Raw genomic sequence first — 42757 nt, forward strand, 5'->3', positions numbered from 1 at the left:
CGCTCTGCCTCCGGCAGCCGAATACTCGCTGCGCTCGTTTCGCGCGTCCCCGCGCGAAAAGCATTCCGCCTCCGGCGGCGGTTTATGAATTCGCCCTCCGGGCGGAATTTATAAACCTGCGTGCCTCCGGCACGAATTGACGGTGAATCAGGAATTCTCCGAATTCCCTGGAAGGGAAGGAGAGTTGAGAGCGGATTCCGTGGAGGACTGAAGTCCACAGAATCCGGGAAGGGTTGAGCCCTCCGGGCCCAACCCGACCGGACCGGCACGGGAGTGAGGGACCGTCAGAGCGTGCGTGAGGAGCTGTGGGCACCCTCCGGGCACCCACACCCCCGACGGCCCCTCACGGGCCGTCAGCACGGCGCCAGCCGCCACGCCCCCCACTCCCCCGCCGCACCGCGCCCGACACCGACCGCCCCCCTTCCCTTCACCGGCCGGAGGAGCAGCAGCAGGGGGGATGTCAGACCCCCAACCAGGCCCACGTGTTGCCGACACCCAGCGGCATCCCTGCCGCACCAGCGCTCACCATGCAGCCCACATCTGGGAAGCCGAGGAAGGCACCCCGCGACTGGTGGCGAGCCTGGAGAAGGACTCTCCCGTATTTGGGCCCGTCGCCTACAAGCTCAGGCTCGGATGCGAAGCAGCGGGGGCTGGTGGCGCCCTATCAGGTGCTGTGTCTCGACATATCCGCGACCCCGACCTCTACGCCGCCCTAACCCGTGAGGACACCGGTCCGCAGCCTTGCGCGGGACCCGACTGGCCACGGTCCAGGCCGGGTTGATGCGCGCAGTAGTCGAGGAGCAGTTCCGGCGTGTGCTGGCGTTTCACAGCCAGGTGGGTGAGGCGGAGGCGATGACGGCCGGAGTGCCGGCCCCCGCGGCCCGCCTCGCCGAGGACAACCCCGCACCTTCCCTCCTGCAGAACGGGGGTAGGCGGACTGCCTGTATGGCCGAGCACGCTCCCCTCCACCGCCGCCAAGTGCTGGAGGAATTCGCATCCGATTTTCCCGGAGGACCAGAATTCGAGAGACGAGATGTTCAGGCTACGTTGAATGCGTTGAGTTCTGTTCACGTTAGTGGGGAAGTGGTCGACACGGCCGAGTGTGATTCTGTGCTTTTCGCGAATACGCACGGGCCCATGATCGATATTGTGCAGAAAGTCGGACAGGCGCTGCGCATGCAGCCCGGGACGGGGAAGCTGGCGACACTGATCGTCCCGGTATTCCTCGGACCGGACGAGAATCCGAACGAAATACTGACCTCGAACTCGCTCAGCCCTCACGAAGGTCCTCGGAGCGCTGCGGGCACACGATACGGAGACGATCGAGGCACTCACCGATCCCCGCATCCGCAACAGCCGTCTCGGACTCGAACAAAATGATGGAGAGGGCGAGTTCGAGAGTGAAGGTGAGAACGGCAAACAGGAGCGGGGCCCTTGCACGGGTCAGTTCAACTGCGGCCCGTGCGCTCCGCTTCAGTCAGGAGCGAGATCCGTTTACGCTGACACCGTTCATCCAGCTGCGGATCATCGACCCCGAGGCCGCGCACTGGCGTCGCAGCGTCGAGACCGCAACGCGATGGCTGCGCGAGACCGGCAGCGTCGAGCCGCGGGTACCGTATGTGTTCGTGGCCCCGGAGGAGTGGGGGGTCGGCGGGTATCCGCTGGGTCGGTGGTTGGCGGATGTCCGGCGCTCCTACGCGGCCGGCACGCTGGAGGCCAAGCGCGTTGTGGAGCTCGAGGCGCTTGCGATGGTGTGGTCGGCGTGGGATACCGCCTGGGCTGACGGTCTCGCCGTCGCGCAGGACTACGCCGCGGTCCACGGGCACCTGGTCCCGCCTGTCACCGCGGTCTGGGGCGGGGATGGGGTGGCTCTTGGGGTACGGCTGAAGAACCAGCGCGCAGCAACCCGCAAGACCGTGAGAACGCCGAACGGCGCGCGTACGGAGAGACCGCAGTATCTGCGGCCGGAGAGCTACCAGAGAGCCGTCTGGAAGCGTTGGACGCGATCGACCCGGCCTGGTGCACCGCCTGGGACATCGACTGACAACGCGGCTTCCATCTGACGCTCACGCACCTGCGTGCCGGCGGGGCACTGCCCGCACGGGCAGGCGAAGTCCTCGTCCAGGGCGAAGACCTCGGCGCCTGGACCACGGCGCCTGGACCACGGCGCAGCGGACCGGTTGGGACAAAGCTGGCGCCGGCGCAGCAGTGGCTCCTCGACAGCGTCCTCGGCCTCGAGCCAATCACACCGCAGGAAGCGGCGGCACAGCCAGCACGACGGACGCAGGCCCACCGGTGGGCCACCCATCTCGCCGCCACCCGCCAGTTCCATGCCCGTGAAGGTCATCTCCGCGTGGGAGAAGGCACGTGGAAGAGATGGCGGGCGACGACGGAGAGTTTCGTCGGCCTCCGGCTTGGCGGGTGGCTCGACAACACACGCAGGAGGGCCGACAAACTCACCCCAGAACGCCGGACCGAACTCGATGCGCTCGGCATGCGCTGGTAGTCCCGCCGCCATCCTGACGTGGAGACGCCAGCGGGCTCGGAGTGGCGTGTCTGTAGGCAGCCGGTCGTTTCACTGGAGATCGCGCAGTCGGGCCTCGAACCGGAAGTGCGAGTGCTGAGGACCTGGTTTCCGCTGCCCCTGGGGTTGGGTTCTCAGCCGTAGCCCGGTTCCTGCAATGCTCTGGCAGGGATCGGGCTACCTGGTGGTGCGTCTTTTGCTGACGGTCGCGGACCGTGCTTCGGCACAAGAACGCGCATCGGCCGGACTCGTGAGTCCGGCCGATGCGTTCCTGTGTATTCGCGGAGTTCCTACCGGACGGGCGGAAACGCGATAACTGCCGCCCATGCGCTGGCGGCAGCACCGAACATCTCGGTGCTGCCCGGCAGTCCATGGATGAAGAGATAGGTCGCAACGGCGAATGAGAAACTTTCGCGAGCCCACCCTCCAGGAACAGTTCGACCAGGCCGGGAAGCAGCTGCTGCTCGTCGTAGGGATGGAGCTGCTCCACGGCCGTACCCGTCCGGCCGGGCGGTAGGAGCGGCGTACTTCGCCGGCCAGACAAGGCGCAGCCGTCAACGGGCGGTTCGCGATGCCCTTCGAAGGGCATCGGAACGAGGCCGCGAGATCCTGCTGCGTTCAACCCCCGGGTCCTGGGGGTGCCCGTCCATATCACCGTGCCGCGGGTGAAGGGGGTGGGTGCCGTCCCGGGCGTCGGCTTACGCCGAGGCTTGCGGCACTCGATCATCGACCAGGTCACCCACTGAAGCGAGGTAACCACCAGGTTCGCGTAGCGATGGCCTGCCTCGGACGCCCCCCAGCCCGGCCGATCCTCTGGAGATACCATCAGCTCTCTTTGCGATCATCTAGGGGAAACCGTGCGTCGACGTCGAGTATCCATATGTGCCGCTCTGGGAACTCTTGCCCTGGTCACAGCCTGCTCGGACTCACAAGCCTCCCCCACCTCCACCGCACAGCCATTGACTTCGGCCACCACGCAGTCATCAACTCCGGCCACCACGCAGTCATTGACTACGGCCACCGCGCTCGACCAAGCCGATGAGCGCCTCCACGAACTGTTGCTCAAGGTGACCACGGCCGCACGGAAGTCAGGACCGCCCCCGATCAGCGCCGTGCATCCCGCAGTGGAGACCGCTCCTGACTGCCAGGATCCGGGCACCGCGAGACACACGGTAACCATGTCGCTCCTTCAGGGGGCCGGGTCTGCGGACGTTGGCCCGGATGTCCGAGCCGATCTCCAGAAGCAGGGCTGGACCATGGGCGGATGGCGCATCCATGACAAAAGAAGGCGCTACACATCTCCGGGCAAGTTCGGGGGATTCACCATCTTCGTCTCCTACGTGAAGGGCTCCGGCGAGACGAACGTGCTCGCGAACACTCCGTGCCTGAAGGGCTCGCCACTCACGAAGTCCTCAATGTTCCCCGAACCTGGCAGCACCGAACCCCAGTAAGCTCCCAGCGGTGCGCAGGACGACAAGGAAGGCGGACTGCGGCTAAGGGCTGGCTAGCTCGTGCCCGCACGCACCTCGTGCAGCAGCCGGCGATGCGGTGCCGGATCCTGCGGCCCCGGAGCCATCTCCTCAGGTGGTCGTAGTCGTAGCCCTTGTCGGCGTGGAGCTTGGCAGGACCTCTGCGGCGGGCCCTCGGCGGGAGCAGATGGGCGGGATCCCGCGCACAAGGGGCTTCAGGTAGGAGTCGGCTCGGGCTTGTCGGCACGGACGGACATAATTCGGCTGTGGATCTGAGACCGGAGTTGTTGCCCCCGCCCGTGAGTCGGCAGCGGCTGGACGAGGTGTGCGCCGAGGTGGAGCGGTAGGCGCGGCGGCCTCCGCGACGCCTTGGCGCCCCTGCCGGCGCCGACCGCTCGCCCGCCGACACCGCCCCGATTCGCCGTTCCCCTGACACCCGGCACGACAGCTACCCCCTGGGCATGTGGCTGTTCAGCCAGCGCAACCAGGCCAAACAACGCGCCCGCGCGCCGGACTGCCGCCCTCACCCCACATGACCGAGCTCACGCCCGCACCCACCCCCACCAACAACACCTCCTCACCACAGCCGAACTCGTCGCGGGCTGAACACCGCCAACACCCGTACCCTGCTCCCGTCCTGTCCCGACAATGGGCAGATGGCCGACGCGTACTTCTTCAACGACGAGCCCTTCCTCGACCACGAGGAAGGGCTTGACCTGCTCGGGCACGGGCAGTACGCCCAGCATGTGATCAGCCTGCTGGACCGGGTACGGGCCCAGACCGAAACCGGCGTACTCGCACTGATCGGCCCCTGGGGCTCGGGAAAATCCAGCGTCCTCGGCAAGGTGACACGTCGGCTACGGGAGGCGGACAACGACGAAGACTGGCTGGTCGCGGAACTCAACCCGTGGCTGTACTCCGATCTGGAGTCCCTGACCCTGGCTCTGTTCAGCGAGATCCGCGAGGCCCTCCCCAAGGATGAACGGTGGTCCGACGCAAGGCAGAAGATCGGCGGCTTCGGGCAGGCCATCAGCCCCCTTGGAAAAGTCACCGCTCTCTTCGGCCTGGACTCGGAGGGGCTGATCCACGAAGTCAGCAACCGCATCAGCGGCGACACGAGCGCATCCGCGGCCAAGCACAAAGCCGAGGAAGCCCTGCGCAGAGCGGGCCGCCCGGTCCTGGTCGTCATGGACGACCTGGACCGCCTCACCCCTGAAGAACTCCTCGTCGTCTTCAAGTTGGTGCGCCTGGTAGGCCATCTACCCAACGTGTACTACCTGATCAGCTTCGATGAACGAACCCTTCTGGACGTCCTGCAACGCAGTGAGCTGGTCGGCAACAGCGAGCCCCGTGCACGCGACTTCCTGGAAAAGATCATCCAGGTCCGGCTGGACCTTCCCGCGTTCCGCGAGCGCGACGCCGACACCCTGGTCGACCGCTCCCTCTCCGCAGTCCTCGCCTCGCACAGCCTGGACCTCACACCGGGCGAGCAGCAGCGGCTCTCCGAGGCCTATTACCGACACCTGCAAGCCCGGCTGCGCACGCCGCGCGCCATCAAGCGGTTCTTCGGCCAGGTGGACGCCACCCTCGGCCAGCTCGCCGGCAACGTCGACTTCCTGCTCGTCACCTTCCTGCGCACCAGCGAGCCCCGCGCCTACCAGTTGCTGTGGCAGCACCGAGCCGAACTCACCGGCACCAGCTTCGACCTGCCCTCCCTCCGCGACGAACGGCCAGAACAGCGCATTGACCGCTGGCGCACCAGGCTCCAGGAAGCGGGCGTCGCCAAGCAGCACCTGGACGACGTGATCGGCCTGATGGGCATGCTGTTCGCCCCGCTTCGCCAAGCACTCGGCCATGGCGCCAACTCCCAGGCCATCGCGCTGCGGCGCGGCATCGGCAGTATCGACTACTTCGACCGGTACATGGTCTTCGGCATCCCCGACGACGACCTTCCCGAGAACACTTTCGACGCCGCCCTGCAACAACTGGCCGACGGTGCCCCGGGCGCCGAAGCAGGCGAACTGCTCCTGCGGCTGCGCGACGACACCCAGCGCATCACCCGCCGTATCCAGTACAAACGCGTCGCTGGCACTCCTCTACCGGCCGCCGCGCTTCTGGAAGCAGCAGCCCAGCAGTACGGCCACCTCACCGCCATTGCGCAAGGAGTCTTCGGCCTGTTCACGGCAGACCGCGCCATGGACTTCCTCGCAAAAGACCTCCTGACCGACCTTGCCGAGCCCGACCGGCCAGCCATCCTCAAGACCATGTCCGAGACCCCCGACGGAGCCGTCCTGGCTGCTCGCACCCTCCAACGCGTCACCACCACCCGCGACGACTCCGACAGCCCAGACCACACACAGGCAGCAGCCATCCCCGACTGGATCAGTGAAGCCCGTTCACTGATCAGCCACGAGATCGCACAGCACCTCGCCCTATCCGCAAGCCGGCCCGTCCACGAACTCACCGAGCAGGAGATCACCCTCATCTGGGCATGGCGCCATACCGGACCCGAGGCCGCCCGGACCTGGATCAACCAGCGCCTCGACCAGGAGTGGACCCCGCTCGGCCTCCTGGCCGTTCTCCTCCCGCCCGATCGGGCGCCCTTCCCCCTCATCGACAACGACACCCTGCAAAGCCTCGACGCCCTCATCGGCCTCGAAGCGCTGCACAGCCGCCTCGGCCCACTCCTCGACACCCCCGCAGCAGATCCCACCAACCCCGAAGAAGAACACCGGGAACGCATCCTCCAAATACTCCGCCAACACCGCGGCGGCGACACCCCCAGCAGCAGCTGACCACCGCGCGAACCCACGCCGCCAGACAAGACGGAGCATCAGGCCGTGACACACAATCCGTTCACCCTCGCACCCGAGCAGTGGCAGCGCCTCGCCTCCGCCCGCCAGGCCTACACCGACACCGTCAGCCCGCACTACGACGAGACGCTGCAACACGTCACCGAACGCGCATGCGACAGCGGAGACATCGGCAAAGCCGACATCGGAGCACTGCTGATGTGGAAACGGCTCAGAGCCGACACGCCCTGGGCCGCCAAACTCATGGCCCTCCCGGACACCGACGTACGCCGCGCAACCGCCACAGCCACGGCCGCCGCCCGGGACACCTCCCTCAGCCGCGGCGCAGCCGCACAAGCCGGCCGCGCAGCACTCGCCCCGCTGCCCGGCTTCCGCACCGGAGACGCCCTCGCATCCGCCGTCCTCACAGCAGCCGCACCGGACCGCATGGCCATCTACGACCGCCGAGCCCACAACGGACTGCGCGCCCTCGGCATCACTCTCAGCCACGCACCCGGCCGCTACAGCCGCTACATCGAAACGATCGACCAGCTCCTGGCCGCTGCCCCAGCCCCGATCCGGGGCTGGACCCCACGCCACATGGACACCGCGCTGTACTGGCTCAACCACCCCACCAACACCGCAACCATCACATAGCAACACTCAACGAACCCGACCAGCACCCACGGAAACTGACCACACCTGACCAGCCAGCCCCACCCCTGACAAAATCCCAGCTCAGCACCCCGCCCCAGTCGACGCGTAAGGGACTTCCGGTGGCCCGCCGGGCGCAGCCAAGAACCAAGGGCACAACGGCGGGGCTCGTGCCGCACGATGCCAAATGCGCCGGGGAGGCCGGCCACCCCGGCGCATTTGTGAGCGCATCCGGGTGATGAACGATGCCGCCGCTGCCGTCGTCCTGGCCGGTCTCAGCCGCTGCTCTCGCCGCTCCCCCGCCTCGCGGGCCATCCAGAACACCTGTCCCCCCCGACGTCCGCCGAACGGCTCGCATCTGCCCACCACACCGGAAACGAGGCCGGCACCCGACAGGCGCGGCCGCGCCCCGCATCGCGGCTCAGCACCCGAGCTCCGTAAAGACTTACGGACCTCCAATGGCGGCCGCCTCCAGGCAGGCGCACGCGCAGGATCACGGCGCCGAAGGCATCACCGGGTGCAGCAAGGGCCGGCCCGGCAGCCGCTGCTCTTTATCGCCGCCGCTCACGGGCGGTCCGCTTCCGGTGCCGGCAGCACGGCGGTGGCCGGGGCCGCGGGGTATGCCTGCGGTGCGGGAGCCGGAATGTTGGGCTGCCTGGTCCGCAGGTCGGGGTGTTCAAGGGTGGTGGTGTAGCGCTGTGCGGCGCGGGTGCTGAGGCCGAACAGCTCCATGAGGTGCTTGGCGTCGCCGCCGCCTGCGTGGGCTTCGTTCAGGAGGCGGTCGTCGCGCAGCTTGCGGGGAGTGAGGTCGCGTCCGAGGCGCTGGTTGACCCAGCGGTTGCCGACGTGTGCGGTGGTGTGGGCGTTGCGGAAGTGGATGAAGAGGTAGGGGTTTTGGGTGGTGGGCCAGTGACGTCGGCGGTGCTCGAGGTAGGCGGCAACGCGGTCCAGGACCGGTTCGGCCAGCAGTACGCGGCGGCCGTCGAGGGTGAGGTGGCTGTCGTGGAAGTCGGTGATTTTCAGGTGCTGGACTTGGTGGGCGGTCAGGCCGTGGAAGGCGAGCAGGGCGGTGAGCAGGGCGGTTGCTTCATCGGGCGAGGTGAGGGCGTCCTGGATGTGCTGGAGGGACAGCGGCATCGGGATCTTCGAGGGGGCCGTGCCGGTCGGGATCTGGCCGATGGGGTTGGTGAACACCAGGCGGCTGGTTTTTAGAACGTGGAACAGGGAGCGCAGTCCCTTTCCTGCACAAGCGCGGGGGGTGCCGGAGGGCGGCAGTGCGGCCAGGACGTCTTGGGGGGTGATCTCGCGCAGTGAGGTCTTGCCCTCGGCGGCCCACTGGGTGAGGGCGGGCAGCGCCCAGTACAGGTGGAGTCTGATCGTGGTGTCGGTGCGGGGCCGGCGGCGGGGGCGGGTGGTTCTTCCTTCGCGCATGATGCGCAGCCAGGCGCGGATCTCGATGGTCATGGCGGGCGGGAGGTGGGTGATGCGCTGTTCGGTCCAGGCGATGGCGGCGGGGATCCGGTCGTCCTGGAGCAGGCCGGCGTCCTCGAGGACGCCGGTGACGAGCGCGACGGGCAGTCTGGCCTCAGCCAGGACGCTGACGTCGGTGGCGGCGATCCCTGCGCCGGGCACGGTCTGGAAGCCGAGCAGGATGTTCACGCCGGTCCGCACCCGCCAGACGGTGTCGCGGCTCCACCCGTGCCGGGCGGCACGCTGACAGGTGAACTGATCAGTCCACGCGGCCAGTTCGGGATCGGCACGCCCAGCGAGTCCTTTGTATCCGCGGGACCGGACAGTGCGGGTGACCTCCAGCAGGGCAGGCTGGACGAAGGGCACCGGACGTGGAGGCTGCGGCACGATCGGGCGGCGCCGGGCGGGGGCGAGGATGGACGGGCCGCGGCCGCGGCTGGAGAACAGGTCGGCCAGGAAGAGCTGCTGACCGGTGCGGCAGACCTGTTCCCAGTCGGTGCGCCGGTTGGTGGCGGGTACCTGGGAGGTCTGTTTGCGGCACAGCCGGCAGATCTCATCGGGATCCAGGACCGAGTGATGCCGACAGGCCCGGCAGGCGGCCGCCGCGCTGTGTTTGCGGCACCAGGAGGCGCAGCCCTTGCACAGCCAGCCACGGTTACGGGTGGCGCCCCAGGCCAGACAGTTGCGGCAGGAGTCCGGGGGCGGGACCGCCGCGGGATGGCAGCGCTCGCACAGGCCGGAGGTGTAGTAGAGGCTGCGCGATCCGCAGCGCAGACACGGCGGCGAGGTGACCGGGCCGCCGGGCCAGCAGGGAAAACAGAACTCCACCTGCGCCATCGCCCGCAACCGGACCCCACACGCCGTGCACAAGGCCCTGCGCCCACGCGCCCCGCTCACGCTGGCGGCACCGAACGACAGACCACAGCGCCGACAGACCGGCCGGACGCAGGAACAAACGCCCGACCAGGCGCCGTACCGGCAGCCGAATCCCGGGCCGCAGCGGACAGGAAAGCCTGCCCAGGCGGCTGCGCGACAGCCGAGACCGAGGACGGTTCCCGGACCAGCAGATCCGACGGCTCGCAGGCCAGCACCGTACACAGCACGCCGAGGTCATCAAGACGGATCGTGACCGGCGTGCCCGTCCACAGCCCCGACACCTTGCCCGCACTCACCATCAGGCCCGCCCCGGCCAGACGCCGGCGCAGCTCCGCCGCACTCACAATCCCGCGCCGGACCGCGGTGGCCCGCAGGTTCCAGCGCATCACCGGACCGCTCCGGAAAGGCGCGCCGTCAAGCGGGCATTGGCCTGCACCCACGCCCGCTCGATGCGCTCGTCACGGACATGGATGTAGCGGGTCGTGGTGGCCAGCCACTCATGGCCCAGCAGTTCCTGGATCGCTTTCAGATCCAGACCCCGCTCGTAGAGCGAGGACGCGCAGAAGTGCCGCAGCACGTGCGGGGTCAGCCGGCCCGTCCAGCCGGGCAGCCACCGCTCCACCGCGGCAGCCAGAGCGGTCCGCAGGGTGTGGGCCCCCACCCGGGCGTGAGCGCCGCCGATGGTGCGGCGCTCGCTGGGAAACAGCGGAGCCTTCGGGCCGACGGTGTCCAGGCCGAACTGCGGGCGGACCTCGGCCAGCCACCACCGCATCAGCACATCCACGTCATCGATCCCCGGCACCAGGCGTGCCCTGGGCCCGCGGCCCTGGCTGCCCTTGCCGTAACGGACATGGAGCTTGCCGAACGCACCCAGATCAGGGCGCCAGTCCCCCACATCCAGCATCACCGACTCGTTGATCCGCAGCCCCGCCCGCCGCCACAGCGACGCCACCACATAGTTCCGGGCCGCCGGCAGAAACTTCCGCGCCCCGGCAAGGTCATGACGCCACCCCTCGAACAAAGCCTCCACCTCACCGCGGGCCGGCGGGACACGCACCGACCCATAGCCGGTGTGGCGGGGCCGGTTGAACTCATCGACCGGCTGCACCACCACCCACCCGGTCCGGTCATAGACCCTCTTCTGGTACCGCTCGAGCAGGAAATCGTAGAACCGGGCGATCGTGTTCGCCCGGTCATACACCGTCGACCGCGCACACCCCCGCCCCCGCAAATACACCAGGAACCGGTCCACCTCCCCACACTGCACCGCCCACAACCGGCAGCCCGCGAACCCCGCGAAAGCCAGCAGCACCGACCGGTCCTCCGCCAACGACCGGTCCGAAATCCCCGCCGCCGCCCCGGCCAGCAAGAACCGGTCCACCAACTCCCCCTCGAACCACTCCTCCCCCACCCCCACCAAACCGCCGTTACGGTCGGACAACGACCGCACCACCCGCAACACCACACCCACCACCCCCGAGTCCCGCCGACGCACCTCCACTCCTGAATACAGGCGAACCGTCAAAAATCCCGACCATCCCCCAAGCAAACCGCCCAGCCGGGCGAACCCCGAAACACCAGCTCACACCCCACAACCCGCCACCCGCACCCACCCCGCAAACCCGACACCTTTCGCACACGGGGGGTCTGATGATCTTCCGGTGTGCGGTAGGTCCCAGCGCGCGCGAGGACCGCGGGGGTGTCACGGTGTTCGTCGCCGTGTGCGTCCTCGCGCTGATCGCCATCATCGGCGTCGCCGTCGATGGCGGGGCGAAGATGGCCGCCACCGAACGCGCCGACTACGTGGCGGGTGAGGCCGCCCGGGCGAGCGGGCAGGCCATCGATCCCGCCCAGGCGGTCACGGGCAAGGCGATCGTCGCCGACCCGCAGGACGCGATGGCCGCCGCGCAGGCTTATCTGCGCTCCGTCGGGGCCACGGGCACCGTCAGCGTGTCCGGTGACGGCAAGAGCGTCACTGTCACCGTGAACGGCTCCAGCGACACGGCCTTCCTGTCGGCCGTCGGGATCGGCTCGCTGCCGGTGACCGGCCACGCCACCGCCACCCTCCTGCACGGCGTCACAGCACCCGACGAAGGAAACTGATGCGCACCCGCACCCTTGGCCGGCTGTTCAAGGCTGGCGTGAGTCTGCTCGTCCTGGCGGCCGCGGTCGGCGGGCTGCCGCTGCTGCTGGCCTGGGCCACCCCGGTCATCTGGGCGTCCAGCCACGACGACCTGGCGCACCTGCTGGACCGGCAGGACACCGGGGCTGTGTTCCTGCTCGTGCTGGTCGCGGTCGGCTGGATCGGGTGGGCGCAGTTCACGTTCTGCGCGCTGCGGGAGCTGGTCGCGCAGCTGCGCGGCCGTCGTTGGCATGCCCCGCGCGGGCTGGGCGCCTCGCAGCGCGCCGCTGCTCTTTTGGTCGGCAGCATCCTGGTCCTGCTGCCGACCAGTTCTGCCCTCGCCTCCGACGCTCAGGCATCTCCGGCCACCACCGCAGCTCGCATCCCCGGTCAGGCATCCCCGAGCTCGCAGGCCTCGCGTGCAGGCCAGGACGCGCATGTCTCTGCCACAGACGCGAGTCCGTCGTACACGGTGCGCGAGACACGGCCGGCGGAAAGCCTGTGGAGCATCGCTGAGCGGGAGTTGGGCGACGGGGAACGGTGGCGGGAGATCGCCGACCTCAACGAGGGACATGCCATGGCCGACGGGCACGTCTTCCGGTCCAACAGCTTCCTGCAGCCGGGCTGGAAGTTGACCATGCCCGAAAGGTCGAGGCTCCAGGGATTGCGGGCGCAGACCGAGGGGCGTGCGTCGGTGGCCGCCGAGAAGGGCGAGCACGTCGTCACGGTCCATTCCGGTGACTCCCTGTCGAAGATTGCCGAGAACGAGGTCGGCGACGGCGGCGCGTGGCCCGCCCTGTTCGAGGCCAACAAGGGCCAGCGGCAACCGGACGGGCTGCCGGCCATCACCGACCCCGACGTGATCTACGCGGGCCAGCACGTCACCGTGCCGGGCGCCCGCCCCGACCCGAACAGCCCGTCCGCGGACCGTCAGGTCAGCGACGGCGCCAGCAGCGAGCCGCCGTCCGCGTCACACACTCCGCCCGACCAGAAGCCCTCCGAGGGCGCCGGCGAGCAGGACGACATGCCAGCGGCGACGCCGAGCCAGAGCCCTGCGCCCAAGTCGTCAGCTCCGAGCACACCGTCGGCCAGCGCAGCCCCGCACGAGTCGGCGGAGCCCGCCGCCCCCGCATCGCAGCCCGCCACCCCTTCTCCTGAGGGCGCCGAGCCCGCCCCGGCCAGCGGCCTGCTGAATCTGCGCACCGTTGTGGGTGCCGGCGCGCTGTTGGCGGCCGCCGTTACTGCGGCCCTCGCGCTGCGCAGGACGCTGCAGCGCCGGCGCCGTGAGCCGGGCGAGACGATCGCCATCACAGCGCAGACCGCGCCCGCCGAGGCGCAGCTCGCGGCGGCCGCCGAACCCTCCGGCGTGGCTCGCCTGGACGTGGTGCTGCGCACGATGGTCCACGCCGCTGAGCGGGACGGTCGGGACGTGCCTGTCCTGCGGGCTGCGCGCCTGGATGCCCGCACCGCCCATGTGCTGCCCGATGACCTCGCGTCCGCACCGCAGGTGCCGTTCGTGGCGGGTGCAGCCGGCTGGTGGCGGCTCGACACCGGCGCCGAGCTCTTGGACGAGGAGAAGGCCCGCACGATTGCGGCGCCGTGCCCGGCCTTGGTCACGGTGGGCAGCACGGAGTCCGGTGATCTCGTCCTGGCCGATCTCGCCCGGCTGCCCGTCGTGTTGCTGGACGGCAATCCTGTGCATATCAGCGAGGTGTGCACGTCGCTGGCGCTGGAGTTGGGCATGAGCCCGTGGGCGCGGGATGTCGAGGTCGTCGCCGTCGGGTTCGGTGAGGACCTCCCACACCTGCTGCCGAATTCCCGGATCGCGCACATGCGCCAGCCCGCGCACGCGCTGCGCGATCTGACCGAGCGGCTGCTGGAGGTCCACCAGATGCCCGAGACCGCCGACCACCCCTACGTGGTGCTGTGTTCGACAGCGCTGGACGACGACACGGCCTGGCAGTTCGCCGACGTCCTCGGAAAGGCCCCGCAGATTCCGGTCACGCTGATCGCCCCGACCGGCACCACCGCCGGCCACTTCCCCGAGGCGGACATCCTCGCCGTCTCCGCGCAGACACCGCAGCGCTTCGACCCGCTGGGCATCGACATCACCGTGCAGCGCCTGGAACACGCCGCCTACCAGCAGATCATCACCGCCCTCGCTGTCTCCGGGCAGCCGCCCCACGAAGCGGAGGGAGTCTGGCAGCACGTTCCCGGCGAGCCCAGCGCCACGGGGCCGGCCAAGCCGAGCCCGCCGGAGGAACTGCCTGGCGACAACAGCACGATTTCCCCACCGGCCGGGGACCGCTCAGGAGCAGCCGGCTCGGACACCGACGATGCTGTGTTCCCTGCCCTGTTGAAGGCCTCAGCCGATCCCGCCGCGCTGTCCCTGCCGCAGGCATCGCCTGCCACCACCGTCGGCATCGAGCCATTGCAGATGGCCGAAGAGGCGAGCACAGGCGAGGCAGACATCAGCGCCGCACAACGAACGCAGGCCCAGGCACCCGCTGATGAGGGCGCTGGTGACGCGAGCGTCTCGCGGGACAGCGGCGGACCGGAGATCCGGGTGTTGGGGCCGGTGGACGTGGATGGTCTTGGCCGCACCGGTCACGGGCCGCGCACCGCTCAGCTCGCTGCACTGCTCTACTTCCGCCCCAACCGCACTGCCGACGTCCTGTGCGCCGACATGGACCCGATCAGTCCGTGGTCGACGTCCACCCTCAACGCCCGTCTCCAGGGTCTGCGCCGAGCTTTGGGCAACGATCCGGACGGCGAGGCGTACGTGCCGCGCCGCCGCAACGGCGACGACCCCTACACGCTCGCCGGCGGCGTGCGCTGCGACTGGACCCGCTTCGTCCAACTCGCCGAACGGGCACTCCCCCAGGGTCCGGCAGGGCTGGCGGACCTAGAGGAAGCACTGTCCCTCGTGCGGGGTCGTCCCTTCGGTACTCGGGCGCCGGCGTGGGCCGAGCCGCATCAGCAGGAGATGACCACCCGGATCATCGACATCGCCCACACGGTCGCCACCCACCGCGCCCAAAAAGGCCTTCACCACGATCTCGGCGCCGCACGCAAAGCCATCGTGACCGGCCTTGACGTCGACGAGACAGCGGAACTGCTCTACCGGGACTGGCTGATCGTCGAATGGACGGCCGGGAACCGGCCCGGCCTGCACACCGCGATCACCCGCATCCAACACGTCACGCAGGCCCTCGACTGCGACCTGGAGCTGGAAACCGAACAGCTCATCCAGGAGCTCCTCACCACCAGCCGCAAGGCCCCCACCCCATGATGACTTCTCAGTGGATCGGCCGCTTTCGACGGCTGGGACAACGAACAGGTGGCAGCCGTCTACGGTGTGAGCAAGCAGTTCGCGCAGATGCAGATGAAGGGGCAGCGCGTGCGGGCCAAACGCGCCGCTCAGAAATACGGTTTCGCGTCCCCCGCCTGACGCGGACGCCCCCCGAGAACCAGTCGGCGGTCGAGCACCGCACCCGACGCCACGAGGGCCACGGCTCCCACGAACTGCGCCGGGAAATCGACGCTCTGCTCGCACAGGTCCACGAGGTATGGCAGTGGAGCGCCGCAGCGGCAGGCGCGTGCATACCTGTCCGATTGTTCCTCCTGGGTCATCGGCCGATGGCTGCAGCCGCTCAGAATCCCCGCGCCACGACGAAGGCGACGGCGCAGAGAGCTCTGCCGGTCCGCTGCTCGCAACACAGCGGCTGACTTTTGTTCGGGCAGTCACAGCTTCAGCAGCAGGGCCAGGGCCATGAAGACGGCCGTGCACACTCCCACCGCCGGGATGAGCGACGGATATGCCACCACGGCCAGTCCGGCCAGCGCCGTACCGATCAGGGCGATGACGAGGCGGTCGTGAGACTGCGGAGTGTTGGGCATGGGTGTCCTCCTATGGGTTGGCCGGAAAACGTGTCCGCTCAGAACAAGCGGCATTCGAGGCAGAACGACATTGCCGAGAGCAAAGGGGATCCGCAGCGCAGACGACCAGCGCTCTACCTCTTTCGAGCCAGAGCGAACCTTCCTCGTGCTCGCGATTGCCGTCGTCCACGGCAGGGCTTCCCGTCCCGGTGCTTGAGTTCCGCGATGGCGGCTTCGAAGTCGTCGAGCGAGTCGAAGGCCCGGTACACGGACGCGAACCTCATGTAGGCCACGAGGTCGAGTTCCTGCAAGGGTCCGAGTATGGCCAGCCCCACGTCATAGGTGGTCAGTTCGGCGCTTCCGGTGGCTCGCACGGCCTCTTCGACCCGCTGGCCGAGCTGGGCGAGCGCGTCCTCGGTGACAGGCCGCCCCTGGCAGGCCTTGCGCACGCCGCTGATGACCTTGATCCGACTCAAGGGCTCGGTCACACCGGAGCGCTTCACCACCATCAGCGAGCACGACTCCACCGTCGTGAAACGACGAGAGCAGTCGGGGCACTGACGGCGCCTGCGGATCGACGTGCCGTCATCGGTCGTACGACTGTCGACGACGCGGCTGTCGGGGTGCCTGTGCCGGGACCCGCACCGCCCGCGCGCGTACGAGGTGCGGGGCTCCGACCAATCGTCGGTGCAGCCCACGGACACGGCGGGCAAGCCGGCCGCGTCCTATGTGCCGCTCGTCGGCCGAATCGCCGCCGGTGGCCCGATCCTCGCCGAGGAATCGGTCGAGGACGTTTTCCCTCTCCCCCGCCAGCTGGTCGGCGACGGAGAGCTGTTCGTCCTGAAGGTCGTCGGTGACTCGATGATCGAGGCCGCCATCTGTGACGGGGACTGGGTGACGGTCCGCCACCAGGCTTTACGGGTGTCTCGGCCTCGGTCGCCGCGCAACGACAGGTGCCGCTCGCCTCGAGCAGCGAAATCCGCACGCAAAGGAGAACGACCTCTACCGGTCTGGTCGGGTTGCGTGATCAGTCGCTGTTGTTGTTCACGGTCACGTTGTGGCTCAGGTGGGGGCGCAGGACGAGGCCGCGCAGGCCTGCGATGGAGGCGATGCCCCAGCCGATGACGGTGAGTCCGGCGGCAACCTGTCGCGCGGGGCCGGTTGTTCCTTACTGGTGAAGAGACGGTTTTCTGACGCTGCGCTATTTCCCCGGCATGGCCTGAGCGGGATGGTCGACGACTGTGTGCGCAATCGACCGAGCGGCTGATGTCGGATTCCGGATTTCAAGGCTCTGATGGAAATCACGCGTTGAGGGCCCAGGGCGAGTGGTGGTGCTTCGCCCTGGGCCCTCGTTGTCCCCCTCATGTCTGTGGTGCTGGGATCACCCCAGCCCTGGCAAGCTGCGCAGCTCCCCGATTCGCAGAAGTCGCGCAAAGAGAACAAACAGCAGGGCCATCGCGATGCCGCCTGCAGCCAGGGAGGCTGCAGGCGTCCAGGAGACTGATGCCAGGTTGTGACTGCAGAAGCGGGCGATGAGCCAGCCAGCAGCCCCGGCGCCGGTGGCTGCCGCGGTCAACTTGGTGTAGGTGCGGCAGATGCGTCGGCCGTCGAGCAGGCCCTCGGTGCGCTTCCTCAGTCGTAGACCCGTCATCAGCAGTCCGATGGCGTAGGACAGGGCATAGGCGGCGGCCATCCCGGTGACCGCCCACCGGGGGGACAGCAGCAGGTGACAGACCACGGCCAGAGCAATGTTGATGCCACTGATCCACAGCGCCATGCGGAACGGCGTGCGGGTGTCTTCGAAGGCGTAGAAGCCGCGCAGCAAGAGGTACTGGGCGGAGAAGGGGATCAGTCCCAGGCCGAAGGCTTGCAGCATGTGGCCTAGAGGGACGGTGTCTGAGGCGTCGGTGGCTCCGTGGGCGAACAGCAGTTGTGCGATCTGCGGGCCGAAGGCGACGAAGAAGAACGCTGCCGGGACGATGATGACGCCGCTGACCCGGAGCGCGCGGGACAGGTCGGCGCGCAGGCCGTCGAGGCGATGCTCGGTCACTGCCCGGCTCATGCGCGGGAGGATTGCGGTGACGAGGGAGACGGTGACGATCGACTGGGGGAGCATCCATATCTGCTGGGCGTAGCTGTAGGCGGTGTAGCCGACGCCGTCGTCGGGCAGGGCGCCGTCCGCGGCGGAAGCCAAGCGGGTGACCACCGTGCTCGCCACGAGGTTGGCCAGTACGAACAACAAGGTCCAGCGGGCCGCGTTCACGCTCTTGCGTAGGCCGGAGCCCCGCCAGTCAAAGCGCGGTCGCAGTCGGAAGCCGGCCGCGTGGGCGTACGGAATCAGGGCCAGTGCCTGGAGGGCCAGAGCCAAGGTGGTACCGATGCCAAGCAGTCTGACCTGGGTATCGGTGATGTCTGAGACCTTCTCCGGGGCGGTCATCATGCCGAGGTAGAGGCCGAACATCGTGATCAGGACCACGTTGTTGAGGACCGGGGTCCACATCATCGCCCCGAACCGGTTCCGGGCGTTGAGGATCTGTCCAAAGATGCTGAACACGCCGTAGAAGAAGATCTGCGGGAGCAGGAAGCGGGCGAAGACCACGGTCAGCTCGAACGCGTCGTGTGTGGCGGGGGTGTCGTGCTGGTAGATGCTGATGATCTCGGGGGCAGCCCATGTAGCCAGTGCGGCGCCGACACCGAGGACGCAGAGCACGAGGGTGACCAGGCGCTGTTCGAACGCGGCCCCGCCATCGGGGTCTTCTGCCCGGGCCCGGACCAGTTGCGGGACCAGGACGGAGTTCAGCGCGCCGCCGATCAACAGGAAGTACAAGCTGGTGGGCACAGTGTTGGCCTGGTTGTAGGTGGTGGCCAGCAGTCCGGTGCCCAAGGCGGCGGCCTGCAGCACCTGCCGGATCAGTCCGGTGGCCCGGGAGACCAGCGTTCCGGCGGCCATCAGCGCGGATGACCGTAGTACTCCGCCGGCCTTGGCCTGCTTGGGGGCAGCATGCTTCCTGCGTCTCGTGCTTGACGGCTCTAACTGCGCGGACGATGTCTCCTCGATCATGGGCATAATCTACGGTTCACGACGCTGGCGCTGGAGCTCACGGGCGAGGTGCTGATCAGGGCCGGGGCGGAATGGCCCGTCTGGTGTCTTGCTGGAGTAGAACCGCGGTCCGCAGGCGGCAATCCCGGTGACGACGGTGCAGCCGTCGGCGAGAGCGGCGTGCTCGTGAAGAGATGGTGTTCTGATCGCGCGTTATTCGGTAGCTCGGAGGGCCGCGAGGTAGCCGGCCCAACTGTCCTGGGCGAGCGCCGCCCACTGAGTCGCGGTGTTCCGGTGGACGCCGAAGAGGTCGCTGATGATGATCGGCGGTAGCTCGCCGGCCATGCCGAACAAGGCCGTGTTGCAGGCGGCGATGGTCGGCAGGCCGTGCTTCATGAGTTGTCCCGACAGCGCCTCTGGGCTGCGAGGACGACTGGCCGGGTTGCCGGGTAGCAGGAGTTCGGGATGCTCACTGGTGGCAAGCGGTCCCAGGGCCGCGCGCGACCGGCCAGTGGTGATCTGCTGTTTGATGAGACGCGCCAGCGTCGGCGGCAGGAGTACGGGGTTCTTGTCGAAGGTGAAGCAGGCGCCGTGCTCGTCCTGGTGGAAGCCGTCGGTCGTCAGGTGGACGATGCGGATGAGGGGCAGGCCGTAGAGCCGGATGAAGGCACCAACGATCCGAAATTCCAGAGGCAGCGAGGCGTCCGTCAGGCATCGACGAAGTTGGTCCTCGTGTTCCTCGTCGTCGAGGAAGAGCACCGGCATGGTCATCGGACGCCCGGGATACTCCAGGTTCTGGGTCAGGCCGCGCTTGTTCGTCCACCGGATGAAGGCGGCATTTGCGCGCCGTTGGGAGGTCTTGGCCTGGGTAAGCCAGATGTCGAGGTGGGACTGTGTGAGGGCGGTGTGAACCGTTCCGGGTTTGATCGAGACTCTAAGTTGTGACTGCGACCTGGGGTTTCGTGGTCTCGCGGTAGTAGGTGGTCTCGTATTCGGCGGGCTGGATGTGCCCTATTTCACCGTGCAGTCGGCGGTGGCAATACCAGTCGACCCACTCGGCGGTGGCCAGTTCGACCTCGGAGAGCGTCTTCCAGGGTCACCGAGGCTTGATCAACTCAGTCTTGAACAGCCCGATCGTCGACTCCATCAGGGCATTGTCGTAAGCATCGCCGACTGATCCGATCGATGCGGCGATGCCTGCCCGGTCGAGGTGCTCGGCGAGCGCGAACGATGTGTATTGCCTGAACTCAACCGGTCGTTGCAACACTGTCTGTCAACAAACGTAGCTGCTCGCTCAATGCCTCGCCGGTGCGCCTCGACAAAGGACCGAGCCCGGCGGCTCAAGCACTCAGGAGCCTGAAAGTGCAGCGACGCGCGTAAGTCCGCCATCACGACTACGTCCTGTCGCGGGAAGAGGACGGCACCGCAGGGGCGATGAATCCGAAAGCATTGGCCATGGAATAGAGCCTGGCGATCGGCTTCGCACCCATGGCCGGGCACCCTCTTGCATCGCCGATGGGCCGGTGGCATCCACATCTTCCCAGGCCAGCCGATCCCTCGAAACGAGCCGCACCCATCCGTGACTGTCCGTCAACAGTGAATGCGGAGACGGACGATCATGATGTCGGGTGCCAGGTCGTCCAGGTATGTGTTGGCGAAGTCCGGAAAATTCGTCCCGGACTGGGGAACGACCGTGACATAGATCCATGCTCCGTCCAGGGTGAGCAGGTGATCCGTGGGGACTGCCCACTCGGGCTGCCTCTGCCGGTACGGAGTCTGGCTGGCGCGATAGGGGTCAAGGCTTGCGGCCAACTGCGCCGCGCGGGTGCGCATGCCCTGGAAGTCGAGCAGACCGCGCGGGCCTCCGTCGCACTGCCCCCGTGTCCAGTGATGGGGCTCCCCAGAGGCGTCCCGCGGCGCTCGGACGAGACGGAGGTCGGCTTCGTGGCCGGGGAGCACGTCGAACTCCTCACCCGGCCGGCCAAGCCTCCACTGGTCCCATTCACCTTGGTAGGGCTCGTGGTCACCGTTCATGTCGAAGGGGGCCATAGCCGCCTCGATCGCGGCATGCAGGTCCTGGTGGGCGTCCGGCGGCAGACAGACTGTGATCATCTCGTTCGCCATGAGACCCCCTCCTACGCTCAGTGGTACTGCATGCTGGCACGAGAAGGATCAGCCTGGCGCCCCAGTTTTCCCACCTGCGCCTCGAAGTGGAGTTCCCCGTCCCGGACAGCCGAAGAGAAAAGGTGTGGCCGTGAAGGGCGGTCGCCTACGCGGCGAAAGGCTCCATGAGGCTTCGAGCAGTTCGATGCCGCCGTGTTCAGCTACTTCCGTCCGCTGGACAGTCCCGCAGTCGTTCGGCACCGCCCCGAGGAGAGAGTTCCACTGGAAGTCGTCGGCTACGTCGTCTCGCGCAGCGAGCTGGAGTTGGAGCACGCGCACTCCAGCGGTGTGCCTGCGGGTGGGTCACAGGTCTTGTGGTGAGAAATCCGCACCGCGGCGTGGACAGCGGGTCGGGCTCAAAAGAGTGGCCCGGCCGAGTAGAAGAAAGCGAACTGCTCATCTGTGCGCTGCGGTCGCACCACCCGCTCGACGATCCCAAGGCGGCCTACCACCTGTATTCGTGGGAGTACGCACGCACCTCTGAGGCGCTGGCCCTGCGGCCCGTGGCTGACTGGTAGCTCGTGCATGCAACACCGGCCGGTGTCGGCAACAGTGCTGCGCGGAATGCGGCGCAGCACAGGCAGGGGGATGCGTGAACGCCGGCAATCGTTGCGGGCGCGTCAGATGGCTGCCACGTCACTTGCTGTCAGGCGTGGTCGGCTTCGGTTGGGGCAGCCGTGCGAGGCTGCCCCAACCGAAGGCCCGCAGGAGCAGGTTAGGAATAGTCGCCGTGTCCGGCCCGGCGCAGGATGTCGCGTTCCCGGCCGGTCTGGGTGTCGAGTGAGTCCTCGTGGTCGATGACGATGGTGTCGCCGGCCGGTCGGGCTCGTACCTGGGCTCCGTAGGCGTCGGTCGCTTTCACCAGGAGGGCGTCCTGGTGGGCGGCGGGCCAGCTTTGGATCAGGTAGGACTCCACGACGTCGTCCGTGGTCTGGTCAACAACCGTGTCCCTTCCGAGCGCGTGGACGCGTAGCCGGTACGGGCCCGGGCCTCGGGATGCCAGAGAGGGGAGATCGGCGGGGTCGTCCGTCATGAGTGTGACCAGCACCGCCCCGGAGGGGGAATGGCATGGCATCTCAGCGACCTCTTCCCAGCCCGCAACGGGGCCGGGCTGCTGGGAGTACAACTCGACCGTGACACGGACGTTGCCGGTATGCACCCCGGTTGCCACCTCGATGACGCCGCCGACAGCGGATACGAGCCCGTTCCGGGTTGCGTCGAGGTCGTCGGCCACGGGCCCTTGCGGGTCCGTGATCTGAAAGAGGTGGTACTCAGCGCGGACCAGGGCTGTCGCTCGGGCTGGCTCATCGTCCACGGGGTCTTGTCTTCCGGTCTCGTCCGCCTGGGGTCTACCTGATCCATACCAGGAACCGGTCTCCGTCGAGGACGCGGCTGTAGGTGTAGATCGTCCGGCGGGGTGGTTTTGCCGATGAGTTCACCGTCCTCGAACGGTCTACCCAGCGACACGACCGTTCTCGACAGGGGTGCCATGTCCACCATCCAGCCAGTGATCGTGACTGCCGACCAGGACGTTCTGCTCGGCTTCTATACGAAATTGTTCGGCGCTGAGGAGATCTTCCGGGTACCGGTGGAAGGCCCGGCCTTCTACCTCGGCTTGCGCATCGGCGACACCGACCTCGGGCTGGTGGCCAAGACGAACCCGGGGACTGCGGCGGCGTCGCGGATCCTGCTCAGCATCGGTGTCGACGACGTCGACGAGACGCTCGGCCGGGTGGAGGCGCTGGGCGGCTCGGTCCGCGGCGGCCCCAACGACATGCCGTGGGGACAGCGCGTCGCCCACATCCAGGACCCCGACGGCAACCCGGTGAACCTCACTCAGCCGATCCCGGCCCGGTGACGCTGTTCCGGGGGGCCTTGCCCTGGTCAAGGCCCCACCACGACCCGGCCCGGGTTCAGGGTTTCCAGGTGCGCAGGAAGGAAGCGATCCGGGCGGCGGTGGAGCGCGGATTGTTCAACTCGTGGGCGAGGGCGGTGAGCTGTTCGCGGGTAGGGTTGACGGGAATGTTGCTGGCCTCGAGGTACATGACGGCAACGGCGCAGGCGACGGTGAGGTTGGAACGCTCCAGCCAGCGGCAGCGGCCCAGGTTGTGCACAAGCGCAGCAGCGCGGGCGTAGGCGCCGCCGTAGACGGGTGAGTCGAGGAGTTCGCCGCGATGGCGGGCGACGGCGGCGATGGGCACGCCGTAGTCGTCGGGGGCCGGGTCGCGGTGCCCAGCCCGTTCCGCCACCTCGAGGATCCAGGATTCGTCGACGTGCACGATCACGCGGTGGCGCCCGCCTGCGGATCAGTGTACGGAGCGTCGAGCTGCTGCTCCAGATCGTCGAGGAACGTGCCGTGCTCATCGATGAGCCGCTGGGCGGCCGTCATGCCGGCGGCGCGGGCGCCGGTGGTGTCCTCGATGATGAGCCGCTCCACGTACTTGTTGAAGTCCAGCCGACGGGCGGCTGCGGCGGCCTTGCCGGCCGCGAGCACGTCCTCTTCCAGCCGGACCTGCGTCTGCCTCTTCGTGGTACTCACACTTGCATGGTAGCAGGGTGGTAGCAGGGTGGGGTTGAGTGCGGACATCGACCTGGCCGCAGGTCCACCACTCCGGTGGATTGCCAGCCGCCGCGCTCGTTGTGGCCGCCTACCGGACGGTCGCCGCGGAGGCCGCACGCCGACGCCTGACCGACGACGACCCGCCGAGATCGGCAGGGACCACCGGCGGCGCATCGAGGGGCGCCTTCGACGTACTGGCCACCGGGCTGCCCGAGGGCGACGGCAGGCCGACCTGAGCGTGCCACTCCCCCTCGCCGGGCCCCGGCGAGTGATGTTTTCACGCGACGCGTGCGGAGATCCATGCATGATCCGCACGCCTGCAACAATGAGCCGGAACCGGCCGGGTCAATGGCTGAAGAAGCATCAAGAAGCCTACACAGCAGCCATGTTGGCGTTGGTTTCAACCAAAGGGGCGCGATCTGGAAGCCATGCCGCAGTGATAGCATTTCCGCGTCTTCGACCTTGATCAACTCGGCTCGCGTGGTGGTCCGAGGTCGGCCTGCTCTTCGTGTAACAGCGGTCATGCAGTTAGCGGATGTGTCGCGGGTCCTTTCGGGGTGTATCTGGTGATGCCTGCATGCCACGCACCAGGAAAGGTTTCCATGAATCAAGACACGCTCATATGGTGTCTGGCTGCGGCAGCGGCGCTCGCCGTCGGCGCAGTCGTGGTCCTCGGCATCCGTAACAAGGCCCTCGGGGCCAGAAGGAAGCAGGTCGAGGCGGCGCTCACGGCGCAGTTGAGCGAGTCCGATGGCAAACTCGGTCGCTCACGAGCGGAGTTGCAGAGGTTCAGCGACGAACAGGCCGCCGTCATTCGGGAGGCCGAGCGGTCGGCGGAGGAGAGCACCAAAGCCGTCCTCAAGGGCGCGGCCCGCTTCCTGCAGAGCCTCGCCGCCGAGCAGACGACGCTTCTGGACAGCATCCAGCACAAGTACGGCGGACACGCGGTCCTCTCCGACCTCCTGGACGTCAACCACGCCAACGCGCAGATGGCCCGTAAGGCCCAGGGCATTGCGGTCATGTGCGGTGCGCCGCTCGGCCGCCGCAACCAGCCCGCCAGCGTCTACGACGTGGTACGCAGCGCCCAGGGGCAGATCCGGAACTTCCACCGCGTCCAGATCATGCAGCAGAGCGCCATCGCGCTGAAGGCGTCCGCGGTAGCGCCCGTCGCGCTCACCGTCGCCGAACTGCTTGACAACGCTGCCAGTTTCTCGCAGCACGACGCACCGATCGAGGTGACGTTCCAGCGGGTCCAGAGCAACCTGTGCATCGTCATCGACGACGCCGGCGTGAGCATGAGCGACGAGGACCGGCAGAAGGCAACCACGCTGCTGTCCGGTGAGTCCGTCCCGCGACTGTCGGAGCTGGGCACCCAGCCGAAGTTCGGTTTCCCGGTGGTCGGCCTGATCGCCCGTCAGTACGGCTTCAAAGTGGACGTCACCGGAGTCTCCCGGTACGGCGGCGTCCGGGCCGTCGTCCTGCTGCCCGAGGAGCTGTGGACCGTGGAGGAGACCCCGCCGACCCCGAAGGAGGTTCCCGTCACGCGAATCCGCCGGGTCGAGAACCGGGAGGAGCAGCCCGCGACGCGCACGCTGCACGGCCTGCCGAAGAGGGCGGACCGTCAGGAGCCCGTCGCGACTCTCACCGACGACGCCGACACCCCTGCGGCACGGACGCCCAGGCGGACCGCCCGTGGCTCCGGCGGTCTCGGTGCCCTCCAGCGTGGCACGCTCTCCGGCCGCGACCTCGCAGTTCCCTCGCCCGAAGGGTCCGAAGACGCATGACCACAGATATGTCGTGGATGGTCCGGGACATCGTGGACAACGTGCCCCGGGCGCGGCACGCGGTGGTGCTGTCCGCGGACGGCATTCCCCGCGGGTCCACGGACGGCCTGACCCCGAAGGACGTCAACACCATCTCCGCCGCCATGGCCGGCATGCAGTCGCTGAGCCGGGCCACCGCGCACTTCGCTGGGCCGGCCGAGGAGCGGCGGTGGAACCAGACAGTCATCGAGTTCTCGCACGGGTGGATCTTCCTGATCGGCGCGGGGCAGGGTGCCTACCTGGCCGCCGCTGCGGAGCCCGACGTCGACCTGCAGCAGATCTCGTTTCGTATGCACCGGCTCGTCGCCCGGCTGGGTGACAACCTCACATCGCCGCCGCGGGTGAGTACGGGCGAGGCCAGAAGCGACGAAACCACCGCTCTGCGCGAGGGGACGGGATCCTCGGGGTTCGTGCTCGCCGGACTGGACCAGGCGATCGCCGACGTCCCCGGCGCCCGACACGCCGTGTTCCTCGGGTCGGACGGTCTCCCGCGCGGCGCGACGTCCGGGATGAGCAAGGACCTCGCGGACACGATCTCCGCGGCCATGATGGGCATCCACGCCTACAGCCGTGTCACCTCGCAGTTCGCGGGTGGCCTGGAGGACGCCGAGTGGCGTCAGACGGTCATCGAATTCCAGCACGGCTGGATCTTCTTGATCGCCGCCGGTGACGGCGCGTTCCTCGCCGCGTCCGCCGATCACGACTGCGACATCGAAGAGTTCACCGCACGTCTTGAGGACGTCGTTCCCGCACTGCTCGCGAACCGGACACCCCAGGCAGAGAGGGCCGACGATGCATGACGGACCGGACGACGAACTGGAACTGACGGCGCCCTTAGTCCCCCTGTTCGTGATCACGGGAGGACGTAAGCTTCCCGCGGACCACGAGTACGAGCACACCGCCCTGGTCACCGCCCACGAGAGCACGCCGGGCGCAGCACCCGTGCTGTCCCCCGAGGCCCGCAGGGTGCTGGACCTCATCGCCGACGGGTTCCTGTCCGTGGCCGAGGTGTCGGGCTACACACACCTGCCGCTCGGCATCGTGCGCATCCTGCTCGCGCAGTTGGAGGAGAACGGCCTCATCCTCGTGAGGAAACCCGTGCCCCGCGCCGAGCGCGTCGACCGCGAACTGCTCGGCGCCGTGCTCGACGGCCTGCGAACCCGATTCGGAGCGTGACTCGTGTATCTGGATCCAGCCGTCTCCAACTCCGTGAAGATACTCATCGTCGGGCACTTCGGGGTGGGCAAGACCACCTGCATCGGCAGCATTTCCGAGATCGAGCCGCTGCAGACCGAGGAGGAGATCACCGAGGCCAGCGAGGGTTTCGACGACCTGTCGGGGACCCCGGACAAGACGACCACCACGGTCGCCATGGACTTCGGCCGTCTCACCCTCAACGAGGAGCTCGTCCTCTACCTCTTCGGGACTCCCGGGCAGGAACGCTTCAAAGAGATGTGGGAGGAGCTGTCCCGCGGCGCGCTGGGGGCCCTGCTGCTGGTCGACCCCACACGGCTCCACGAGAGTTTCGCCATCCTGGACCTCGTCGAGCGGTTCGGCCTGACATACGCCGTCGGTGTCAACCGCTTCGACAACACGCCCGACTACCCGCTCGACGAAGTACGCGAGGCGCTCAACCTCTCCGAGGAGACACCCATCGTGCACTGCGACGTCCGTGACGAGCGGTCCTCCGCGCAGGCACTCATCGCCCTCGTCACCCACCTCATGTCAGTCCTCGGCTAGGAGACACCCCATGCAGCAGCCCCTCAACACGCCCGGCATACCGCCTGGTTGCCCCGCGCACGGGAACGTCCAGCTCTTCGGCCCGGAGTTCGGCTCCGATCCCGCGGCCCATTACGCCCAACTGCGCGCGGCCGGCCCCAGTGCCCCCGTCGACATCGCACCGGGCGTCGAGGTCGAGCTGGTCACCAGTTACGACGCGAGCCTGTACATCCTGCAGAACCCGGCCTGGTTCGTCCGCGACTCCCGCCGCTGGAACGCGCTGAACGAGGAGCGCGTCCCGGCGGACAGCCCGGCGCTGCCGATGATGGGCTACCGGCCCAACGCCCTGTTCAGCGACGGTGCAGCCCACGCCCGGCTCCGTCAGGCCGTCACCGACAGTCTGGCCACCGTCAACGAACTCCAGCTCATCCGCCGGGTGCAGCAGTCCGCCGACTACCTCATCAGCCGGTTCAGTTCCGAAATCCGCGGCCAGGCCGACCTGATGGCGGACTACGCCCAGCCGCTCCCGCTGCTGGTCTTCAGCGACCTGTTCGGCTGCCCGCCCGAGATCGGTGACCGCATCATCGTCGGCATCAGCGGCATCTTCGAGGGCACTCCCGGCGCGGACGAGGTCCTGGGCGGCGCGCTCGCCGAACTGATCGCCCTCAAACACCGGCAGCCGGGCGAGGATCTGACGACCCGTCTGATGAAGCACCCCGCGGGTCTGACGGACGAGGAGGTCCTGCACCAGCTCGTCACCCTCCTCTCCGGCGGCACCGCGCCCCTGGCGGCGGCCATCGGCACCAGCAGCGCGCTGTACCTGGGAGAGGACTGGCAGGCGGGTCTGCCCGTCGAGGACGCCGTCCTCCAGACGCTGTGGAACTACGCGCCGATCGCCAACTACGCGGCCCACTACCCGACGCACGACGTCGAGCTGGGCGGCAGGACACTCCACGCCAACGACCCGGTCCTCATCTCCTTCGCCGCCGCCAACACCGACCCGAAGCTGACCGAGCACCGCGAGCAGCTGAGCGGCAAGGCCCATCTGGCCTTCGGCGCCGGACCGCACGCCTGCCCCGCCAAGGACCCGGCATTCATGATCGCGGTCACCGCCGTGGAGTCCCTACTCAACCGCCTTCCCGACGTCGAGCTGCGCATCCCCTTCAAAGACCTCTCCTGGGTGCCTGCGCCCTGGATGCGTTCCCTGGTGACCGTCCCGATCCGTTTCACCCCGCGCACGCTCCCCTCCGCCGCCACGCAGCAGGCGCACTCCCTGCCCGCCCAGGCGGCGCAGACGTCCGCGTCGGCCCCCCAGCCCTCCGGCGCCCCGGCCTCCCGCCCTGCAGCGCACGCCGCGCCCCAGCACAAGGGGGGACTCTTCAGCCGCTTCCTGGCATGGACGCGAGGCGAGTGACGCAGGTAACCCTACGAGAACACAGTGTTATCGGATGCTTCAATCATCCCGCGGGTATGCATGGCGGCGTTTGCTCAGAAAGGAGCCGTCACCGTGGGGTCTGCCACGACACCGTCCACCGACCGTCGGACAGCCGTCACCCTCTTCTCCCGCCTGCGGACCGCAGAGGGCCAAGCCGACCCCTTTCCGATCTACACGAAACTCCGGTCGAGAGGCGGAGTCAGCCCCGCACCCTGGGGAGGCTTCCTCGTCACCAGCTTCGTCACCTGCGACCAGATCCTGCGCAGCCCCAACTGGCGTGAGCCAGACAGGAACTGGCGCGAGAGCCAGGGCCCGCGCACCCGTTGGAGCGCGTTCTCCTCACGCGAGATAGGCCGCACCCTGCCGGCGCTCAATCCGCCGGAACACACCAGGGTGCGGCGAGCGGCCGGCAGCTTCGACCGCGGCATCATCGAACAGATCGGGCGGACGGTGAGCCGGGTGACCGACACACTCATCGACACCCTGGAGGTGCAACTGCACGACGGCGAGGCCGACTTCGCCGCCCTGGTCAGCGAGGAGCTGCCGATCGCAGCCATCGGCGAGTGGTTGGGCCTGCCGCCCGCGGACTGGCCGCGGCTGCGTGAACTGACCCACGACCAGGTCTTCACCCAGGAACTGCTGCCCTCCGCAAGCCAGTTGGCGCGGTCCGACGCGGCCATGGCCGAACTGCGCTCCTACCTCACCGAGGTGGTGCGTCACCGACGCCGCCATCCGGGCGAGGACCCCGTCTCCCGGTGGATCAGCACCTGGGACACCATCGAGCCGGACCAGGAGAAGGCGGACGAAGCCGTCTACCTGCTGGTTCTGTTCATCCTGCTGGCAGCGCTGGAGACGACCTCCACCCTCCTGTCGACCATGACGCTCCTGCTCCTCGAACATCCCGAGCGGTGGGACATGGTCGCCGCGAACCCGGACATCGTCCCGGCGTTCGTCGAGGAGGCACTGCGCTACGACTCGCCCACGCATGTGATCAGCCGGATCGCGGCGCAGGACTGCCTTCTGGACGGTGTCGAGATCCACGCGAACGACATGGTCCACCTGATGGTGGGAGCGGCCCACCGGGACCCGGCCAAACACCCCTACCCCGACCGGTTCGACCCCCACCGCAAACCCGCCCACCTCGCCTTCAGCGGAGGCATCCACTACTGCCTCGGCGCCCCGCTGGCCCGCCTCGAGGCCCAGACCCTTCTCCGTCAACTCGTCAGACGCCTGCCGCGCCTCACCCTCGTACGGCGCCCCCTGAGGGCACCCCGTGTCGCCTTCCGGCGTCTGCTGAACCTGGACGTCGCCCTCGCATGAACGACATACTCCCCGCCCTCGCTGAGCACTCCCCCGGCTCCATCGGCACCGAGCAGGACGGACCCGTCCTCCACGTCCGCCTGAACCCCTCGCACCTGGACGACACACTGAGCGTCGCCGCCCTCGACAACCTGACAGCGCTGCTCGACCAGCTCCACGAACGGCCCGACATCCGCGTCGTGGTCCTCTCCTCCGCGGGCGAGGACTTCTGCCTTGGAGCCGACCGCACGGAATACCTGGCCGCACTCGACGCGGACCGGACCGGCGCCACCATGCGCCGGATCGCAGACAAGGCCCAACGCCTCTGCCAGGCCCTGGAGAACACCCACGCCGTCACCGTCGCCCGGCTGCACGGCAAGGTCGTCGGAGCCGGTCTCGCCCTCGCCGCGTACTGCGACCTGCGCGTCGGTGCCGACACCTGCCGGTTCCGTATGCCGGAGGTCGGCCTCGGTCTCCCCCCGGCCTGGGGAGGGGCCATGGGACGGCTCGTCTCCGAGGCCGGTGTTGCGAGGATCCGCGAACTCATGCTCACCTGCGAGGTGTTCGACGCGGCAACCGCCCACCGGCTCGGCCTCCTCCACAAAGTCGCCCCCCTCGACCAGCTCGACAGAACCGTCGCCGCATGGACCAGACCGCTCGTCAGACGCCCCCCCGAGAGTCTCGTCATGACCAAGCGCATGCTCACCGGCTTCTCCCGGGCCTCCCGCACCGCCGACATCTCCGCGCTCGACGCCCACCTCCTGACCGCCCAGCTCACCCGACCACAGAGCCGCGACCTGACGGCGCTCTGAGAGGGCGTTTGGCGTAGGCGAATGGCGCGACGGCGTCTGCGCCGACGAGCTCGGACCGGCACCTTCACCTCGACCGGCCCGACGTCGGTCAGCACAGTCTTGGACCGCGTGCCGTTGCGGCTGTTGCCGTTGTTCTTCCCGGCCGGGTCGTGCTTCTTGTAGCCGACGTGGTCAGTGATCTCGCCTTCCAGGGCCGACTCCAGCACCCGCTTGGGTCAGCAGCTGCAACAACCCGTCCTCGCCCGTCAGTTGCAGCCCCTCGCTCCGTGCCCGATCCACCAGCATCGCGACGAGCTGCTCGTCCGAGGCGGCCGACGGCATCACACCACCAGCCGACTGGTCCACGGACTCGTTCCCGATCGTCTCGCTCACTTGGCGTCTCTCCCTTGATCAGCAGATCCGCCATTGATTGGACACTCCCGGCCCCCTTGTCAGGGGGAAGATGAAGACCGAACTGATCGGCCGGGTATACCGATGGCTCACTGGTCCGCGGCATCCGTCCTCGACACCCGGTCAGATCCGTCCTGCTCGACTGTCTGAATCCGTTCGTGCTGGCGCCGGGCTGCGGAGGAGTGGGTACCGGTCCATGCGCCATACAAGCCGGAAAGAGCGACGCACACCGTAGCAAGGGCATTGGCGGAGACGCCGAGGGCGAGAAAGAGCGCGCCAGCACCAAGGACAGCGACGAAGACGATCAGATCGAGCTTGCTGCGGGTGGGGCTGCGCATCACGGACGCCTTCCAGAAGTGCCGAACGGGTGGAAGGCCAGCGTGAGGGAATGGTCTGATTGTCCGTCACTCGATACGGCGTTAGCGCAGGTCGTCACGAGGAAGGTCGCGGACAGCACGGACACCTGCGGACAGGGGGGTAGATGCCAGGACGGGGTGCGGACAAGCCGGTCAGCCCGCTGAACGGCGGCACGCAGGAAGCGGATGCTCTCGCTCACTGGCTTCGTGGGGTCACGAAGGGCAGGACAACTCGCGAGCTGGCGGCTCAATTCCGCTACGGCCGCAACCAGTGGAGCGAGTACCGCAAGGGCACCAAGTTGATCCCCAGCTACCTCCTTCAGGATCTCCTCACGGCCTTGATCAAGAGCCCCCAGCTTCGACAGCTACAGCTACAAAAGGGCACGGAACTGCTGGAGGCTGCTGAGGCTGCGGCTCGCGCCCGGTCCGTCGGAGCCGCCCAAAAGCCCACAGGCACTGCCCTCGAACTGCAGTTGCGGCTTGACGATGCGCGCCAGGGCGAGATCGCCGCGAAGGACGCCCTGCACGGAACCAGCCGCCTTGTCTCCATGCTCTTGGGGATGGTCAGCTCTCTCGATCAACGCTGCAAGGAGCTGGAACGTGGACGCCGGGGGGAGGCTTTCCAAGGGATGCAGGATGAGCTGGCCAAGACCACAGCACTGCTCAACCTGACAAATGATCGTTTGGACGAGGCGCGGAGGGAACGCACGGAAGCCGAGGAACTCCGCCTCATTGCTGAACAGCGGGCTGCGCAATACCTTCTGGTCATAGAAGCCATCAGCCGGCCTACTGTCTCCTCGGCAGCAGGCTGCCCGCCGATGGCCGCCCTTTCGCACGGTGACAAGTACCTCCGGCTACCTCTGCAGCCTCGTCTGTGGGAGTACGAGCTCGTTCTCGAAGCGGCCGATGAAGAGCTGGCGACACACCGGGCGCGGATGTCAGCCGCCCGCCGGCAGATGGGGATCCCGGCCCGGCGTGGCACCACGAACGGAGCCCAGCACAGGCCTATGAGGCCGAGGCCCGCCGTCCAGCCACATATTTGGGGGAGCGTGCCGCAACGCAACTCCGAGTTCACCGGCCGGACGGACCTGTTGGAGCTGCTCGACCACCGTCTGGTACAAGGCACGACGGCAGTGCTGCCCCACGCACTGCAAAATATGGGGGGCGTCGGCAAGACGCAGCTCGCCATCGAGTACGCGTACCGCCACCACAGAGACTACGAGGTCGTCTGGTGGATCCCCGCGGAGCGCCCTGAACAGATCGCCCAGGCTCTGATGGAGCTGGCCCAGCAGCTCTGGCTGGGCACCTCGACCGAGGTCGACATCGCGGTTCCCGCGGTCCTGGAGGCACTGCGCACGGGACGGCCGTACAGCAATTGGCTGCTGATCTTCGACAACGCCGAAAGCCCGGATCAGGTCCGCCAGTACTTTCCTTCGGACGGACCCGGAAGGATCCTCGTCACCTCCCGCAACCCCGGCTGGCAGTGGGTCGCATCTTCGCTCGAGGTAGACGTGTTCTCGCGTGAGGAGAGCAGGGAACTCCTCCGTCGCTCGGATCCGCCGCTGGAGGACGACGAAGCCGACGCGCTCGCCGCGGCGCTGGGCGACCTGCCCCTGGCTCTGGAACAGGCCGCCGCCTGGCGGGCCGAGACCGGCATGCCCACCTCCGCATATCTGGACCTGATCGAGAGCAAGCGGGTGGAACTGCTCGAAAGCACCCAGCCGCCGGACTACCCGCTGCACATCGCAGCCGCATGGCACGTCTCTCTGGACCACCTGCAGATCCACAACCCGGTCACGCTGCAACTGCTTCAGATGTGCTCCTACTTCGCCCCCGAGCCCATCTCCCGATCGATTTTCTCCGGCCTCGGAGAAAGCACAATCACTCCAGATCTGGATCGGGCGTTGAGAGACCCAGCGCGTCTGGCGCGCGCCCTCCGAGAGGCCAACCGCTACTCGTTCGCACGCCTAGACCACCGCACGAACTCCCTTCAAATGCACCGCCTGGTGCAACTCGTCCTGCAGAACCGCATGTCCCCAGAGCAACGCTCCTGTATGCGTCAAGGCGCCCATACCCTGCTGGCCGCCTCCGACCCTAGCGTTCCCGCGGACCCGTCGAGCTGGCCCCGGTACGCGGAGCTACACGGCCATGTCCTCGCCTCAGAGGCCATCAAGTCCGACCAGCCCCGGGTACGCCAGCTGGTACACAACATCGCCCGGTACCTCTACAACTGGGGCGGTCACAAGCCCTCGCTCGAGTTCTCCGGGCAAGCCTGGCAGGTGTGGCGCGATGTCTTCGGTGAGGACGACCAGCAGACGCTTCTGATGGGACTGTGGCTGGGCAACGTGACCTGGGCGGCAGGTAGGTTCGATGAAGCCGCCTGGCTGGCGGCCCACCTCACACGGATCTACGAAAGCACCGCCCCCGCCGACGGTCACGACACCCGTGAAGATGCCCTCCGCGCTCTTCAGTTCGAGGCCGCCGTTCGCCGCGCCGAGGGCAGGTTCGCGGCCGGCGCCGAACTGGACCGGATCGCCTATGAACGGGCGCGCCAGGTCTTCGGCGAGGACGACCCGGTCACGCTCGACATCGCCCACAACCTCGCGGTCAGCCTGCGCCACACCGGTGCCTTCCGTGAAGCCCTGCAACTCGACCAACGCACACTCGACCTGAAACGCCGTCTGCTCAGCGGGGACGACCTGCGTCTCCTGATCACCAGACTCGGTCTCGCCACCGACATGCGCGAGACGGGCGACTACGCGGGTGGACGCAAGCTGCACGAGTCCACGTGCGAGGCGTTCCAGGCGGCGTTCGGGTCCGACGACCCGTCCACGATCGAAGCGGTGCGCCAGCTCAGCGAGTCCTGCCGCAGGGAGGGCGACTATGCGCGTTCGCTCGAACTGGCAACCGACGCGCACACCCTGCTCGTGTGCCGCTACCCCAGGGCGCATCCCCGCTCGCTGGACGCAGCGCTGACCCTTTCGGTCGCGCTGCGCCAGAGCGGCGACCTGGAGGCAGCCCGCTCCCGCGGCGTCGAAGTCTGTGAGGGATACCGGCAGGTCTACGGCCCGCTCCACCCACACGTCCTGTCCGCGGACATCGACCTCGCCGTCACCCTGAGGCTGCTCGGCCTGGCCGAGGAAGCACATCTCCTGGACGAGGCGGCTCTCGCCGCTCTCTCCGAACAACTCGGCGAGGGCCATCCGATCGCCCTCGCCTGTGCCATCAACCTGGCCAGCGACCTGGCCGCGCTCGGCAGCCACGACCACGCCCATCAGCGCGGCAGGGCCACGCTGGAACTATGCCGAACCAACCTCGGCGAGGACCACCCGACCACGCTGGCATGCGCCGGGAACCTGGCACTGGACCTCATCCGCACGGGAGCCGATGCAGAGGGACGCGCACTGCGCGAGGACACCCTGGAGCGTATGGAGCACGTCCTCGACCGCACCCGCCACCAGCCCTCCTCGGGCACCCCGCACCCGGCCACCGTCCAGCTCCGGGAAAACAGACGCGCCAACTGCGACACCGACCCCCTGCCTCTGTGACGGGCCACGGCTCCCCAATCGGTCCTGGGTTTCCGCCCTCCTCCTGTACGGCGTCCGGTCCGGCCGGTCAGCCTCTTGCGCGAGGCCGCCCGGCCGGACCGGTCGGTCAGCGGACGTCGTAGGCGCGGGTGATGGTCTGGGTGACCGCGTTGCCCTTGGCGTCGGTGAAGGTGGCCTTCGTCATGACCTGCTTGCCGGTGGCGCCGGTGTGATCGAGCACGGCCGTCCACCTGCCGCCCCGCCACTCGGTCGGCGCCTCGGTCCAGGTGGTGCCGCCGTCGTAGGAGTAGGACAGCGAGGCCGCCGTGATCGCGCCCGGGGTGTACCCGGCGTGGCCCTCGACCGACAGGCCGACCCTGATGCCGCTCTGCGCGGGCAGGGTGTTCATCCCGTCCACCGGCAGGTCGTACGCCGGGGAGAGGATCGGCAGGCCGCGCGAGTAGACGTCCGGCTCCCGGTGGGAACGGAAGCTCCACGTGGTGGTGGCGGCGGTGGAGCGCAGCCAGTTCCGGTCCGCGGAGGGGATCTTCTCCAGGACCTGGGTGAGTTCGTACGCGGAGTCCACGTCCGGCACCTTGAACACGCCGTACGGGTCGACGCGGGTGGCGATCTGCTCACCGTTGCGCTTCAGCACCAGTCTGCCGAGGTCGCCGAACGATCCGCCGTAGGTCCAGTGGTCGCCGGAACCGTCGACCCAGAGCGCGTTCTGGAAGCCGATCAGGTCGCCCTGCCGCTCGGCGCTCAGCATCAGCTCGCCGTCGGCGTCGCGCGGCGCGGCGGGCCGCAGGGCTCCGCCGTACCACTCCTCGGCGCCGCGCTGTCCGGCCCGGTAGGTGCGCTCCTGGTCGCCCATGAACGCGGCGAACGGGAAGCTGGTCATCGCGCCGTGGTAGCAGGCGTCGTCACCGGTCGTGTATTGACATCCTCCCGGGCCTCAGGGCCCGGGATTCCCGCCTGCTCCCGCACAGGGCGTGTGGGTTGCTTCGGGTGGGTTCCTGCTTCGCTGCGCTGTGCGGGCACGGGTGCCCGTCTTACCTGCGCTCCACAGGCTGTTGCCGCCAGTCCGGCGGCCTTGGCGACGTTGACCGCCGCGTTGATGTCCCGGTCCAGGACGGTCCCGCACGCTCCGCATGTCCATTCACGGACGTGGAGGGGCTTGGGGCCGTCCTTCACGCCGCACACGGAGCACACCTGGGAGGTCGGCTCGAAGCGGTCGATCCGGTGGAACTGCCGCCCGTACCGGGCGGCCTTGTACTCCAGCATGCTCACGAACGCCGACCAGCCGGCGTCGTGGACGGACTTGGCCAGGCGGGTGCGGGCGAGTCCCTTGACCGCCAGGTCCTCCACGGCGACCGCTTGGTTCTCGCGGATCAGCTTCGTGGAGAGCTGGTGGTGGAACTCGCGGCGCGCGTCGGCCACCCGCGCGTGAGCGCGGGCGACCTTCACCCTGGCTTTGGCCCGGTTGCTGGATCCCTTGACCTTGCGGGACAGGCGCTGCTGTTCCCGCTTGAGCTTCTTCTCCGCCCGGCGCAGGAAGCGAGGGCTGTTGATCTTCGTGCCGTCGGAGAGGATCGCGAAGTGACTGAGGCCGAGGTCGATCCCGACCTCGAAAGTGGTCTCCCGCAGCACCTGTGAGGCGTCCGTCTCGATGACGAAGCTCGCGAAGTACCGCCCGGCCGCGTCCTTGACCACGGTCACGGTGGACGGGGTGGACGGCAGTGCGCGGGACCAGCGCACGGGAACGTCGCCGATCTTCGGCAGCCGCAGCTTCCCGCCGACCGTGATCCGCCAGGCCGCGTTCGCGGTGAAGCGGACGGCCTGCCGGGTGTCCTTGCGGGACTTGTACCGGGGCGCGCCCATGCGCGGGCGCTTGCCCTTCAGTGCGTCGAAGAAGTTCTTGTACGCGGCGTCCAGGTCACGCAGGGACTGCTGGAGAACGACCGCCGACACCTCGCCGAGCCAGGCACGCTCCGGCGTCTGCTTGGCCTCGGTAATCAACGTCTTCGACAGGTCGCCGGTCTTCGGGAACGGCCTGCCTTCGCTGCGGGCCCTCTCCCGCGCCCGCAGAGCGTCGTTGTAGACCACCCGCGCACACCCGAACGCCCTTGCCAACGCCGTGCGCTGACCAGCCGTCGGGTACAAGCGGAAGCTGTACCGAAGCTGCACACCGTGATCGTACGAGACTTGGCCTATGGCTGACATGCAGAACATCCGCACTGGTAGACACTGGGCGTCTCCTCGTCAGATTCGCTTCACCACCGGGCTGAAGCCCGGTGCACTGCGAATGGACCCGGTAGCACACTGGGTGCCGGTGCCGGAATGAGAGCGGTGACCAGGAGGACGACTGCAACGGCCACGGCAGACTCCCTCTACACGGTGGGATGTTGACGTGGTCGAAGGTCGTGGAAACGGTGTGCGCCGGAGGTCGCCGGGACGAAGATGAACACCGGCGAACACGTCAGGGGGCCGGGGGCCCTGTGCAGGACTTGGCCACGTCCTGGTTCTCTCCCCGGGCGCCTGGGCGCGTGGGGTGGTGGTGTGCCGGTGAGGTGCATCCGTGGTCTGGTACGGGTAACTATCCGGCGATTCAGGGGTTTACCGTGGCAGCGTGGGCCGCTGCGGGCTTCGACGGGGAGTGGGTTGGGGTGTTGGCACGGGGGCGGAAACACGCCCGTCTGGTGGCCGGCGGGATCGCGGTCGGTGTGGGAGGTGTGGCAGCGGCGGTGGGGGCGCTGGCAAACTTCGTGAGGCCGTTGCCAGCCGGTCTGATGGGCCTGGGCTCAGGGGCGCTCGCCGGTGGCGGGGCGCTGTGGTGGGAGCAGCGGCAGGAGGCACAGCAGCGCCGGGCCGCGTGGGAGGCGGCGGTCACCCCCGGTCCGGCGGAACACGGCGCGGCGGACGGTGCGGCCGCGTCGGACAGTGTGCTGGCAGCGTTGAACCCCGACCGTCAGGTGGTCCCGTTCTCCCCGCTGCGCACCGCGGACGCGACCGCGGTGGTGCACTGGTGCGGCCAGACCAGCGATCTGCGGGTGTGGCGGGTCAGCGGCGGCCCGGGCAGTGGCAAGACGCGGCTGTTGCTGGAGGCGCAGCGCCGTCTCGAGGCCCAGGGTTGGCGGTGCGGCTGGGTCCGGCGGGACCGTGCCGCCGACGCGGTCACCGCAGCACTTGTCCAGGACGCGCCGGTGCTCCTGCTGGTTGACGACGCCGACACCCAGCCCGACCACGGCGATGTGGCCGCCATGCTCACCGCCCTGGTCCGCGCCGAACCGGGTACCCGTCTGCGGGTCCTTTTGACTGCCCGGGACTACACCGGCTGGTGGGGACAACTGCGCGAAGGTCTTGACCCAGTCGTCGACGCCCGGCTGCGCCCGCCCGGCCACACCCATCTGGGGCCCTGGGGCGCCACCGAAGCTGACCAGCAGCAGCTCTTTCACGCCGCCCTGGGGCATTACGCCCGCCACTTCGACCGGCCACGCCCCGTCGTGACCCTCACCGGTGTCACCACCGCCACCCCGGTCGCCGAACTCCATGCTGCTGCCGCCAGCGCCGCCCACCACCAGCTGACCGGCACCCTCTCCCTCGACACCGCCCTGCAGCGCCTGTTCACCACCGAAGAAGCCTGGTGGCAGGCCAACGCCACCGCCTGGAACATTCCCTGGCCGCTGCCCGTCCTGCAGGCCGCCCTCACCGCCGCGGTCCTCATCGGCGCCGACGACCGCGCCCAGTTCTCCCGCCGCCTGCGCCACCTGCCCGGCCTGACCACCACCGGCGACGAGCAGCGCGACGAACTTGCCCGCTTCATCCGCCAGCTCTACCCCCAACGCGGCGGCGAATGGCTCGACCCCCACCTGCCCGCCCGCCTCGCCGAACGCTACGCCGCCACCGTCACCGCCACCCAGCCTGCCCTGCCCGCTGCCCTTGCCGCCGCCGCGCTCCTGCCCTAGAGGACACACCCGGCTTGACCACCACTGACAACGCCCGAGCTCTGCGGCTGCTTACGCGCCTCTCCCGTGCAGCCCAGCACTCGCCAGCAGCCGCACTCGCCCTCACCGAGGCCATCGTGACCCGGCCCGAGGCGCTGCTTCCGATCGCGCTGGATGTCGCCCGGGCAGGACACGGGCCGATCGATGACGCCATCGCCCGCACCCTTCCGGCGGCGGACCTCGGCTACACCGCACTTCGCGCACTCGAAGCTTCCATCCCGTTGGCCACGATCGCCCTCGCCCACACCGCTCTCACTCTCGCTCAGGCGGCCGACCACAAGGCCACCGGCAACAAGGAACACGCCGACGCGCTCCGCCAGCTCACGCTTCGGCTGTCGGCGGTGGGGCGGTTTCCGGAGGCGGTGGCGGTAGCGGAGGAGGCCGTGGGGTTGTCGCGGGGGCTGATGGAGCGCAACCCGGATGCCCACACTGCCGACCTCGCCACAGCCTTGAACAACCTGGCAGCCCAGCTGGGGGAGGTTGGGCGGCACCGGGAGGCACTGGCCGTGGCAGAGGAGGCCGTGGGGTTGTGGCGCGCGCTGATGGAGCGCGATCCAGATGCCCACACTTCCCGTCTCGCCACAGCCTTGGGCAACCTTGCAAGTCGGCGGGGGGAGGTGGAGCAGCACCGGGAGGCGCTGGCATTGGCAGAGGAGAGCGTGGGGTTGTGGCGAGGGCTGATGGAGTGCGATCCAGATGCCCACACTGCCGACCTCGCCGGGAACCTGAGCAACCTTGCGGGTCTGCTGTGCAAGGTGGGGCGGCACCGAGAGGCCGTGGCGGAGGCGGAGGAGGCCGTGAGGTTGTGGCGGGGACTGATGGACAAGAACCCGGATGCCCACACTTCCCGTCTCGCCATGGCCTTGAACAACCTTGCGGCCCAGCTGGGGGACGTGGGGCGGCACTGGGAGGCAGTGGCGGTGGCGAGGGAGAGCGTGGGGTTGTGGCGCGGGCTGGTGAAGCGCCAGCCGGATGCCCACACTGCCGAGCTCGCCAACGCCTTGAGCAACCTTGCGGATCAGCTGGGGGAAGTGGGGCGGCACCCTGAGGCGCTGGCAATGATGCAGGAAAGCGTGGGGTTGTGGCGAGGGCTGGTGGAGTGCGATCCGGATGCCCACACTTCCAGCCTCGCTACGGCCTTGGACAACCTTGCGGTCCTGCTGGGAGAAGTGGGGCGGCACCGCGAGGCACTGGCGCAGGCGGAGGAGACCGTGAGGTTGTGGCGGGCGCTGGTGGACAGAGGCCCAGATGCTTACACCGCCGACCTCGCCACAGCCTTGAGCAACCTTGCCGTCCCGCTAGGAGAAATGGGGCGGCACCGTGAGGCGCTGGCGGAAGCGGAGGAAGGCGTGGGGTTGTGGCGGGGGCTGGTGGAGTGCGATCCGGATGCCCACACTTCCAGCCTCGCTAAGGCCTTGAACATTCGTGCGGCCTGGCTGTCGGCGGTGGGGCGGAACCGGGAGGCGCTGGCAGTGATGCGGGAGTGCGTGGGGTTGCGGCGCGGGCTGGTGGAGAGCCAGCCGGATGCCCACACTGCCGACCTCGCCATGGCGCTGGGCAACCTGGCGGTCCTGCTGGCGAAGGTGGGGCGCCACTCCGAAGCACGTGCGGCGAGGGAAGAAGCCAGGATTGACCCCACCTGAGGCCCCGGCGGCGCCGCTCGGCCGGTTCGCCGATTGGGTCTTGCCGGGGAGCGGGGACGGCTACGCCTGCAGCCCAAGGCCCTTGACGCGATCCGGGCGTTCGCGGCATCGGGTCGCCCGATCGCCGCGATCTGCCACGGTCCCTGGGCCCTGGCGGAAGCCGACGTTCTGAAAGACAAGACCATGACGTCCTATCCTTCAGTTGGGTCCTTCACGGCCTGCGCATCTCCCTGCCCGAGGCGACGGTCGCGCCGTTGGCCTCGGACCCCGCGATCGAGGGGGCGTCGGCCAGACGCACCACCCATACCGTCGACGGGCAACAAGGCGGCCTCGGACATCGCCGCCTGGCTCCAGTCCCAGGGTCTGCCGCCGCAGGCCGCGCAGGCGCTGAACGGGCTCGGCCAGGCCGTCACCGTCGCTGTGGCCGTCGTATGGGTCTGCGCGTGCGTACGGGACCAGCGCGTGCGGAATTCGCATCGGTCACGCGGTAGCCGAGGGCACGATGATCGCCAGGCACGCTGAACGGGGAGCGGTCACGCCGATGGTCTGCGGTTGTCCAGGGACGCGGCTCTGGCGGCGGGCGGGACCCAGTCGGGGCGCAGGTGGTTACAGCGTGATTGCGGGTCGTCGCAGATCTGGGCGGCCGCTGCGGAAATCTGTTGCTGCAGGTGGTCGGGCAGTGGATCGCCGGTGACTGCCGCGACCAACTCCTCGGCGATGAGGCGAAGTTTGGTGTTGCTGCGCTGGGACACCTCGACGAGGATGCTCCAGGCGTCTTCGTCATTCAACCTGAACGAGGCCATCAGGACTCCGCGGGCGAGGTCTATGACCGGCCGGCTCCGCATCGCCCGTTTCAGGTCGATGACCTCGGCGCGCAGGTCCTTCTCGTGCTTCCCGTCCAGGTGAGGACCGGCCCTGTTCGAGGGTGCGAACTGGGGTGCCGTGCCGGTGAGTATGAGCAGCCGTTTGACCGCGTGTCCAGCAGCGCCGATATGGACCGTCTTGCCCTGGGCGAGAGCAAGGCTCCGGAGGTGCAACAGGACCCGGAGGCCGGAACAGTCGCAGAAGTCGACTCGCGCGAGGTTGAGGTCCAGTCCCTGGCGCGCCTGGGTCAGGGCGACGTACAGGCTGTGTTGCAGTGGTTGCGCGGTATCGATGTCGATCTCACCGGCGACGACGACCAGCGTCCGTGAGCCGGCGGGATACGCGGCGGTCTCGAGGAGGGGCGACGCGCCTCCCAACCTGGCGCCGCAGGCCAGTACGCCGTGGGCGGCTTTGTCCCCGCTTCCCTCAGGGGGAGAAAGCGGATGTTCTCGCATGGCATACAGGTTCACCCGCGACCTGGTTACACGTCAAGAGATACATGAACTTTCTTTCGCCCTTTTGAATGCGTGAATGAGAAGGCCTAGTCTGGGGGGATGACTGAGGTACCCGAGGGACACAGCGGCTGGACCTTTCTGACCAACCACGCACGAGTCCTCGCCGCGATCGCCTCCGGGGCGCAAGGCACGCGCATCCGCGACATCGCCGCACGGTGCCGGCTCACCGAGCGGGCAGTCCAGAAGATCATTTCCGATCTGGAGCAGGACGGCTATCTGGACCGCACCCGGCGAGGGCGCACGAACCTTTACCACATCCAACCCGGGACCATCCTTCGACACCCGGCCGACTCGGGCCTGACGGTGGCCGGCCTCCTGGCGGCTCTCGACCAGCACGAGAGCTCCCCTGAACCCCCGCCGGGACAACAGACAGCGCAATCCGCGTCCGATCGCTCCGATCTGTTCGCTCGCGACGACAGCACGGCGGCCTCGTAAGGCACTGCGGCCCTGGTCAGCGCCTAGAGCGGGTCTAGTGGTCGGATGGTTCTTCGTACGGCTCGGCGAGCCGTTGCGCGAGATCTTCCTGAGCGGCAACGGGTTCACCGTCCTCGAACCCCAGGACACGATCGACGTCGGCACGCTGCTGACCGGTGTGCCCATGCGGCTCGGGGCCGGCCCGGGAGACCTTCTTCCACCGGTGGCGAGGCCCCATCAGATAGCTGAGGGGGTTCGTGGAGGCGGAGGGTGTGGTGTGGGCCGTTGTACGGGTTGCCCTCGGCCTGTCATCGCCACGTTGACATCCTCTCGGGCCTAAAGGCCCGGGATTCCAGTCTGCTCCCACTGCGGCGACGCGGTGGGCAGCTCCTGGCGGGTTCCTGTTT

33 protein-coding genes and 6 pseudogenes are annotated in these 42757 nt (G+C 68.3%); 21 read left to right on the forward strand and 18 right to left on the reverse strand.

The window, feature by feature from the left end; all coding sequences use genetic code 11:
* Window positions 1-1400 precede the first annotated feature (1400 nt).
* Window positions 1401-2063 (forward strand): helicase associated domain-containing protein, encoded by a 663-nt coding sequence (locus ABZX90_RS41835; RefSeq protein WP_355213503.1) that lies wholly within the window; start codon window positions 1401-1403, stop codon window positions 2061-2063.
* Between the two features lie 179 nt (window positions 2064-2242).
* Window positions 2243-2506, forward strand: a complete 264-nt coding sequence (locus ABZX90_RS41840) for a helicase associated domain-containing protein (protein WP_355213523.1) — start codon at window positions 2243-2245, stop codon at window positions 2504-2506.
* Between the two features lie 1557 nt (window positions 2507-4063).
* On the opposite strand, the pseudogene ABZX90_RS41845 reads toward ABZX90_RS41840, so the two are convergent.
* Window positions 4064-4159: pseudogene (locus tag ABZX90_RS41845) on the reverse strand (IS5/IS1182 family transposase); the annotation flags it as partial.
* 490 nt (window positions 4160-4649) lie between these two features.
* Between ABZX90_RS41845 and ABZX90_RS41850 the strand changes: the two are divergent.
* Both ABZX90_RS41850 and ABZX90_RS41855 read left to right on the forward strand, forming a co-directional pair.
* On the forward strand, window positions 4650-6788 hold the full coding sequence (locus tag ABZX90_RS41850) for a P-loop NTPase fold protein (protein WP_355213504.1): 2139 nt from the start codon (window positions 4650-4652) through the stop codon (window positions 6786-6788).
* Window positions 6789-6833: 45 nt separating this feature from the next.
* Window positions 6834-7442, forward strand: a complete 609-nt coding sequence (locus tag ABZX90_RS41855; RefSeq protein ID WP_355213505.1) for a hypothetical protein — start codon at window positions 6834-6836, stop codon at window positions 7440-7442.
* 561 nt (window positions 7443-8003) lie between these two features.
* On the opposite strand, the gene ABZX90_RS41860 is transcribed toward ABZX90_RS41855, so the two are convergent.
* The 3 genes from ABZX90_RS41860 to ABZX90_RS41870 are packed head-to-tail and all read right to left on the reverse strand — an operon-like array spanning window position 8004 to window position 11259.
* Window positions 8004-9746, reverse strand: coding sequence for a hypothetical protein (locus ABZX90_RS41860; protein ID WP_355213506.1), 1743 nt, complete (start codon window positions 9744-9746; stop codon window positions 8004-8006).
* A gap of 56 nt (window positions 9747-9802) precedes the next feature.
* A complete protein-coding gene (locus tag ABZX90_RS41865) occupies window positions 9803-10171 on the reverse strand; it encodes a helix-turn-helix transcriptional regulator (protein WP_355213507.1) in 369 nt (122 codons plus the stop codon).
* Complete coding sequence (locus tag ABZX90_RS41870) at window positions 10171-11259, reverse strand: tyrosine-type recombinase/integrase (protein ID WP_355213508.1); 1089 nt, start codon at window positions 11257-11259, stop codon at window positions 10171-10173. The genes ABZX90_RS41865 and ABZX90_RS41870 overlap by 1 nt, the downstream gene beginning before the upstream one ends.
* Before the next feature lie 176 nt (window positions 11260-11435).
* Between ABZX90_RS41870 and ABZX90_RS41875 the strand changes: the two genes are divergently transcribed.
* Window positions 11436-11888, forward strand: a complete 453-nt coding sequence (locus ABZX90_RS41875) for a pilus assembly protein TadG-related protein (RefSeq protein ID WP_355213509.1) — start codon at window positions 11436-11438, stop codon at window positions 11886-11888.
* Window positions 11888-15199 carry a hypothetical protein gene (locus ABZX90_RS41880; RefSeq protein WP_355213510.1) on the forward strand — a complete coding sequence of 1104 codons (3312 nt, stop codon included), beginning with the start codon at window positions 11888-11890 and terminating at the stop codon, window positions 15197-15199. The genes ABZX90_RS41875 and ABZX90_RS41880 overlap by 1 nt, the downstream gene beginning before the upstream one ends.
* 452 nt (window positions 15200-15651) lie before the next feature.
* On the opposite strand, the gene ABZX90_RS41885 is transcribed toward ABZX90_RS41880, so the two are convergent.
* Both ABZX90_RS41885 and nrdR read right to left on the reverse strand, forming a co-directional pair.
* A complete protein-coding gene (locus ABZX90_RS41885) occupies window positions 15652-15807 on the reverse strand; it encodes a hypothetical protein (protein WP_355213511.1) in 156 nt (51 codons plus the stop codon).
* Between the two features lie 191 nt (window positions 15808-15998).
* Window positions 15999-16415, reverse strand: a pseudogene (nrdR, locus tag ABZX90_RS41890) (transcriptional regulator NrdR); the annotation flags it as partial.
* A 4-nt stretch (window positions 16416-16419) separates the two neighbouring features.
* Here nrdR and ABZX90_RS41895 point away from each other — a divergent pair.
* Window positions 16420-16692: pseudogene (locus ABZX90_RS41895) on the forward strand (S24 family peptidase); the annotation flags it as partial.
* Between the two features lie 475 nt (window positions 16693-17167).
* Here ABZX90_RS41895 and murJ read toward each other — a convergent pair.
* The 5 genes and pseudogenes from murJ to ABZX90_RS41920 all read right to left on the reverse strand — a co-directional run bounded on the left by murJ (window position 17168) and on the right by ABZX90_RS41920 (window position 22304).
* Window positions 17168-18847 carry a murein biosynthesis integral membrane protein MurJ gene (murJ, locus tag ABZX90_RS41900; protein WP_355213512.1) on the reverse strand — a complete coding sequence of 560 codons (1680 nt, stop codon included), beginning with the start codon at window positions 18845-18847 and terminating at the stop codon, window positions 17168-17170.
* A gap of 192 nt (window positions 18848-19039) precedes the next feature.
* Window positions 19040-19597 (reverse strand): hypothetical protein, encoded by a 558-nt coding sequence (locus ABZX90_RS41905; protein ID WP_355213513.1) that lies wholly within the window; start codon window positions 19595-19597, stop codon window positions 19040-19042.
* Between the two features lie 163 nt (window positions 19598-19760).
* Window positions 19761-20027, reverse strand: a pseudogene (locus ABZX90_RS41910) (integrase core domain-containing protein); the annotation flags it as partial.
* 389 nt (window positions 20028-20416) lie between these two features.
* Entirely contained in the window at window positions 20417-20950 is a 534-nt protein-coding gene (locus tag ABZX90_RS41915) for a hypothetical protein (RefSeq protein ID WP_351130679.1), read from the reverse strand.
* A 754-nt stretch (window positions 20951-21704) separates the two neighbouring features.
* Window positions 21705-22304: a hypothetical protein gene (locus ABZX90_RS41920; RefSeq protein ID WP_351130676.1), complete on the reverse strand. Its 600-nt coding sequence runs from the start codon at window positions 22302-22304 to the stop codon at window positions 21705-21707.
* A 174-nt stretch (window positions 22305-22478) separates the two neighbouring features.
* Between ABZX90_RS41920 and ABZX90_RS41925 the strand changes: the two genes are divergently transcribed.
* Complete coding sequence (locus tag ABZX90_RS41925) at window positions 22479-22847, forward strand: VOC family protein (protein WP_355213514.1); 369 nt, start codon at window positions 22479-22481, stop codon at window positions 22845-22847.
* A 55-nt stretch (window positions 22848-22902) separates the two neighbouring features.
* Here the strand turns inward: ABZX90_RS41925 and ABZX90_RS41930 are convergent, their stop codons facing one another.
* Together ABZX90_RS41930 and ABZX90_RS41935 are read right to left on the reverse strand one after the other, a co-directional pair.
* Window positions 22903-23274 (reverse strand): fic family toxin-antitoxin system, toxin component, encoded by a 372-nt coding sequence (locus ABZX90_RS41930; RefSeq protein WP_351130672.1) that lies wholly within the window; start codon window positions 23272-23274, stop codon window positions 22903-22905.
* Window positions 23271-23528: a hypothetical protein gene (locus ABZX90_RS41935; RefSeq protein WP_351130670.1), complete on the reverse strand. Its 258-nt coding sequence runs from the start codon at window positions 23526-23528 to the stop codon at window positions 23271-23273. Before ABZX90_RS41935 ends, ABZX90_RS41930 begins: the two co-directional genes overlap by 4 nt.
* Before the next feature lie 38 nt (window positions 23529-23566).
* Between ABZX90_RS41935 and ABZX90_RS41940 the strand changes: the two genes are divergently transcribed.
* The 8 genes from ABZX90_RS41940 (at window position 23567) to ABZX90_RS41975 (ending at window position 30637) form a co-directional block, all read left to right on the forward strand.
* Complete coding sequence (locus ABZX90_RS41940) at window positions 23567-23785, forward strand: hypothetical protein (protein WP_351130668.1); 219 nt, start codon at window positions 23567-23569, stop codon at window positions 23783-23785.
* 366 nt (window positions 23786-24151) lie between these two features.
* Window positions 24152-25333, forward strand: a complete 1182-nt coding sequence (locus ABZX90_RS41945) for an ATP-binding protein (RefSeq protein WP_351130667.1) — start codon at window positions 24152-24154, stop codon at window positions 25331-25333.
* Complete coding sequence (locus tag ABZX90_RS41950) at window positions 25330-26172, forward strand: roadblock/LC7 domain-containing protein (RefSeq protein WP_351130665.1); 843 nt, start codon at window positions 25330-25332, stop codon at window positions 26170-26172. Before ABZX90_RS41945 ends, ABZX90_RS41950 begins: the two co-directional genes overlap by 4 nt.
* Window positions 26165-26548: a DUF742 domain-containing protein gene (locus ABZX90_RS41955; RefSeq protein WP_351130664.1), complete on the forward strand. Its 384-nt coding sequence runs from the start codon at window positions 26165-26167 to the stop codon at window positions 26546-26548. Before ABZX90_RS41950 ends, ABZX90_RS41955 begins: the two co-directional genes overlap by 8 nt.
* 3 nt (window positions 26549-26551) lie before the next feature.
* Complete coding sequence (locus tag ABZX90_RS41960; RefSeq protein WP_351130663.1) at window positions 26552-27112, forward strand: ATP/GTP-binding protein; 561 nt, start codon at window positions 26552-26554, stop codon at window positions 27110-27112.
* Window positions 27113-27122: 10 nt separating this feature from the next.
* On the forward strand, window positions 27123-28505 hold the full coding sequence (locus tag ABZX90_RS41965) for a cytochrome P450 (RefSeq protein ID WP_351130662.1): 1383 nt from the start codon (window positions 27123-27125) through the stop codon (window positions 28503-28505).
* Window positions 28506-28598: 93 nt separating this feature from the next.
* The gene (locus tag ABZX90_RS41970) at window positions 28599-29846 is read left to right on the forward strand and encodes a cytochrome P450 (RefSeq protein ID WP_355213515.1); all 1248 of its coding nucleotides are present in this window, start codon (window positions 28599-28601) and stop codon (window positions 29844-29846) included.
* Window positions 29843-30637 carry an enoyl-CoA hydratase/isomerase family protein gene (locus tag ABZX90_RS41975; RefSeq protein WP_355213516.1) on the forward strand — a complete coding sequence of 265 codons (795 nt, stop codon included), beginning with the start codon at window positions 29843-29845 and terminating at the stop codon, window positions 30635-30637. The genes ABZX90_RS41970 and ABZX90_RS41975 overlap by 4 nt, the downstream gene beginning before the upstream one ends.
* Window positions 30638-30693: 56 nt before the next feature.
* On the opposite strand, the pseudogene ABZX90_RS41980 reads toward ABZX90_RS41975, so the two are convergent.
* Window positions 30694-30958 (reverse strand): annotated as a pseudogene (locus ABZX90_RS41980) (transposase); the annotation flags it as partial.
* Window positions 30959-31116: 158 nt separating this feature from the next.
* Complete coding sequence (locus ABZX90_RS41985; protein WP_355213517.1) at window positions 31117-31365, reverse strand: hypothetical protein; 249 nt, start codon at window positions 31363-31365, stop codon at window positions 31117-31119.
* 143 nt (window positions 31366-31508) lie between these two features.
* On the opposite strand from ABZX90_RS41985, the gene fxsT reads away from it, so the two are divergent.
* Window positions 31509-34931: an FxSxx-COOH system tetratricopeptide repeat protein gene (gene fxsT / locus ABZX90_RS41990; protein WP_355213518.1), complete on the forward strand. Its 3423-nt coding sequence runs from the start codon at window positions 31509-31511 to the stop codon at window positions 34929-34931.
* Between the two features lie 106 nt (window positions 34932-35037).
* Here the strand turns inward: fxsT and ABZX90_RS41995 are convergent, their stop codons facing one another.
* Together ABZX90_RS41995 and ABZX90_RS42000 are read right to left on the reverse strand one after the other, a co-directional pair.
* Window positions 35038-35811, reverse strand: coding sequence for a hypothetical protein (locus ABZX90_RS41995; RefSeq protein ID WP_355213519.1), 774 nt, complete (start codon window positions 35809-35811; stop codon window positions 35038-35040).
* The gene (locus ABZX90_RS42000; protein ID WP_355213520.1) at window positions 35808-37097 is read right to left on the reverse strand and encodes an RNA-guided endonuclease TnpB family protein; all 1290 of its coding nucleotides are present in this window, start codon (window positions 37095-37097) and stop codon (window positions 35808-35810) included. Before ABZX90_RS42000 ends, ABZX90_RS41995 begins: the two co-directional genes overlap by 4 nt.
* Before the next feature lie 587 nt (window positions 37098-37684).
* Here ABZX90_RS42000 and ABZX90_RS42005 point away from each other — a divergent pair.
* The 3 genes and pseudogenes from ABZX90_RS42005 to ABZX90_RS42015 all read left to right on the forward strand — a co-directional run.
* Window positions 37685-38875: a hypothetical protein gene (locus ABZX90_RS42005; RefSeq protein ID WP_351130653.1), complete on the forward strand. Its 1191-nt coding sequence runs from the start codon at window positions 37685-37687 to the stop codon at window positions 38873-38875.
* 14 nt (window positions 38876-38889) lie between these two features.
* On the forward strand, window positions 38890-40557 hold the full coding sequence (locus ABZX90_RS42010; protein ID WP_355213521.1) for a tetratricopeptide repeat protein: 1668 nt from the start codon (window positions 38890-38892) through the stop codon (window positions 40555-40557).
* Between the two features lie 60 nt (window positions 40558-40617).
* Window positions 40618-40761 (forward strand): annotated as a pseudogene (locus ABZX90_RS42015) (DJ-1/PfpI family protein); the annotation flags it as partial.
* A gap of 329 nt (window positions 40762-41090) precedes the next feature.
* On the opposite strand, the gene ABZX90_RS42020 reads toward ABZX90_RS42015, so the two are convergent.
* Window positions 41091-41876, reverse strand: a complete 786-nt coding sequence (locus ABZX90_RS42020; protein ID WP_355213522.1) for an ANTAR domain-containing protein — start codon at window positions 41874-41876, stop codon at window positions 41091-41093.
* Between the two features lie 99 nt (window positions 41877-41975).
* Between ABZX90_RS42020 and ABZX90_RS42025 the strand changes: the two genes are divergently transcribed.
* Window positions 41976-42371: a helix-turn-helix domain-containing protein gene (locus ABZX90_RS42025; protein ID WP_351130647.1), complete on the forward strand. Its 396-nt coding sequence runs from the start codon at window positions 41976-41978 to the stop codon at window positions 42369-42371.
* Window positions 42372-42757: the final 386 nt, after the last annotated feature.

The sequence above is a fragment of the Streptomyces sp. NPDC002935 genome (genome assembly GCF_040611295.1).
GTDB lineage: Bacteria > Actinomycetota > Actinomycetes > Streptomycetales > Streptomycetaceae > Streptomyces.

Excerpts from the sequence above, each read along its gene's own strand:
- ABZX90_RS41860 (WP_355213506.1), bottom strand. The coding sequence starts at position 9,746 with ATGGCGCAGGTGGAGTTCTGTTTTCCCTGCTGGCCCGGCGGCCCGGTC.
- murJ (WP_355213512.1), bottom strand. The coding sequence starts at position 18,847 with ATGATCGAGGAGACATCGTCCGCGCAGTTAGAGCCGTCAAGCACGAGA.
- ABZX90_RS41885 (WP_355213511.1), bottom strand. The coding sequence starts at position 15,807 with ATGCCCAACACTCCGCAGTCTCACGACCGCCTCGTCATCGCCCTGATC.
- ABZX90_RS41875 (WP_355213509.1), top strand. The coding sequence starts at position 11,436 with ATGATCTTCCGGTGTGCGGTAGGTCCCAGCGCGCGCGAGGACCGCGGG.
- ABZX90_RS42025 (WP_351130647.1), top strand. The coding sequence starts at position 41,976 with ATGACTGAGGTACCCGAGGGACACAGCGGCTGGACCTTTCTGACCAAC.
- ABZX90_RS41945 (WP_351130667.1), top strand. The coding sequence starts at position 24,152 with ATGAATCAAGACACGCTCATATGGTGTCTGGCTGCGGCAGCGGCGCTC.
- fxsT (WP_355213518.1), top strand. The coding sequence starts at position 31,509 with ATGCCAGGACGGGGTGCGGACAAGCCGGTCAGCCCGCTGAACGGCGGC.
- ABZX90_RS41955 (WP_351130664.1), top strand. The coding sequence starts at position 26,165 with ATGCATGACGGACCGGACGACGAACTGGAACTGACGGCGCCCTTAGTC.
- ABZX90_RS41925 (WP_355213514.1), top strand. The coding sequence starts at position 22,479 with ATGTCCACCATCCAGCCAGTGATCGTGACTGCCGACCAGGACGTTCTG.
- ABZX90_RS41850 (WP_355213504.1), top strand. The coding sequence starts at position 4,650 with ATGGCCGACGCGTACTTCTTCAACGACGAGCCCTTCCTCGACCACGAG.
- ABZX90_RS41975 (WP_355213516.1), top strand. The coding sequence starts at position 29,843 with ATGAACGACATACTCCCCGCCCTCGCTGAGCACTCCCCCGGCTCCATC.
- ABZX90_RS41880 (WP_355213510.1), top strand. The coding sequence starts at position 11,888 with ATGCGCACCCGCACCCTTGGCCGGCTGTTCAAGGCTGGCGTGAGTCTG.
- ABZX90_RS41915 (WP_351130679.1), bottom strand. The coding sequence starts at position 20,950 with ATGGCGAACGAGATGATCACAGTCTGTCTGCCGCCGGACGCCCACCAG.
- ABZX90_RS42020 (WP_355213522.1), bottom strand. The coding sequence starts at position 41,876 with ATGCGAGAACATCCGCTTTCTCCCCCTGAGGGAAGCGGGGACAAAGCC.
- ABZX90_RS41950 (WP_351130665.1), top strand. The coding sequence starts at position 25,330 with ATGACCACAGATATGTCGTGGATGGTCCGGGACATCGTGGACAACGTG.
- ABZX90_RS41995 (WP_355213519.1), bottom strand. The coding sequence starts at position 35,811 with ATGACCAGCTTCCCGTTCGCCGCGTTCATGGGCGACCAGGAGCGCACC.
- ABZX90_RS41865 (WP_355213507.1), bottom strand. The coding sequence starts at position 10,171 with ATGCGCTGGAACCTGCGGGCCACCGCGGTCCGGCGCGGGATTGTGAGT.
- ABZX90_RS41985 (WP_355213517.1), bottom strand. The coding sequence starts at position 31,365 with ATGCGCAGCCCCACCCGCAGCAAGCTCGATCTGATCGTCTTCGTCGCT.
- ABZX90_RS41965 (WP_351130662.1), top strand. The coding sequence starts at position 27,123 with ATGCAGCAGCCCCTCAACACGCCCGGCATACCGCCTGGTTGCCCCGCG.
- ABZX90_RS41905 (WP_355213513.1), bottom strand. The coding sequence starts at position 19,597 with ATGACCATGCCGGTGCTCTTCCTCGACGACGAGGAACACGAGGACCAA.